Annotated in this window: 59 protein-coding genes, 1 tRNA gene and 1 pseudogene (1 of these 61 cut by a window edge); 32 read left to right on the top strand and 29 right to left on the bottom strand. The window is 63.3% G+C overall.

The window, feature by feature from the left end; genetic code table 11:
* The 3 genes from rbfA to ACI3KW_RS07740 form a co-directional block, all read right to left on the bottom strand.
* A protein-coding gene (gene rbfA / locus ACI3KW_RS07750; RefSeq protein WP_035103809.1) for a 30S ribosome-binding factor RbfA crosses the window boundary here: on the bottom strand, positions 1 to 393 show its 5' portion. Its footprint begins 18 nt before the window's first position; 393 of the gene's 411 nt are visible here — the first part of the coding sequence; the start codon lies at positions 391 to 393; its stop codon lies beyond the left edge, outside the window.
* A gap of 31 nt (positions 394 to 424) precedes the next feature.
* Positions 425 to 1090: a hypothetical protein gene (locus ACI3KW_RS07745; protein ID WP_162740144.1), complete on the bottom strand. Its 666-nt coding sequence runs from the start codon at positions 1088 to 1090 to the stop codon at positions 425 to 427.
* A gap of 165 nt (positions 1091 to 1255) precedes the next feature.
* Positions 1256 to 2281 (bottom strand): 2-hydroxyacid dehydrogenase, encoded by a 1026-nt coding sequence (locus ACI3KW_RS07740; protein WP_404847591.1) that lies wholly within the window; start codon positions 2279 to 2281, stop codon positions 1256 to 1258.
* 180 nt (positions 2282 to 2461) lie between these two features.
* On the opposite strand from ACI3KW_RS07740, the gene ACI3KW_RS07735 reads away from it, so the two are divergent.
* Positions 2462 to 2974 (top strand): SH3 domain-containing protein, encoded by a 513-nt coding sequence (locus tag ACI3KW_RS07735; protein ID WP_113121107.1) that lies wholly within the window; start codon positions 2462 to 2464, stop codon positions 2972 to 2974.
* On the opposite strand, the gene ACI3KW_RS07730 is transcribed toward ACI3KW_RS07735, so the two are convergent.
* Together ACI3KW_RS07730 and ACI3KW_RS07725 are read right to left on the bottom strand one after the other, a co-directional pair.
* Complete coding sequence (locus tag ACI3KW_RS07730; protein WP_404847590.1) at positions 2971 to 3759, bottom strand: siderophore ferric iron reductase; 789 nt, start codon at positions 3757 to 3759, stop codon at positions 2971 to 2973. The two genes, ACI3KW_RS07735 and ACI3KW_RS07730, sit on opposite strands and share 4 nt — an antisense overlap.
* A 10-nt stretch (positions 3760 to 3769) precedes the next feature.
* The gene (locus tag ACI3KW_RS07725) at positions 3770 to 4525 is read right to left on the bottom strand and encodes a copper homeostasis protein CutC (protein ID WP_404847589.1); all 756 of its coding nucleotides are present in this window, start codon (positions 4523 to 4525) and stop codon (positions 3770 to 3772) included.
* A 178-nt stretch (positions 4526 to 4703) separates the two neighbouring features.
* Here ACI3KW_RS07725 and ACI3KW_RS07720 point away from each other — a divergent pair, with 178 nt between their 5' ends.
* The 5 genes from ACI3KW_RS07720 to ACI3KW_RS07700 all read left to right on the top strand — a co-directional run bounded on the left by ACI3KW_RS07720 (position 4704) and on the right by ACI3KW_RS07700 (position 9061).
* Positions 4704 to 5132, top strand: coding sequence for a TadE/TadG family type IV pilus assembly protein (locus ACI3KW_RS07720; RefSeq protein WP_113121026.1), 429 nt, complete (start codon positions 4704 to 4706; stop codon positions 5130 to 5132).
* Positions 5129 to 6799 carry a TadG family pilus assembly protein gene (locus ACI3KW_RS07715; RefSeq protein ID WP_404847588.1) on the top strand — a complete coding sequence of 557 codons (1671 nt, stop codon included), beginning with the start codon at positions 5129 to 5131 and terminating at the stop codon, positions 6797 to 6799. Before ACI3KW_RS07720 ends, ACI3KW_RS07715 begins: the two co-directional genes overlap by 4 nt.
* A 93-nt stretch (positions 6800 to 6892) precedes the next feature.
* Positions 6893 to 7276 (top strand): GntR family transcriptional regulator, encoded by a 384-nt coding sequence (locus ACI3KW_RS07710; protein WP_262170521.1) that lies wholly within the window; start codon positions 6893 to 6895, stop codon positions 7274 to 7276.
* Positions 7269 to 8168, top strand: a complete 900-nt coding sequence (locus ACI3KW_RS07705) for an ABC transporter ATP-binding protein (protein WP_262170523.1) — start codon at positions 7269 to 7271, stop codon at positions 8166 to 8168. The genes ACI3KW_RS07710 and ACI3KW_RS07705 overlap by 8 nt, the downstream gene beginning before the upstream one ends.
* Entirely contained in the window at positions 8165 to 9061 is an 897-nt protein-coding gene (locus tag ACI3KW_RS07700) for a hypothetical protein (protein WP_404847587.1), read from the top strand. Before ACI3KW_RS07705 ends, ACI3KW_RS07700 begins: the two co-directional genes overlap by 4 nt.
* Positions 9062 to 9099: 38 nt before the next feature.
* Here the strand turns inward: ACI3KW_RS07700 and ACI3KW_RS07695 are convergent, their stop codons facing one another.
* Together ACI3KW_RS07695 and rirA are read right to left on the bottom strand one after the other, a co-directional pair.
* Positions 9100 to 10911, bottom strand: a complete 1812-nt coding sequence (locus ACI3KW_RS07695) for an ABC-F family ATP-binding cassette domain-containing protein (RefSeq protein WP_404847586.1) — start codon at positions 10909 to 10911, stop codon at positions 9100 to 9102.
* 306 nt (positions 10912 to 11217) lie between these two features.
* Complete coding sequence (rirA, locus tag ACI3KW_RS07690; protein WP_262170527.1) at positions 11218 to 11679, bottom strand: iron-responsive transcriptional regulator RirA; 462 nt, start codon at positions 11677 to 11679, stop codon at positions 11218 to 11220.
* 239 nt (positions 11680 to 11918) lie between these two features.
* On the opposite strand from rirA, the gene ACI3KW_RS07685 reads away from it, so the two are divergent.
* Positions 11919 to 12278, top strand: a complete 360-nt coding sequence (locus ACI3KW_RS07685) for an HU family DNA-binding protein (protein WP_262170529.1) — start codon at positions 11919 to 11921, stop codon at positions 12276 to 12278.
* Between the two features lie 50 nt (positions 12279 to 12328).
* On the opposite strand, the gene ACI3KW_RS07680 is transcribed toward ACI3KW_RS07685, so the two are convergent.
* On the bottom strand, positions 12329 to 12487 hold the full coding sequence (locus tag ACI3KW_RS07680) for a Flp family type IVb pilin (RefSeq protein WP_113121019.1): 159 nt from the start codon (positions 12485 to 12487) through the stop codon (positions 12329 to 12331).
* A 356-nt stretch (positions 12488 to 12843) separates the two neighbouring features.
* On the opposite strand from ACI3KW_RS07680, the gene ACI3KW_RS07675 reads away from it, so the two are divergent.
* Positions 12844 to 13041, top strand: a complete 198-nt coding sequence (locus tag ACI3KW_RS07675; protein WP_113121018.1) for a hypothetical protein — start codon at positions 12844 to 12846, stop codon at positions 13039 to 13041.
* On the opposite strand, the gene ACI3KW_RS07670 is transcribed toward ACI3KW_RS07675, so the two are convergent.
* Positions 13038 to 13499 carry a winged helix-turn-helix transcriptional regulator gene (locus tag ACI3KW_RS07670; protein WP_404847585.1) on the bottom strand — a complete coding sequence of 154 codons (462 nt, stop codon included), beginning with the start codon at positions 13497 to 13499 and terminating at the stop codon, positions 13038 to 13040. The genes ACI3KW_RS07675 and ACI3KW_RS07670 overlap by 4 nt on opposite strands.
* A gap of 96 nt (positions 13500 to 13595) precedes the next feature.
* Between ACI3KW_RS07670 and ACI3KW_RS07665 the strand changes: the two genes are divergently transcribed.
* The 6 genes from ACI3KW_RS07665 to ACI3KW_RS07640 all read left to right on the top strand — a co-directional run bounded on the left by ACI3KW_RS07665 (position 13596) and on the right by ACI3KW_RS07640 (position 21202).
* The gene (locus ACI3KW_RS07665; protein WP_404847584.1) at positions 13596 to 14843 is read left to right on the top strand and encodes an MFS transporter; all 1248 of its coding nucleotides are present in this window, start codon (positions 13596 to 13598) and stop codon (positions 14841 to 14843) included.
* Between the two features lie 142 nt (positions 14844 to 14985).
* Complete coding sequence (locus ACI3KW_RS07660; RefSeq protein WP_404847583.1) at positions 14986 to 16944, top strand: GTP-binding protein; 1959 nt, start codon at positions 14986 to 14988, stop codon at positions 16942 to 16944.
* A gap of 245 nt (positions 16945 to 17189) precedes the next feature.
* A complete protein-coding gene (locus ACI3KW_RS07655; RefSeq protein WP_404847775.1) occupies positions 17190 to 18176 on the top strand; it encodes an ABC transporter substrate-binding protein in 987 nt (328 codons plus the stop codon).
* 28 nt (positions 18177 to 18204) lie between these two features.
* Positions 18205 to 19113 (top strand): ABC transporter permease, encoded by a 909-nt coding sequence (locus ACI3KW_RS07650; protein ID WP_404847582.1) that lies wholly within the window; start codon positions 18205 to 18207, stop codon positions 19111 to 19113.
* Positions 19089 to 19823: an ABC transporter ATP-binding protein gene (locus ACI3KW_RS07645; RefSeq protein WP_113121012.1), complete on the top strand. Its 735-nt coding sequence runs from the start codon at positions 19089 to 19091 to the stop codon at positions 19821 to 19823. The genes ACI3KW_RS07650 and ACI3KW_RS07645 overlap by 25 nt, the downstream gene beginning before the upstream one ends.
* A gap of 17 nt (positions 19824 to 19840) precedes the next feature.
* Positions 19841 to 21202, top strand: coding sequence for an LLM class flavin-dependent oxidoreductase (locus tag ACI3KW_RS07640; protein ID WP_404847581.1), 1362 nt, complete (start codon positions 19841 to 19843; stop codon positions 21200 to 21202).
* 36 nt (positions 21203 to 21238) lie between these two features.
* On the opposite strand, the gene ACI3KW_RS07635 is transcribed toward ACI3KW_RS07640, so the two are convergent.
* On the bottom strand, positions 21239 to 21535 hold the full coding sequence (locus tag ACI3KW_RS07635) for a hypothetical protein (RefSeq protein WP_404847580.1): 297 nt from the start codon (positions 21533 to 21535) through the stop codon (positions 21239 to 21241).
* Positions 21536 to 21852: 317 nt separating this feature from the next.
* On the opposite strand from ACI3KW_RS07635, the gene ACI3KW_RS07630 reads away from it, so the two are divergent.
* Entirely contained in the window at positions 21853 to 22107 is a 255-nt protein-coding gene (locus ACI3KW_RS07630; protein WP_113121009.1) for a hypothetical protein, read from the top strand.
* Positions 22108 to 22109: 2 nt separating this feature from the next.
* Here ACI3KW_RS07630 and ACI3KW_RS07625 read toward each other — a convergent pair whose 3' ends face one another.
* Together ACI3KW_RS07625 and ACI3KW_RS07620 are read right to left on the bottom strand one after the other, a co-directional pair.
* Positions 22110 to 22412 carry a hypothetical protein gene (locus ACI3KW_RS07625; protein WP_404847579.1) on the bottom strand — a complete coding sequence of 101 codons (303 nt, stop codon included), beginning with the start codon at positions 22410 to 22412 and terminating at the stop codon, positions 22110 to 22112.
* Positions 22409 to 22621 (bottom strand): hypothetical protein, encoded by a 213-nt coding sequence (locus ACI3KW_RS07620; RefSeq protein WP_404847578.1) that lies wholly within the window; start codon positions 22619 to 22621, stop codon positions 22409 to 22411. The genes ACI3KW_RS07625 and ACI3KW_RS07620 overlap by 4 nt, the downstream gene beginning before the upstream one ends.
* Positions 22622 to 22755: 134 nt before the next feature.
* Between ACI3KW_RS07620 and ACI3KW_RS07615 the strand changes: the two genes are divergently transcribed.
* A complete protein-coding gene (locus ACI3KW_RS07615; RefSeq protein WP_404847577.1) occupies positions 22756 to 22944 on the top strand; it encodes a hypothetical protein in 189 nt (62 codons plus the stop codon).
* Between the two features lie 2 nt (positions 22945 to 22946).
* On the opposite strand, the gene ACI3KW_RS07610 is transcribed toward ACI3KW_RS07615, so the two are convergent.
* The gene (locus ACI3KW_RS07610; protein ID WP_404847576.1) at positions 22947 to 23948 is read right to left on the bottom strand and encodes a chemotaxis protein CheB; all 1002 of its coding nucleotides are present in this window, start codon (positions 23946 to 23948) and stop codon (positions 22947 to 22949) included.
* Entirely contained in the window at positions 23945 to 24220 is a 276-nt protein-coding gene (locus ACI3KW_RS07605; protein WP_404847575.1) for a hypothetical protein, read from the bottom strand. Before ACI3KW_RS07605 ends, ACI3KW_RS07610 begins: the two co-directional genes overlap by 4 nt.
* Before the next feature lie 176 nt (positions 24221 to 24396).
* Between ACI3KW_RS07605 and ACI3KW_RS07600 the strand changes: the two genes are divergently transcribed.
* A complete protein-coding gene (locus tag ACI3KW_RS07600) occupies positions 24397 to 24930 on the top strand; it encodes a hypothetical protein (RefSeq protein WP_404847574.1) in 534 nt (177 codons plus the stop codon).
* Here the strand turns inward: ACI3KW_RS07600 and ACI3KW_RS07595 are convergent.
* The 6 genes from ACI3KW_RS07595 to ACI3KW_RS07570 all read right to left on the bottom strand — a co-directional run bounded on the left by ACI3KW_RS07595 (position 24869) and on the right by ACI3KW_RS07570 (position 32043).
* Entirely contained in the window at positions 24869 to 25648 is a 780-nt protein-coding gene (locus tag ACI3KW_RS07595; protein WP_404847573.1) for a Crp/Fnr family transcriptional regulator, read from the bottom strand. The genes ACI3KW_RS07600 and ACI3KW_RS07595 overlap by 62 nt on opposite strands.
* Positions 25645 to 26037, bottom strand: coding sequence for a hypothetical protein (locus ACI3KW_RS07590; RefSeq protein WP_404847572.1), 393 nt, complete (start codon positions 26035 to 26037; stop codon positions 25645 to 25647). Before ACI3KW_RS07590 ends, ACI3KW_RS07595 begins: the two co-directional genes overlap by 4 nt.
* A 69-nt stretch (positions 26038 to 26106) precedes the next feature.
* Complete coding sequence (locus ACI3KW_RS07585) at positions 26107 to 26469, bottom strand: response regulator (RefSeq protein ID WP_404847571.1); 363 nt, start codon at positions 26467 to 26469, stop codon at positions 26107 to 26109.
* 4 nt (positions 26470 to 26473) lie between these two features.
* Positions 26474 to 29596 (bottom strand): CheR family methyltransferase, encoded by a 3123-nt coding sequence (locus ACI3KW_RS07580; RefSeq protein WP_404847570.1) that lies wholly within the window; start codon positions 29594 to 29596, stop codon positions 26474 to 26476.
* Between the two features lie 118 nt (positions 29597 to 29714).
* Positions 29715 to 30239 carry a DUF4142 domain-containing protein gene (locus ACI3KW_RS07575; RefSeq protein WP_404847569.1) on the bottom strand — a complete coding sequence of 175 codons (525 nt, stop codon included), beginning with the start codon at positions 30237 to 30239 and terminating at the stop codon, positions 29715 to 29717.
* A gap of 79 nt (positions 30240 to 30318) precedes the next feature.
* Positions 30319 to 32043, bottom strand: coding sequence for a hypothetical protein (locus ACI3KW_RS07570; protein ID WP_404847568.1), 1725 nt, complete (start codon positions 32041 to 32043; stop codon positions 30319 to 30321).
* An 87-nt stretch (positions 32044 to 32130) separates the two neighbouring features.
* Here ACI3KW_RS07570 and ACI3KW_RS07565 point away from each other — a divergent pair, with 87 nt between their 5' ends.
* Genes ACI3KW_RS07565 through ACI3KW_RS07550 form a run of 4 tightly spaced genes read left to right on the top strand, consistent with a single transcriptional unit; the run spans position 32131 to position 35538 of the window.
* Positions 32131 to 33234, top strand: coding sequence for an inositol-3-phosphate synthase (locus tag ACI3KW_RS07565; RefSeq protein ID WP_404847567.1), 1104 nt, complete (start codon positions 32131 to 32133; stop codon positions 33232 to 33234).
* Entirely contained in the window at positions 33231 to 33830 is a 600-nt protein-coding gene (locus tag ACI3KW_RS07560; protein WP_404847566.1) for a histidine phosphatase family protein, read from the top strand. The genes ACI3KW_RS07565 and ACI3KW_RS07560 overlap by 4 nt, the downstream gene beginning before the upstream one ends.
* Before the next feature lie 17 nt (positions 33831 to 33847).
* A complete protein-coding gene (locus ACI3KW_RS07555) occupies positions 33848 to 34606 on the top strand; it encodes a TIGR04290 family methyltransferase (protein WP_404847565.1) in 759 nt (252 codons plus the stop codon).
* On the top strand, positions 34603 to 35538 hold the full coding sequence (locus tag ACI3KW_RS07550; protein WP_404847564.1) for a beta-xylosidase: 936 nt from the start codon (positions 34603 to 34605) through the stop codon (positions 35536 to 35538). Before ACI3KW_RS07555 ends, ACI3KW_RS07550 begins: the two co-directional genes overlap by 4 nt.
* Here ACI3KW_RS07550 and ACI3KW_RS07545 read toward each other — a convergent pair.
* The 6 genes from ACI3KW_RS07545 to ACI3KW_RS07520 are packed head-to-tail and all read right to left on the bottom strand — an operon-like array spanning position 35535 to position 41596.
* Positions 35535 to 36908, bottom strand: a complete 1374-nt coding sequence (locus ACI3KW_RS07545; protein WP_404847563.1) for a Coenzyme F420 hydrogenase/dehydrogenase, beta subunit C-terminal domain — start codon at positions 36906 to 36908, stop codon at positions 35535 to 35537. The genes ACI3KW_RS07550 and ACI3KW_RS07545 overlap by 4 nt on opposite strands.
* Positions 36892 to 37941, bottom strand: a complete 1050-nt coding sequence (locus tag ACI3KW_RS07540) for a polysaccharide pyruvyl transferase family protein (RefSeq protein ID WP_404847562.1) — start codon at positions 37939 to 37941, stop codon at positions 36892 to 36894. Before ACI3KW_RS07540 ends, ACI3KW_RS07545 begins: the two co-directional genes overlap by 17 nt.
* A gap of 5 nt (positions 37942 to 37946) precedes the next feature.
* Positions 37947 to 38960, bottom strand: a complete 1014-nt coding sequence (locus ACI3KW_RS07535; protein WP_404847561.1) for a Gfo/Idh/MocA family protein — start codon at positions 38958 to 38960, stop codon at positions 37947 to 37949.
* Complete coding sequence (locus ACI3KW_RS07530; protein WP_404847560.1) at positions 38957 to 39943, bottom strand: zinc-binding dehydrogenase; 987 nt, start codon at positions 39941 to 39943, stop codon at positions 38957 to 38959. The genes ACI3KW_RS07535 and ACI3KW_RS07530 overlap by 4 nt, the downstream gene beginning before the upstream one ends.
* 11 nt (positions 39944 to 39954) lie before the next feature.
* Positions 39955 to 40218 carry a hypothetical protein gene (locus tag ACI3KW_RS07525; RefSeq protein WP_404847559.1) on the bottom strand — a complete coding sequence of 88 codons (264 nt, stop codon included), beginning with the start codon at positions 40216 to 40218 and terminating at the stop codon, positions 39955 to 39957.
* A gap of 16 nt (positions 40219 to 40234) precedes the next feature.
* Positions 40235 to 41596 carry a UDP-glucose dehydrogenase family protein gene (locus ACI3KW_RS07520; RefSeq protein ID WP_404847558.1) on the bottom strand — a complete coding sequence of 454 codons (1362 nt, stop codon included), beginning with the start codon at positions 41594 to 41596 and terminating at the stop codon, positions 40235 to 40237.
* 404 nt (positions 41597 to 42000) lie between these two features.
* Between ACI3KW_RS07520 and ACI3KW_RS07515 the strand changes: the two genes are divergently transcribed.
* The 8 genes and pseudogenes from ACI3KW_RS07515 to ACI3KW_RS07480 all read left to right on the top strand — a co-directional run bounded on the left by ACI3KW_RS07515 (position 42001) and on the right by ACI3KW_RS07480 (position 50141).
* Complete coding sequence (locus ACI3KW_RS07515) at positions 42001 to 43107, top strand: NAD-dependent epimerase/dehydratase family protein (RefSeq protein WP_404847557.1); 1107 nt, start codon at positions 42001 to 42003, stop codon at positions 43105 to 43107.
* Positions 43108 to 43112: 5 nt separating this feature from the next.
* Positions 43113 to 44177, top strand: a pseudogene (locus ACI3KW_RS07510) (NAD-dependent epimerase/dehydratase family protein); the annotation flags it as partial.
* Complete coding sequence (locus ACI3KW_RS07505) at positions 44174 to 45292, top strand: glycosyltransferase family 4 protein (protein ID WP_404847556.1); 1119 nt, start codon at positions 44174 to 44176, stop codon at positions 45290 to 45292. The pseudogene ACI3KW_RS07510 and the gene ACI3KW_RS07505, both read left to right, overlap by 4 nt.
* 2 nt (positions 45293 to 45294) lie before the next feature.
* A complete protein-coding gene (locus ACI3KW_RS07500) occupies positions 45295 to 46425 on the top strand; it encodes a glycosyltransferase (RefSeq protein ID WP_404847555.1) in 1131 nt (376 codons plus the stop codon).
* Positions 46422 to 47513 (top strand): glycosyltransferase, encoded by a 1092-nt coding sequence (locus ACI3KW_RS07495; RefSeq protein WP_404847554.1) that lies wholly within the window; start codon positions 46422 to 46424, stop codon positions 47511 to 47513. Before ACI3KW_RS07500 ends, ACI3KW_RS07495 begins: the two co-directional genes overlap by 4 nt.
* Positions 47510 to 48592, top strand: a complete 1083-nt coding sequence (locus ACI3KW_RS07490; protein WP_404847553.1) for a glycosyltransferase — start codon at positions 47510 to 47512, stop codon at positions 48590 to 48592. Before ACI3KW_RS07495 ends, ACI3KW_RS07490 begins: the two co-directional genes overlap by 4 nt.
* Positions 48593 to 48604: 12 nt before the next feature.
* On the top strand, positions 48605 to 49618 hold the full coding sequence (locus ACI3KW_RS07485) for a UDP-glucuronic acid decarboxylase family protein (RefSeq protein ID WP_404847552.1): 1014 nt from the start codon (positions 48605 to 48607) through the stop codon (positions 49616 to 49618).
* A 7-nt stretch (positions 49619 to 49625) separates the two neighbouring features.
* Positions 49626 to 50141, top strand: a complete 516-nt coding sequence (locus ACI3KW_RS07480; RefSeq protein WP_404847551.1) for a DUF1003 domain-containing protein — start codon at positions 49626 to 49628, stop codon at positions 50139 to 50141.
* Positions 50142 to 50186: 45 nt separating this feature from the next.
* Here ACI3KW_RS07480 and ACI3KW_RS07475 read toward each other — a convergent pair.
* A tRNA-Ser gene (locus ACI3KW_RS07475) sits at positions 50187 to 50276 on the bottom strand.
* Between the two features lie 243 nt (positions 50277 to 50519).
* Here ACI3KW_RS07475 and ACI3KW_RS07470 point away from each other — a divergent pair.
* From ACI3KW_RS07470 to ACI3KW_RS07460, 3 genes are all read left to right on the top strand, one after another.
* On the top strand, positions 50520 to 50843 hold the full coding sequence (locus tag ACI3KW_RS07470) for a hypothetical protein (RefSeq protein WP_113120983.1): 324 nt from the start codon (positions 50520 to 50522) through the stop codon (positions 50841 to 50843).
* Positions 50844 to 50880: 37 nt separating this feature from the next.
* Complete coding sequence (gene msrA, locus ACI3KW_RS07465) at positions 50881 to 51543, top strand: peptide-methionine (S)-S-oxide reductase MsrA (RefSeq protein ID WP_404847550.1); 663 nt, start codon at positions 50881 to 50883, stop codon at positions 51541 to 51543.
* A gap of 77 nt (positions 51544 to 51620) precedes the next feature.
* A complete protein-coding gene (locus ACI3KW_RS07460) occupies positions 51621 to 51989 on the top strand; it encodes an MmcQ/YjbR family DNA-binding protein (RefSeq protein ID WP_404847549.1) in 369 nt (122 codons plus the stop codon).
* 216 nt (positions 51990 to 52205) lie between these two features.
* Here the strand turns inward: ACI3KW_RS07460 and ACI3KW_RS07455 are convergent, their stop codons facing one another.
* Together ACI3KW_RS07455 and ACI3KW_RS07450 are read right to left on the bottom strand one after the other, a co-directional pair.
* Positions 52206 to 52841 carry a peroxiredoxin gene (locus ACI3KW_RS07455; protein WP_113120981.1) on the bottom strand — a complete coding sequence of 212 codons (636 nt, stop codon included), beginning with the start codon at positions 52839 to 52841 and terminating at the stop codon, positions 52206 to 52208.
* Between the two features lie 241 nt (positions 52842 to 53082).
* Positions 53083 to 53607, bottom strand: coding sequence for a CreA family protein (locus ACI3KW_RS07450; RefSeq protein WP_404847548.1), 525 nt, complete (start codon positions 53605 to 53607; stop codon positions 53083 to 53085).
* Positions 53608 to 53725: the final 118 nt, after the last annotated feature.

Below are 53725 nucleotides of genomic sequence, written 5' to 3'. Positions count from 1 at the left end.
CTCGTCGCCATCCAAATCGCGCTGCACGCGGTCCGAGCGCAGCAGGGAATCGATGCGGCCGGCTTCCTCGAACGTGTCGTCGACGTAGAAGCGCATTTCGGGGGCGAATTTCATGTTGATCTGCGGCGCGACGCGGCCACGGATAAACTTGCGATGCCGGTTCAATGCCGCGACGATTTCCTCGGCATGCATGCCGCCCAGCGGCATGATATAGGCGTTGGCAATCTTGAGATCGGGAGTCATACGCACTTCGGGCACGGTGATGACCGAGCCGCGCAGGGCGTCGTCCTCGACATCGCCGCGGGCGAAGATCGCCGCCAGCGCGTGGCGGACGAGTTCGCCGACGCGCAGCATGCGCTGGCTGGGGCCAATTGGCTTGTTATCTTTGCTCATGGCGAGGCATTAGGCCCTCGTCGCGCGCCCGTCAATCCGCCAGTGTCAGGCTGACTTCGGCCTGCAGCTGGCGTGAGCGTTCTTCCACCACATTGGTGGCGACCGGCCAGGTGGCCGGCTTTGACGGATCGAAGGCCGGGCCGCGCCACGTCTGGTAGAACACTGCAACGCCCTTGGCGCTTTTGCGGAAGCTCATCACGGCAATTTCGCCGCGGCCGGCCAACCCGCTCAAGCCATCGAAAAAGGCACCGCAGGCAAAGCCCAGCGGAGCCAGATTGTCGCCGTCATCCTGGCCGAACTGGAAGAAGGCCATGGCATTGGGCTGGCAGCTCTGGCCATAGCCGGCCATGACGCTGCGCCGGAAGCCGACCAGCGTGCCGCTGGTCTGTTCCTGCAAATGGGCGCCATAGGCGATTTTCCAATCGGCCTCGGTTTCGCCCTTGGGCCGAATGTCCAGCCTGACCTGACCGTTCTCGACACTGTAGCTCAAATCGACCAATGGCTTGATATCGCTGCCGCCGACATCGCCGGCATTGAGCCAATCGGGCATGGGCATGGCGAGGCGCTGTTCGGGAACGTCAAGCACCAGCTTGCCATCGGCCGCGCTCAGCGCCGGCTCGCCCGCGTCCTGGGCCCAGGCCGGTGCGGCCAGCAGTAGTGCGGCGGCAACCAGCAAGAGTGGTTTGGTAAAAGACAAGAGGGCAACTCCTCACCCGTAGCGCGCGATGGCCGCGCCTGCCCCCGCTGGGCGCCGCCTTTGCCCACGATTAGGGGGCAAGCGGGTTCGAGAGCAAGAGGCAAGGCAATTGCTAGTGCCGAAGGGTGGCGAGGTGCTGTGTTGGCGCAACACTCTAGCAGGCGATCAGGCGCTTTGGCTGCGACCGACGCCGCGCGGCCCTTCCGGCAACAGGCGGTGGGGCGGCTGGTGCCCATCCATGAAGGTGCGGATATTGACGATGACGGTCTCGCCCATTTCGATACGGGCTTCGAGCGTGGCCGAGGCCATGTGGGCGGTCAATACCACCTTGTTGTCCTCAGCCAGCGCCAGCAGGCGCGGATCGATGCCATGCTTGTTCTCGAACACGTCCAATGCGGCGCCGCTCAGATGCCCGTTCTCGATCTGGCTCACCAAAGCTGTTTCATCGATCAGTTCGGGCCGGGACACATTGACCACGAAACTGCCCGGCTTCATCGCTGCAAGCCGTTCGGCCGAGAGGATGTGGAAAGTCTCGCGGGTGTGCGGCGTGTGCAGCGACACGATATCCACCGCCGCCAGCATGGCGTCCAGATCATCCCAATAGGTGGCTTCGAGCGGGATTTCGATGGCCGGTGGGCGCCGGTTGCGGGAGAAATAATGGATATTGAGGCCAAAAGCCTTGGCGCGCTGGGCGACGGCGGTGCCGATACGGCCCATGCCGACAATGCCCAGCGCCTTGCCGCGTAGCCGGTGGCCCAGCATGGAGGTGGGCGACCAGCCGGCCCAGACCCCATCGCGCACCAGCATCTGGGTGCCCTCGACCAGCCGGCGCGGCAAAGCCAGCATCAGCACCATGGCCATGTCAGCGGTGTCTTCGGTCAAGACGCTTGGCGTATTGGTGACGGTTAAGCCCGCCGCCAGCGCCGCCTCGACATCGATATTGTCCACGCCATTGCCGAACTGGGCGATCAATCGCACCGATTTGGGCAGGCGGGCGACCAGGTCGGCATCGATGCGGTCGGTGATGGAGCTGACCAGCACATCCTTGCCGGCAAGCCCCTCGATAATGTCATCGGCGGTGAGCGTAACGTCAGCGTCATTGACGTCGGTTTCGAACAGCGTCGCCATGCGCGCCTCGATGGTTTCGGGCAGGCGCCGGGTGACGAGAATCTTGGGTTTGGAGCTGGTCATCAAGTTCCGGAGCGCGGCTGACTGGGCTTGTGGAAAACCACGCCTTCAGCGACCATTAAGGATCATGGCGTAGTGATAGGGCAAATCCAGATCTTCTGCAAAGTCATGTTTGACGAGACCACTGGCGCCCTGCGCGTCCGCCATATCCGATCCTCCCAAAGCCTCGTCCTTCGCATTGTTATGGTGTGCCTGGCGCTGCTGGCGATGATATGCGCCACGCCGGCCTGGGCGCAGGCGGACAATCCGAGCGGGCTGCCCCTGCCCCGTTTTGCCACCACGCGCTCCACGCCGATCAATGTGCGTGTCGGGCCCGGCACCAAATATGAAGTTTCCTGGACCTATCTCAAGTCCGGCATTCCCATCGAGATCATCCAGGAGTTCGACACCTGGCGGAAGATTCGTGATGTAGATGGCGATGAGGGCTGGGTGCATCAGAACCTGCTTTCGGGCACCCGCGCCGGCTATGTCACGCCGATCATGGCCAATAGCGAGATTGCCCTGCGCAGCGACAAATCCGACACGTCCGGCGTGCGCGCCCAGCTCGGCCCCGGCCTGCGGGTGCAGATCAAGGAATGCGACGGGGAGTGGTGCGAGGTCAGCGCGGCCCAGCCGGGCAATGAACATCGCTCCTATTCGGGCTATCTGCGCCAGGAAGAAATCTGGGGCGTCTATCCGGACGAGTCGTTCGACTAATCCAATTCGGCGACTGCATTGGCAGTCTGGCGGGCAATGCGGGCCGCTTCGCCCTGTTTGGGGCAGGAGGCGCAATAGGCTTTGGGCTCGATCAGATAATCCAGGCAACAACCCTTGCGCGTCACGATGACCACCTCGCGACCTTCGCCCACGCCGATCCGGTCCAGCCTGCCCTGGCCTGTCAGCCCCAAGGCCGCCAACCAAAGCTGGGCGTAATCCTCCGCCATGGCCGCAGTGACGCCGGGCTGCCATTGCGGCAGCCGGGCGATGGTAGAGAGCATGCGATCGGCCAGCAGCCGCCGCGCGGGCAGCGGCTTGAGCTTGACGAGGGTATTGACCTCCTCCAGCAGGCTGGCGCAGAACGGGCGCAGGGCGCCCGCCGCAATGGCAATCAACTGCTCTGGTGTGCCCGCCTGTTGCGGACCGGCCGGCAGGCGGTAGCCGTCGGCATAGATACCATGGACGCGCTGCGACAGTTGTCCGAGATCAGGCATGCTGGAGTGGATATGGGCCGCGATGACAGCCAGATAGGCGGGCTGCCACAAAAAATTCGTCCACAGCCGCACCGCCCAAAAGGCTGGCCCCGCCTTGGGGTAGGTTTCGGCCAGGTGTTGATAGAGCTGGCCCAGTACCGCGCTATTGTCGGCGCCCGGCCTGTACCAACCGGGCCGGTGCCCGCCTGGCGCGCCCTTCATGAAGCCGGTGACGCGCGCCGCCGTGGCAATAAGCTGCGTGGTCTGGCTCGAAGCATCGTCGGCGGCAAAGAGATAATTGCGGGTCGTCACCGTGACAGCGTCAGGCAGCTTTCGCCGCCGCAATAGTGGCGCGCACGGCGTCCTCGTCGGTCACGGTGATCTCGTATTCACGCTCGATCGCCGTGCCACCCATGCCGACATGGGGATTGCGGAACGCCATGCCGCTCTTGAGCGTCTTGAGCGCCGCGAAATGCATTTCATCGACACCGGTGGCACGCCGCACCTGGGCGATATTGCCTTGATCCAGCGCGCCGCAGGCCATGACCACGATGCGGCCATCGGCAATGGCGGCGGTGTCCTTGAGGATATCGATGCCCTCGACGGCCGTATCGCGCTGCCCGCTGGTCAACACGCGATCAACACCGGCCCGGACGAGGGCCTCAATGGCGGCGCGATAGTCGCGCGTCATGTCGAAGGCGCGGTGGCAAGTGACTTTCATCGGCCGGGCGGCATCGACCAGCGCCTTGGTGCGCGCTTCGTCGATCTCGCCACCCGCAGTGAGGCAGCCGATGACCACGCCGACCACGCCCAGATCGCGCATGGCCTTGACGTCTTCGATCATGCTGGCGAACTCGAGTTCGGAATAGAGGAAGTCGCCACCGCGCGGGCGGATAATGACATGGAAGGGAATGGTGCCCACGCGCAGGGCTTCGCGCACCACGCCGAGACTGGGCGTCAATCCGCCTTCGAGCAGGCTGGCGCAGAGTTCCACCCGGTCGGCGCCAGCCTGCTGGGCGGCAACCAGACCATCAATGCCCTCAACGCAGATTTCGATCTTGAACGGGTGGCGCGGCATTATTGGTCTCCTATTGGTATGGATTGGTAGCCGCCAACGCGCTGGGCAGCAAGGAGATTTCGGGCCGGGATTGATGCCTATATTTTGGGCATAGGTAATAGTGCGCTGTGGATATTGACGAAGCATCAACACATGCGGCGCAGGCTTTAGCCAGAAATCACGTGCTGGGAGGCTTATTATGCGGTCCCGTTTTGTCTCGTGGGCTCGCGACGACCGGGCGACCTCCGCTGTGGAGTTCGCCATTCTGACGCCGGTTTTCCTGCTGCTGCTGACCGGCATGCTGGCCTATGGCATTTATTTCGGTGCTGCTCATTCCTTGCAGCAATTGTCCGCCGATGCGGCGCGGACGGCGATTGCCGGGCTCAATCAGACCGAACGCAACCGCCTGGTCGGGGAATTTCTCGACGACAATGCCGCCAGCTACATGCTGATCGAGCGCTCACGGCTGACCTATACGATCGGCGACAGCACGACCGATCCCAATCAATACCGCGTCACCCTGCGCTACGACGCTTCGGACCTGCCGATCTGGAATCTTTATGTGCCGCTGCCCCTGCCCAGCCAGGTGATCGCCTATAGCTCGACGATTCGCCGGGGCGGTATATGAAACTTTGGCGACGGTTCTGCGCTGACCAGCGCGGCAATATGGTCGTGATGTTCGCGGCGGGCTTTGTCGTGGCCAGCGTGGTCGCCGCCATTGCGGTGGATGCGGCGGGGATTTACCACGAACGGCGGGCCATTCAGAATGGGGTGGATCTGGCGGCCCTCGCGGCAGCCAACAATCCCGCCGCCGCCCAGAGCGTTGCCTATAGCGCCCTGATGGATGCCGGTCTGATGAGCGCCGGCTCGCAAGCGGGCCTCGTGGTGGTGACCGGCAATTATAACCCCAATCCGGCAGTCGCGGTCGAAAGCCGCTTCGTCGCGAATGCTACTCCGGCCAATGCCGTCCGAGTTTCGTTCAGCAAACCGGGCACGCTGTATTTTGCCAATGGCTGGGCCGAACCGCCGACGCTCGGCGCATCGGCCACCGCAACGGTCACTCCACAGGTGGCTTTTTCGGTGGGGTCGCGGCTGGCGAGCCTACAAGACGGCCTCGCGAATGCGGTATTGAACACTTTGCTCGGCACCAAGATTTCGCTGACTGCATTGGACTATAATGGCTTGGTTGGCGCGCAGGTCGATGTCTTCAGCTTTCTCGACAAGCTGGCTCTTAAGCTCGGCGTTAGCGTGGGAACATATAATGACCTATTGGCCAAGACCGCCAATCACGGACAATTGGCAGCGGCATTGGCCGATGTGCTGACAGGCGTGCAGCGCACTGCCATGCTCAAGCTGGCCAATACAGCCGGGCATAATGGTACTTTGCCGATCGGCAAGCTGCTGCAACTGGGCGGGCTGGGTGACTTCGATATTGGCACCGGCGCGGCCAACGGTCTTTTCACCAAGATTTCGGCGTTGGACCTGCTGTCGGCGAGTGCTGCCATCAGTGATGGAACGCATCAAGTACACGTCCCCTTGGGACTAAAGATACCCGGCCTGCTGAGTGTCGAGCTTGATTTGGCGGTTGGGGAACCGCCACAGGGCGGCAGCTGGTATGCCATTGGTCCAACCGGCACTGTGGTGCGCACGGTGCAGGTGCGTCTGCTGCTGAGTGTAAGCGTGCTGGGCAATAGCGGCGCGCTACTGGGCCTTCCTATCCATCTCCCACTTTACTTGCAGGTCGCACAATCGGAGGCAGTTGCCAGTACCGCGTCCTGCCCTACCGGCAACAATGTATCGGGATCAGCCACAATCCTGGTACGGCCTGGCGCATTGCGCGTGATGATCGGAGAGGTGAACACCTCCACCTTTGGCAATTTCGGGACGACGCCAGCAGTAGGTCTCGCCAAACTGGTCGAGGTCAAGCTACTCGGGCTCACCATCCTGCAGGTGCTCGCGTCATCGGTGGTGGAGATCGCCCAGACGACACCTATTTCGCTCAGCTTCACACCAGCCGAAATTGCCGCCGGCACGGTAAAGACCGCCAAGGTCACAACAGTGGTTACATCGCTCGTCAACTCCCTGCTGGGCAATCTCAACCTGCAGGTCCCCATACTCGGACTAGGGCTCAATATCTCGGGCATAGCCGTCCTGCTCAAATTGGCCCTTAGCCCGCTGGCAGGGTTGCTCGATGGGCTGCTCGCCGGACTGCTGGACACTTTGGGCCTGTCAATCGGCGAGGCTGATGTGCAGGTCTATGGCGTGCGCTGCACGCAGCCCGTGCTGGTCGGCTGAGCTACAACTGCCTCCTAAATCTCCGCCGCTCCTTCCCCCTTGACATCATCGTTTAGTGTGCTACAAAACCAGCACACTACACAGGCACAACACATGGATGATTTTCACACCAGCCAGCCGATCTTCGTGCAGATCCGGCAGCGGCTTATCGAGATGATCCTGCGCGGCGCAGCGGCGGAAGGGGATGCCCTGCCATCGGTGCGCCAGATAGCCGGGGACCTTTCGGTCAATCCGTTGACGGTCACCAAGGCATTCGAAGCGCTGGTCGATATCGGGGTGGTGGAAAAGCGAAGGGGACTGGGCATGTTCGTCAAAACCGGGGCGCGGGCCGAGCTGCTCGCCCATGAACGGGACAAATTCCTGAGGGAAGACTGGCCCCGCATCGCCGCTCAAATTGCCGCGCTCGAACTGGATGCGGCCACTCTGCTTGCAAAAACTCCCACTCCTCCCGCACAAGGGCTGATCAAAAATGACTGATCTTTCCGCTTCGGTCGAACCCATCGTCTCCGCTCGTGGCCTGCGCAAGAAATTCGGCGGCAAGGAAATCCTGCATGGGCTGGATTTCGATATTCCGCCCGGCCGTATCTATGGCCTGATCGGTCACAATGGCGCCGGCAAGACCACCACGCTCAATGCCATGCTGGGCCTGACCAATTGCGAAGGCACCATTCGCGTGCTGGGCGAAGACCCCTTTGCCAGGCGCGCCAAGCTGATGGAGAATGTCGCCTTCATCTCGGATGTGGCCAGCCTGCCGCGCTTCCTGCGAGTGCGGGAGCTGTTTGCTCTGCTCTCCAACATCCATCCCAATTTCAGCCAGGCCAAGGCGCAGAGCTTCCTGCAAGGCACCGACATCAAGCCCGACATGAAGATCAAAACCCTGAGTAAGGGCATGATCGCACAGCTGCATCTGGCCGTGGTGATGGCGATCGACGCCAAGCTGCTCGTGCTGGACGAGCCCACGCTGGGCCTCGACATCACCTATCGCAAGCGCTTCTACCGGCGGCTGCTGGAAGATTATATGACCGAGGAGCGCACCCTGCTCATCACCACCCATCAGGTGGATGAGATCGAGTTCATGCTCTCCGACATCATGTTCATCCGCGATGGCGACTTGATCCTGCATATGCAGATGGAAACGGTGAATGACAAATTCACCCAATTGGTGGTCAACGACGCTGCCACCCAGGAACAGGCGCGGGCGCATGGGCCGGTCTATGAAGAAACCCGCTTCGGGCAGACCGTGATGATCTTTGATGGGGTCGATCGCGCCGTGCTCGAACCCTTGGGCAAGCTATCCACCCCGACCCTGTCGGACCTGTTCGTGGCGCTGATGCAGCGGCCCACAGCCAATCCGGAGCCCGCCCAATGAAGGCTTTCATCGCCCTCGTGCGACGCGAGTTCATCGAGCACAAGGGGGCCTTTCTCTATGGCCCGCTGCTGCTGGTCGTGCTGCTGTTCGGCGCGACGATCCTGGCCTTTACCGTGGGCCGCGTTGACGCGCGGTTCTCGGGGGCCATGTTCACAATCGCTCCACTGCGTATTTACGAGTTGGGATTCCTGGGCTTCGGCATGGCCTGGTCGCTCTATCTGATCGCCACGCTGTTCTTTTATTGCGCCGACGGCTTTGCCGCCGACAAGCGCAATAATTCCATGCTGTTCTGGAAATCCATGCCGGTCACCGATTTCAAGGTGCTGCTCAGCAAGCTTGCGGCCGCCATCACCATCCTGCCCGGCACGGTCTATGGCGTGGCGCTGCTCAGCGGGTTGCTGCTCTATGGCGTGGCGTTCGTCACTACGCTGATCAATGGCACCGGCAGCTTTGCCGCGCTGGGCAGCATTGCGGCGGTCTATGGGCATGTAGCGCTGGCGATCCTGGTCACCATGATCTGCGGCCTGCTCTGGTATCTGCCATTCATGGCGCTGGTCGGCGCGCTGGCCACGGCGATCGGCCGCTGGGCCATTCCGGTGTCGCTGCTGCTGCCATCCATCGCGGCCATGCTCGAATGGGTGACCCTGGGGGGCTTACACCCCTTCACCACCCACACCTGGGGCTATATGGGCTACCGCACCACTTTCCCGCTGACCGAGGACGGCTATATCGACGTCTGGTTCATGGGCAAGGAGCCCTTCAACGCGATCAGCTACACAACCGACCTGATCGCCCGCATGGATTGGGTGCAGGTGGGCATCGGCGCGGCTTTTGCACTGGCCTGTCTTTATGTCGCGAGCGAATATCGCCGGCGGAGCAATGCCAACGGCTAAGACCTGAGGGGCGAACTTGTTTGTTTGCCCCTCTCCTTCTAGCCCTCGATCTCTTCCCGCAGCATTTCGAGTTCCAGCCATTGCTCCTCCGCCGCAGCACGCTTGCTTTCGGCGGCGGCCAAAGCCTTGGACTTCGCAGCGAAGCCCGTGGGGTCTTTGGCATAGAGGCTGCCATCGGCGAGGGCAGCATTGAGCGTCTTGATCTCGGCTTCGAGCTTTTCGATATCCTTGGGCAGGGTTTCGAGCGCGTGCTTTTCCTTGAAGGAGAGCTTGCGCTTGGCAGTGGCGGCACTGGTTTGCGCCAGGGCCGTCTTGCCGGCCCGGTGGGCCTTGGTGATAGCGGCGCGGGCGTTGACCCCTTCGCCGCGTTGGATGACCATGTCGGAATAGCCACCGGCATATTCGGTCCACACGCCCTCGCCTTCGGCGATGATCACCGAGGTGGCGACACGATCGAGGAAATCACGGTCGTGGCTGACCACGATGGCGGTGCCGGAGTAATCCGAGACCATTTCCTCGAGCAGATCGAGGGTTTCGAGGTCCAGATCATTGGTCGGCTCGTCCAGCACCAGGAAATTGGAGGGCAGCGACAAGGCGCGGGCCAAAGCCACGCGAGCGCGTTCCCCGCCGGAGAGCTTGCCGATCGGGGTATTGGCCTGTTCGGGGGTGAACAGGAAGTCCTTCATATACCCCACGACATGGCGCGCCTCGCCATTGATGTGGATGGTGTCACTACCCCCGCCGGTCAGGGCGTCCTTGAGGCGGGTTTCGGGCACGAGCTTGGCGCGGCCCTGGTCGAGCATGGCCAGCTCCAGCGCTGAACCCAGCTTGATCTTGCCGCTATCGGGCTCAAGCAGCCCGGTCAGCATCTTGATCAGCGTGGTCTTGCCGGCGCCATTGGGGCCGACAATGCCGATGCGGTCGCCGCGCAGCACGCGGGTCGAAAAATCATTGACGATGACGCGGTCGCCATAGGTCTTGCTGATATTTTCGGCTTCCACCACCAGCGCGCCCGAGGTGCGGCCTTCCGATACATTCATATTGACCGCGCCGGTCACACGGCGCTGTTCGCGCCGGTCCTGCCGCAGATTGCCCAGGCGTTCGAGGCGCCCGACATTGCGCTTGCGGCGGGCGGTGACGCCGTAGCGCAGCCAATGCTCTTCACGCACGATCTGGCGATCCAGCTTGTGGCGGTCGCGCTCTTCTTCTTCGAGCACCGTGTCGCGCCAGGCTTCAAAGGCCGAAAAACCCTTGTCGAGCCGGCGGGTGACGCCGCGATCGAGCCAGACAGTGGCGCGGGTCAGATCGGAGAGAAAGCGCCGATCGTGGCTGATCAGCACCATGGCCGAGCGCAGGGAATTGAGTTCCGCCTGCAGCCATTCGATGGCGGGGAGATCCAGATGGTTGGTGGGCTCGTCCAACAGCAGGATATCGGGCTTGGGTGCCAGCACCCGCGCCAAAGCCGCACGGCGGCCTTCGCCACCCGAGAGGTTCTTGGGGCTTTCCTCGCCGGTCAGACCCAGCGAATTGAGCAGATATTGCGCGCGATAAATGTCGTCGCCCGGCCCCAGACCCGCTTCGACATAGGCGAGCGTGGTCGCAAAGGCCGACAGATCAGGCTCTTGCGGCAGGTAACGCACGGTGGCACTGGGCTCGACAAAGCGTATCCCGCCATCATGCTGCACATCGCCAGCGGCAATCTTGAGCAGGGTCGATTTGCCCGAACCATTGCGGCCCACCAGCGCAATGCGCTGGCCGGGCGAGACGATCAGCTCGGCGCTTTCGAGCAGCGTGGTGCCGCCGAAGGTCAGGTGAATATTCTGAAGCGATAGAAGTGGTGCAGCGGCCATGGGGATCCCAGATTTCCGGCCCGGATAGAGCACAGGCAGCCTGCCAGATCAATGCGCGCAAAAAAGGCTGGTCAGGGCGTTGAGGACCCTGACCAGCCCGGGGAGACGGTAGCAGCAAGCCCCGTCGTGCCGCTCGCAGCGCCGGCGGGCCTACCCCTCAGGCCAGTGTCAGCGCGCTTGCGATGACTGGAGAAAACCATATCTAATCATGACTGTCAAACTCATATTTATAGGATTTATCGCTGAACGCAAAACGCCGCCCCGGCGGACCGGAGCGGCGTCATGACAAGATAAAAGGCCAAAAAATTATTCGGCGGGGGCCATCATGGCTTCGATGACATTGAGGCCGAGGCGGTCGCGGATCGAGCGCTTTTTGCTGGCCAGATCGGCAATGGTATATTTCTGCAGCACGGTGAAGAAGGCGCCCAGCGCCTCGCGCAGCGCGCCATTGAGATCGCATTCCCCGATCAGCGGGCAATCGGCGCCATCTTCGAAACATTCGGCCAGGGCGAAATTTTCTTCGGTGAGGCGGATGGTGTCGAGCAGGGTGATCTGTTCGGCGGGCTTGCCCAGCTTGATGCCGCCATGGCGGCCGCGCACCGTTTCGATCAGCCCGTTTTCGACCAGCGGCTTGATCAGCTTGAACAGGAACAGCTCGGAAATGTTGTAGGCCTTGGCGATATCGGCGACGCGGCTGAGCCCGGGCTCGTTGACAGCGCAATAGACCAGGGCGCGAATGGCATAGTTGGATTGACGCGTCAGTCTCACGGATGAACCTTTCTGCCGAGTCGGAACCCGGATCGTATGGTCTGCGGCGGCCAAAAATGGCAGGCAGTCAGGGCGTTAACGGTGCTGCAAGCACACTTGATCTGGTCGCCAGCTTATAACCATTCTAAAATAAGTCAACTAAACATGAACGATCAATTCAACTTTGTGTCGGACGGCGCGACGCTGGACAGCGACTTAAATTCCTCCTATGAATTTAATAGGGGCAGGGAAGGATAATCGTGAGCAAGACCATTACGCGTGCAATGCTCAGCGAAGCTGCAGCTCGAAAGACCGGCATTTCCAAGCATGAAGTGGCTGCCATTGGCGAAGCCATGTTTGCCCTGATCGGGGAAGCGCTGATGGCGGGCGAAGGGGTCAAGCTCACCGCCTTCGGCTCGCTTCAGGTCCGGGCTCGCGCGGAGCGGCTCGGTCGCAATCCCCGCACCGGCACGGAGCATCGGATTTCCCCGCGCCATACGGTAGTCTTCACGCCCAGCATGCAATTGCGTGACCAGCTCGACCTCGCGATCAGCAATGCCGCAGCCAAACCAAGCCCGCGCAAGCGGAACTGGGACGCCGAAGCCGCCCATCCGCGCTGAAACCAAGTCTACATTCAGAAATCTGTGCGAGTGATGCGACCGGCGCTCGCCTAATGGGCCTGCGCCAGGTTCGCGATATCGGCCAGGCTGAAGCCGGCGGCAGAAACCGCGCAAGTTGTCGCCACCACGATGATTGCTGCGATCAGGCCATATTCGATGGTGCTGATACCGCCATCATCACGCAGAAAACTGGATATGGCCGAGATCATGGGCAGTCGCCTTCCGCACGCAATATCAATGGGCAGAGTTTGCCGGACAAGGGCTGAACCCAATCTGAACGGCAGGACACTTTTTCACAGCGGAGGACAGGGCGTCTTGCGCGCGCCAAAATAGGATAGGCCGCTGAAATATCTGCTATTTTTGGTAAGCTCGGGTGCAATCCGGCATTGCAAACGCGGTGTTAACCAAGCCCGTAAAGGTTAATGAACGCTTTACGTAGCGCCGGGCGGGCGATGGCTGCAAGCTGGTGTCGAGCCCGGAAGAATCCGGGAACGCCCACGAGAGGGTGACCCCCGCCGCAACACGGTCGCCCTCTCGGTTCCCTCCCGTGCTCAAGGTTACCCCCATGCCCCTCTACAAGGTAAAACTGCGGTCCGGCGAACTCATCACCATCGAAGACGGCCGCGACCTCACCACCCTCAGCAAGACGCTGCGCGAACATGGCTTCCTGCAGGTGGAACGCCGCGATTCCGATTATGCCCCGGCCAAGATGACCCTGGTGTCCCTGATGGAACACGCGGTCAATTCGATCGAACGGGACTAGGATCGGTCCTGGGCTTCCGGCACCTTTAGAATGACCGTCTCATCGGAACCGATGGCTCGGCCGTCCTGGGTTTTGACCTCGAGGTGAACCGGCCGGCCGGTGGCCCGCTCGACCAGAACCGAATGTTCTTCCTGTGGCGCGAACAGGTGCCGCTCGCCGAATTGGCGGAGCGCGACCATCACCGGGAACAGATCTTTACCCTTTTCCGTCAAGAGATAGTGCATGCGCGTACCGCCCTCGGCGGCGGGGGCAAGCTCCAGAATACCGCTATCGACCAGCGTCCGCAGGCGTTCGGCCAGGATATTCTTGGCGATGCCGAGGCTTTTCTGAAACTCGCTAAAGCGCGTCAGGCCGTCGAAAGCGTCACGCACGATCAGCAGCGACCACCAGTCCCCGATCACATCCAAAGACCGCGCGCTGGGGCAATAATCGCCTTTCAGACTCTTGCGAGCGACCATGGCCTAGCTCCACGCCTGCAAATTTGGTTGCATTATTAAACCTATCCTGCTAGCCGATCATTGGTTTTATAATTAAACTAATGTCCGGAGTTTGCAATGACGATCAGGCAAGACGCGGCGCCCTTTGGCGCCGTGGGCGAAAATGCATGCGTCCAACCGGTGCTGACGCGCGCCACCGTGTTCCTCTTCGCGCTGGCGAGCGGGCTGGCCGTGGCCAATGCCTATTTCGCTCATCCATTGCTGGATGTGATGGCCGACGATCTGGGGCTCTCGCGCAGTATTGCGGGCCTGATCGTGGGGGCAACGCAGCTTGGCTATGGGCTGGGTCTTGTCCTGCTGGTGCCGCTGGGCGATCTGGTCGACCGCCGCAAGCTGATCGTAGCGCAGTCGCTGCTCTCGGTTGTGGCACTGCTCTGTGCCGGCTTTTCGACATCGGCGGCCATGTTGCTGGGCTCCATGGTCAGCGTGGGATTTCTCGCTGTGGTGACCCAAGCTCTGGTCGCCTATGTCGCGAGCCTGGCGCAACCGTCCGAGCGGGGGCATATCGTGGGCATGGTCACGAGCGGCATCGTACTCGGCATTCTGCTGGCGCGCAGTGTTGCCGGAACACTGACCGACCTGTCGGGGTGGCGCACCGTCTACATCGCCTCCGCACTGCTGACGCTGCTGATCGCGCTGCTGCTATGGCGAGCCTTGCCGCGGCAGACCAGACCGCCTGCGCGCCTGTCATATCGGGCGCTTATCGTGTCGCTGGCGACGCTGTTCCTCGAGGAGCCGGTGCTGCGCATCCGCGCGGTGATCGCCATGCTGATCTTTGCCAATATCACCACGCTGCTGGCGCCACTTGTGCTGCCGCTGACCGCGCCGCCCTTTTCCATGTCGCACACGCAAGTGGGCCTGTTCGGCCTCGCCGGAGCGGCGGGTGCGCTTGGCGCCATGCGGGCGGGCCGTTGGGCCGACCGGGGGCATGGCCAGGCCGTCACGGGGATTGCGCTGGGGCTGATGCTGTTCGCCTGGTTGCCGATGGCCCTGCTGGATCACTCGATCCTGTGGCTGGTCGCCGGAGTTCTGATCATCGACTTTGGCCTCCAGGCCACCCATGTCACCAATCAGGGCATGATCTATCGCGTGCGGCCAGAGGCGCAGAACAGGCTGACGGCGGTCTATATGGTCTTCTATTCACTGGGCAGCGCCCTGGGTTCCTCGACATCGACGATAATCTATGCCCATGCCGGATGGACTGGCGTCTGTCTCTCCGGCGCGGCGATCAGCCTTGTGACCATCGTCTTCTGGGCGCTGACCTTGCGCGCAACGCCACTGACGGCAACGCAGCGCGTGGCGTGAACGGCCATTGCTTGACAGTTCGGGCCCCGCCCCAATAAATTGGCGGCGCGCAGTCTTGCGCCGCCAAACCGTCTAGAGGTTCCGATGCCCCGATTCACTTCTCACGAAAATCACATGCGAAATTCTGAGAAGATGATGGTTCATGCGCACCTTGAATCTGGGCATTCTGGCCCATGTAGACGCAGGCAAGACTAGCCTTACCGAAAGACTGCTTTTTAATGCGGGGGTGATCGACAAGCTTGGCAGTGTCGATTCCGGCAATACCCAAACCGATAGCCTCGCCCTTGAACGGCAACGTGGCATTACCATCCGGGCCGCGGTGGTTTCGTTCACGCTGGGCGAGACAAGTGTCAATCTGATCGACACACCCGGCCACCCCGACTTCATTGCCGAAGTCGAACGGGTACTCGAATTGCTGGATGCTGCCGTGGTGGTGGTGTCGGCTGTCGAAGGCGTGCAGGCGCAAACGCGCGTGCTGGTGCGGGCGCTGCGGCGGCTTGGTGTGCCGATAGTGTTTTTCATCAACAAGATCGACCGTCTCGGCGCGCAATATGAGCGGGTGCTGGCTGAAATCGCCCAGCAATTGCCAGTTCGGCCCATTGCCATGTCGGATGTGCTCGAAGCCGGCAGCAAGGCCGCGCAGGTGCAAAAGCGCGATCTATGGCACGCACGCTCGAGTCTGTGCGAAACTCTGGCAGAGAATGACGAAGCCCTACTGTCCGATTACGTGATGGCGCCGCACTTGGTAACGCCGGCCCGGCTGAAAGCCATCCTGGCCGGACAGGTCGCCAACGGCCTGGTGCAGCCAACCTTTGCCGGTTCGGCAACAACCGGGATCGGCGTGCCGGCCCTGACCGAGGCCATCGAATGCCTACTGCCGGCCCGCTTGCCGGACGCCGGTGGAGAGGTCGCGGGCAATATCTTCAAGATCGAGCGGGGCTGGGGCGGTGAAAAGCTGGCCTATCTGGCACTGCAAGCGGGCACGATCCATACGCGGGATCATGTCGAGTTGCCCGGTGGCGCCGAGCGGGTCACGGGCATCGAGCTGTTCGAACATGGCCGGGTTCATATCGCGACGAGCCTCAGAGCCGGGCAGATCGGCCGCATTGCTGGGCTCAAGGCGGCTAGAATCGGCGATGCCATCGGCAGGGACCTGCCCGGTGGCAACCGCGCCTATTTTTCGCCACCCACGCTTGAAACCCGGGTGATGGCACAGCGTCCCGCCGACAGTGCGGCGCTGTGGCTGGCGCTGGGCCAATTGGCCGAACAGGACCCCCTGATCAACCTGCGCCGCAATGAGGATGCCAACGAAGTTTTCGTGTCGCTCTATGGCGAGGTGCAAAAGGAGGTCATCCAGGCCAGCCTGCTGGCCGATTTCGGGCTTGAGGCCAGTTTTGCTGAAAGCACCGTGATCTGTGTCGAGCGGCTGATCGGCACAGGCGAGGGGTTGGAAATCATGTTCAAGGAACCCAATCCCTACATCGCCACCGTCGGACTGCGGATCGAACCCCGACCGGCGGGCGCCGGGAACAGCTTTGCGCTGGAGGTCGATCCGGGGCATATGCCGGCCAGTTTCTATCGCGCCGTGGAGGACGGGGTGAGCGAGACGCTGCGGCAGGGCCGGTACGGATGGCAAGTGGTGGATTGCCACGTCGCCATGATTGCCGCCCGGCATCGCGAGCCAATGAGCGTGGCTGCCGATTTCCGGCAATTGACGCCGCTGGTCCTGGCGGCGGCCCTGTCGGCAGCACAGACCCAAGTGTGCGAACCGATCAACCGCTTCCATCTCGAGGCTTCTGCCACAGCACTGAGCGGTCTGCTCACGCTATTGGCCCGGGCCGGCGCAGTCGTGGCGGAGACGGTGATCGCAGAGGGGGTCGTGCACGCAACCGGCACGCTGGCCGCCGCGCAATTGCAAGGCGTGCAGCAGCAATTGCCAGGGCTGACCAGCGGGGCCGGCGTGCTGGAAGCCAGCTTCGACCATTATGCGCCCGTGCACGGCAAGCCGCCGACCCGCCCGCGATCGGGAGGCGATCCGTTCAACCGGACGGAATACCTGCTCCGGGTGCGGCGGAACCTCGCCCTTACCCCTCCGGGCTAGCAGAGTATATTTGCAATGGTTTGACCGCCCGCACACGTGGCGGTCAAACCAGGTCACAAAGCGGACCATTCTGCGTGAGGCATCCCGGGTAGCGCTTCTTTTTCCAGGCGCCACCGGATTCGTCATGTTCATTTTCCTATATCCTATAGATTTAGTGGATATTAGAATTTACCGTTCTGCTTGACCCTAAGTTGAGCGGATGGACCATGAAGCACCTTTCCCGATATCTGGCCGTAGTGGCGGCGATGATCATGCCGGTGGCGAGCGGAAACATCGCCGCCCGGGCCCAGGAGCCCGCCCCCTTGCTGGCCACGGTGCCGCCGGGCACCAAGCTGGTGGTTGGCGACCCACAGACTAAGGTCGCCCTGCAATTGTCCGGGCTGATCGACGAAATTCCCTTCGAAATCGAATGGACCAATCTCAGCGGCGGCCCACAGACATCCGAAGCCTTCCGGGCGCGGGCGCTCGATGTCGGCTCGGTCGCCGAAATTCCCTCCATCTTTGCCAATTGGAATGATCTGCCGGTCCGCAACATCGCCTATCGCGAGCGCGAAGACCCGATCGGTCATCCGATCTATCGTTTCGGCATCGCGCCGGGCGTGGACGTCAAGACGCTAGCGGACTTCCGTGGCAAGCGCATCGCCTTCAGTCCCGGCCAGGCGCAAGGCGCGCTGGTACTGCGGGCATTGCAGGCGGCAGGTCTCGCCAAGACCGATGTGACGCTGGTGGAATTGCCCAGCACCGGCGACGCCTATCCGATCGCCCTGGCGAGCCATCAAGTCGATGTCGCCCCGATCGGCGGCGTCTTGATCCGGCGCTATCTCAATCAATATGGGGCCGACGGCGCGACCGTGATCGAACACGGCCTGCGGGACGATCCCAGCCATCTCTATGCCCCCCAATGGGTGCTCGACGACCCGGCCAAGGCCGCGGCGCTGGCCGTCTATGTCGGGTTCTGGGCGCGTGCCACGCAATGGGTCAACGATAATCCGCAGGCTTGGGTCGAGGGCTATTACGTCAAGGACCAGGGGCTGAACCAGGAGGACGGCCAATATCTGGTCGAATTGACGGGCAAGCAGATCGTGCCCGCCAACTGGGACGAGGTGGTCGCCCGGCACCAGAAGACCATCGACCTGCTCGCCACTGAGCTCGGCTACGAGCCCTATAGCGCCGAGCAGATTTTCGATCGCCGTTTCGAGCCGCTGGGCGCGACCGCGCTGGCTGCGCGCTGACCGCACAATTTTACTCAGGAGATCCATCATGACCTATCTGGGCAGTATCGATGGCCGGGGACCCAAGCTACTCGAGCGCGAGGGAGCAACCAACCGGCCCGCACCAAGACCGTTTGAACCGCGACATGCCGGAATTGCGCCGGCCAGCACGACACGAAAGCGGCGCCGGCTGGGGCCTGGTCCCGCCATTCCCTTCGGCCTGCAGATCGGGCCGCTGGTGCTGGTGCTCATCTGGGTGGCAGGATCTGGGCTGAGCCTGATCGACCCGCGTGTGCTGCCTTCGCCCTGGGCTATTGCCAGCACCTTTGGCGAGCTGATTGCCGATGGCCGGCTGCAATCGAACTTTCTGACCTCGTCGGTTCGGGCACTGCTCGGGCTGGGCTTCGGCATCGCCATCGGGCTGCTGCTGGCCATTGCCTCGGGCCTGTCGCGGGTGGGTGAGGCGCTGATCGACGGTCCGATCCAGATCAAGCGGGCCGTGCCGACCCTGGCCATGATCCCGCTGCTGATGCTGTGGCTGGGCATCGGGGAGACCATGAAGGTCACCATCATCACCCTGGGCGTCATCGTGCCGATCTACATGCATACCCACAACGCGCTGCGCGCCATCGACGAACGCTATGTCGAGCTGGCCGAGACCCTGCGCATGAGCCAGCGCGACTTCCTGTTGCAGGTCGTGCTGCCCGGCGCCGTGCCCGGCTTCCTGCTGGGGCTGCGCTTTGCTGTCACCCTGTGCTGGGTGTCGCTGGTGGTGGTCGAGCAGATCAATGCCACGAGCGGGCTTGGCTACATGATCGAACTCGCCCGCAGCTACGGCCAGACCCAGGTCATCATTGTCGGTTTGGTCGTCTATGCCTTCCTTGGTCTTGCCTCGGACGGAATTGTCCGCCTCCTCGAAAAAAGGTTGTTGTCATGGCGCCGCACGCTCGCTCATTGAATGCCGTTGAAGTTCGCCGCCTGACCCGCCGCTTCGGCCAGACCACCATTCTCGACGATGTCGATCTTGATATCGCGCAGGGCGAATTCGTCGCCCTGCTTGGCAAGAGCGGCTCGGGCAAAAGCACCTTCCTGCGGGCACTCGCCGGGCTCGATTACGAGGTCGAGGGGACGGGAACGCTGCACACGCCGGACAAGCTGTCGGTGGTGTTCCAGGATGCCCGGCTGCTGCCCTGGCGGAATGTTATCCAGAACGTCACCCTCGGCCTGCGCGGCGCGGGGCAAGAGGCCGGCCGCAAGGCGCTGGAGGAGGTGGGCCTGGCGGGACGCGAAACAGCATGGCCGATCCAGCTCTCGGGCGGCGAGCAGCAGCGCGTGGCACTCGCCCGTTCGCTGGTGCGCGAACCGGCTCTGCTATTGGCCGACGAACCGTTCGGCGCGCTCGATGCGCTCACCCGGATCAAGATGCACGATTTGCTGCGCGAATTATGCGCCCGCCATCGCCCGGCCGTGCTGCTGGTGACCCATGACGTGGACGAGGCCATCTCGCTGGCCGACCGCATCCTGGTGCTCGATCAGGGCCGGTTCGTGGAGGACCTGCAGGTGGACCTGCCCGGCCGCCGCCGGCATGGCGATGCGCGCTTCGGCGCTATCCGGGCCCAATTGCTGTCGCGGCTCGGCGTCGATGTCGACGACCGCAACGCCGCCTAGATTTGAGGGAGATGAATATGGCTAAGCAAAGACAGATCAAGCTCGGCGCCTTCATCATGGCGACCGGACATCACGTTTCCGCCTGGCGGCACCCGGATTCGCAAGCCGATGCCGGGCTCAATATCGACCACTACAAGGAACTCGTGCAGACGGCGGAGCGGGGCACGTTCGACCTGGTCTTTGTCGCCGACAGCCCGGCCGGCTGGGACCGTACCAAGGACCCCGAAGCGCTGCGACGCTCGAGCCAGGGCGCCCATTTCGAGCCGGTGACGCTATGGGCCGCACTGTCGCAGGTAACCAGCCATGTCGGCTTTGTCGCCACCGCCTCCACGACCTATGAAGACCCCTATCTGCTGGCACGCAAATTCGCTTCGCTCGACTATATCAGCAAAGGGCGGGCGGCCTGGAACGTGGTAACGACGGGCGCCGATGTGTCGAACAACTTTTCCATTCCCGGCCATCCCGCCCATGCCGACCGCTACAAGCGGGCCGAAGAATTCGTCGACCTAGTCAAGGGCCTGTGGGATTCCTACGAGGACGATGCCTTTATCCGCGACAAGCAGAGCGGCATCTATCTCGATCCGGACAAGGTGCATCAGCTCAACCATTCCGGCACGTTCTTCACCGTCAGCGGCCCGCTCAACGTCGGGCGCCCGGTACAGGGTTATCCGGTGATCGTGCAGGCCGGGGCGTCGGAGCCCGGGCGGGAACTGGCGGCGCGCACCGCCGAAATGATCTTTACCGCCAACCAGACGCTGGAAGATGCGCAGGAGTTCTATGGCGACGTAAAGGGCCGGCTGGCGCGCTACGGGCGCAGCCAGGAAGACCTGCTGATCAGCCCTGGCATTTTCCCGGTGCTGGGTGGTACCGAGCGGGAGGCGCAGGCCAATTACGATTACATCCAGTCCCTGATCCACCCCTCGATCGCCTGGAGCATCCTGCAGCGGCATTATAAGGGCGTGGATCTCTCGGGCTATTCACTCGACGACCGCGCGCCGCCATTGCCGGCCGATACCGAGCTCAACAAGAGCCGGCTCAAACTGGTGACGGACCTGGTCGAGCGCAACAATCTGACGTTGCGGCAATTGTATCTCGCCGTGGCGGGAGCGCGTGGCCATCGCACGGTGGTGGGTACGCCCGAGCAGATTGCCGACGCCATGGTGGAATGGTTCGAGAACGGGGCCGCCGACGCTTTCAACATCATGCCACCCATCCTGCCGACGGGTCTTACCGATTTCGTCGACCAGGTGGTCCCGATCCTCCGTCGCCGCGGCCTGTTCCGGCATGAATATGAAGGCACGACCTTGCGGGAAAATCTGGGCCTTGCCCGCCCGGCCAATAGTTTTGCCGTGGCGCGCGACCAGCGGGAAGCCGGCTAGGAGCGAGCGCCCCGGGGATGCGGGGCGCTCCTTTGGTCAGGCGAATAGCGCCGGAGCGTTTTCGGGCGGCGGCACGCTATCGCTCATCTGATCAAGCTGGCAGAGGGCCGCCTGCAATTGATCGACCGAGACGGTGACGCCGGCCTTGGAGCGGCGCAGCCCTGGGGCGCCACGCACCGCATTGACGTCGGACAGCCAATAGGCCAGCAGCGCCCGGCGCCGGCTCAGCGTCAGACTGGCATCGGCGACGATTTCACGTGGATGATAATAGCCAACGAGATCGGCCCGGCGCACATCGAGATCATCGTCGAGCATGAAGGCTGGATTGCTCATCGTCAGCCCCTCAGATGCAGTCGCATCAGCGCCATAAGCCTGTGCAACTCGGCCCTGAACCGGGCCAGATCGGGTTTCCATGTCAAGCCCATGGCGGCGTAGTCGAAGCGCGATGATGTCCTTAGATCTTGTGTTTCCATAGCATTTTCACCAATTCGCAGTGCACCTCAAGTGCAGGGGGATCAGCGTCGAAACCATGTCGACGAGGATGAATTAAGAGCGCGGCGGGCTTGGTTCAAGATGCCACACCCGGCTCTCATGCCGGGAACTTCTCGCGTCGCCGGCAATTACCTGCCGGTGGGCGAGAGGATCAATAGATGACAACTCCCAACGATCTCAGTGACAAGGCATTGGCGGTCTTCGCCTTTGCCGTCTATCACCAACTCGGCAGCGGCGACGCAGTGACGGCTGTCGTGGCCGCTGACGATGCCGGGCACCGGGTTGATCCGGAGGCAGTGGCGGAGCTGGAGCGGTACGAACTGGCGCAGCGCCATGACGGCAAGATCACCTTCACGCCGGCGGGACAGCTCATCCTGAGCCAGATTCTGGATCGCATCCGCGGGCGCTACTGACCCTAGAGCTGATCGGGATGCGGCCGCTTGGTCTGCCCGACCAAGCGCGCCAGTTCGGAAAAGCTCGCTGGACCCGAAGCCGCCCGATCATTGGCCAGCAGCAGCAATCTTGGCGCAAAAGCCACGGCCTCCCGCTCGGCACTGCTGAGTTCGTCCATGCGATCATCGCCGACCGCGATCTGCTCGGCGCGGCGCAAGGCCAGACCCATTTCTTCCCGGCTCAATACGCCTTTCTCCACCAAGGCATTGTTGATAGCGGCAAGAGCCAGATAAAGGCCTTCCAGCTGCAGGTTCGCAATGTTCATTGGCGGCGTCCATTCTCGGCATTGCGCGGCCGCGGTGGCGCCTTGCCATCATGCTTGCCGGGATTGGGACCAATCTCGTGGCGCGGCGGATTGGCGCCGCCCGGCTTTTGGTTGTGGTGGAAACCTTCCTCCGTTTCGGGGTGCGGATCGGCGACATCCCGATCCGGCCCGGCGGTTCCTGACCCTGTCGGCAGTCCATCGCGGCTCATTTTGCACCTCCTCGTGTCTCTGCATAACCTTGATGGCCTGCGCCGGTTCCAACCAACCTGAGTTAAGGGCATGAGGCCAGGGAGCAACCGGACGACATGGCTGGCGTTGGTCGGCAGTTCATTGGATGACAGAAATGAATAAACCCTCGGAGCCGCAGGCGACCCGCCCGGAAACCGACAGCACCATAACCGAGTTCGGCCGCGGCAAGGCCGAGCGCGTCGTGCTGGGCAGCAAGCCTTATGGCAGCATGGTGCGGATCGTGTTGGCAGTGCTGGTCTTCGTTCTGGTGTTCGGCACCATATTCTTCCTCGCCCAAGGATAAAGCTACATCTGCCCCAGGGCGGCGCGGCGGAGCACATCGGCGTGGCGGCGCAATTCCTGGCCCTTGCGGGCGAAATCGCGGGCGCTGTGGCTGCGGCCGGCGGCGTCGGAATCGCGAGCAAGGCGATCAATCAATTGGGCGCGTTCCTCCACGATGCGCAGCGCAATCCGCACGGCTTCGTCGAGTGCGCCTTCCTGTTCCTTGGCCAGAACGTCGGCGGTGAAGGCATGGCCGACCTGGCAGCGGAAGCGCAATGGACCGGTGCGCACCTGCGACAGCACGCCGCCGCAACTGGGGCAGGACAAAGCTACCGGATCGGCAAAGGTTTCGATGTCGGCCGTCAGGCAGGGCCGGCCCAGGGCAATATCGATCTCGAGCAACACGGCATCAGGCACAGGCAGATTGGGCCCGGGCGGTTCGGCCAGCAAATCGGCGAGGGCTCCGCCCAACCTGCCGGCAGGGGCGCGATAGTCTATGGCGCTGGCGTCCAACGCGCCGATCGGCATGTCGGCCGCGACGGCGTCATTGGGGTTCTGCACCATGGTGGTGCCGCCGCAGCGTTTGAGATCGGCAAGACCCGCCGCCCCGTCATTGAGCCTGCCGCTGAGCACGACGCCGACGGCGCCACCGCCATAGGCGGCGCCCACGGATCGTAGCAGCGGGTCGATGGCAGGGCGGGACAGATTTTCACGCGGACCCCGGCCGAGCCGGATCACTCCATCCAGCACCAGCAGGTGCCGATCGACCGGCGCCACATAGACACAGTTTTCGGCAATTGGCTGCTCATCCTCGGCGGTCAGCACGGTGCGGGGCCCGGCATCGCTGAGGGCATCGGCCAGAAAGTTGCGGCCTTCGGCGCCAATATGCAGCACCAGGAAGAGTGGCGCCGAGACGATATCGGGCAGGTCTTGCAGGATTTGCCGAACGGCGGGCATGGCGCCGGTCGAGCCGCCGATGGCGATGGCGCGGCGCGGCGGGGATGTTGGAACCGGGGCGGAACTCACGGCCGCGCCAGCAAGACGATGAGTACCAATGCGACAGCAATGGCCACAACCAGCGCCGCATAGACAAAGCCGCCGGCCAGTTCATGCCCCTTTTCCGGTCGCGCTGGGGTCGCGGCAGCGTCCATGGCGCGCTCTTGCGCCGTTGGCGGATTGCCGGCCGCCTCGGCGTCGCTGCCCAGGGGCGCGGCCGCAGGATCGGGCATGGCGACCTTTTCGCCGGTCCAGCCAGCGTCGATGCGATTGCGGATCTGCTCACTTGTGGGTGCTTGCATATTCCATGAAGCAGCAGAGGGCAGTCTGGTTCCTTGCATCGCCACGGAACGCAGATGGCTTAATATGGGTTAACGGAATTGAACGAAGCGCCAGGCAGCGGGTTGCGTTTCGGAGGTGTGGCGGCGGGCCGCGCTGGCGGCAATCAGCGCCGGGCTACACAGGCGGGTGGAGCACAATGGAAGACGCAGCAGATCTCAATGGCAAGCGGATCGTCGTCGTCGAGGACGACTTCTTATTGGCGACCGATATCTGCCGCGAATTGCGCGATCTTGGTGCCACCGTGCTGGGTCCTGCCCCCACGCCGTTTTATGCCACCCAACTCATCGGGCGCCGCAAGATCGATGCTGCGGTGCTGGATATAAGGCTCCATGGCACCAATGTGTTCGGCGTGGCCGATCTGCTGCAAAATCAGGGTGTGCCAATCCTGTTTGCAACCGCTTATGACCGCCAGGCGCTGCCGGCCCGGTTCCGCGACGCTTCCTTACTGGAAAAGCCGCTCGATCGCAAAAAACTGGTGTCGGAAATCGTCGCCATGATACGTCGCCCGGCCACCCGGCTGTCCAGCGCGATGCCCGCACCGGCCGTGGCGCCAGCACGGCAAGCGCCGGCCCAGAATTTTGCCCGGGCACTGGCCCGCACGCTGCGCCCTAGCCGGGGGCCAGATAGCCACCGTCAAACGCGGCAATGGCGGCCAGGCCCGGAAAATTAAGAATTCTGACTTCGCCCTGCGCCATGGTGATCAGGTTTTTCTTGCGTAATTGCTGAATTGTGCGGTTCACGTGAACTGTGGACAGGCCCAGCGCCTCGCCCAGTTCAGCCTGGGTCAGGGCGAGCTGGAAGCGGGCATCGTTCTGACTGACCAGGCCCACTATTCTGAGCCGGCTGTACATTTCACACAGGCAATGGGCCAGGCGCTGCAGCGCATCGCGCGCACCCAGGCTGATGACCAGTTCGCGGCCGCAAGCCTGCTCTATCGAGGCAGCACGCATGGTGGCCACCACGATATTGGGCAGTTTATCGCCCAAGGCTGAGAATTGTTCCAGATTGATCTTGCCGATCACCGCCGGGCCCAGGCTCATCACGCATTGGCGCACGGGGCTTGAGGACAGAAATCCGAAATCGCAGAAATCGCCGGGCACGACAAATCCGGTCATCTGGCGGCGCGCATTGTCCAGCACCCGGTAATGGCAAGCCAGCCCTTCCAGCAGGACCACGGCCTCCCGGCTGGGCACGCCGTCCTTGAGTATTTCGGAGTGGGAGGGGACGGGGGAGACGTCATGCACGAGGGCAGCGAAAGCCGCGAGCTCGTGCGGCCGCAAGGGATAAAGCGCCTTGAGGCGGCGGATGAAGACGTCCAGCGCGCTATCGGCCGATGAAGCGGCGGGTTCGACAAAATCCTGCAGGTTGACAACGGGTTGTGTGGTCATGGAGCGGTAATCGTGTCGTGTGGCCGGTCAAAGCGGGCCAGGGCGGCCAGCAATTGATCGGTGTCGGTCGGCTTGCCGACCGAAGGGAGATGGGCAAACTCGGGCGGCAGATCGCGGGTTCCATAGCCGCTACAAAGCACCACGGCGACACCCTTGGCCAGCAGTGGGGCGACCAGATCGAGCGCCATGCCATCCAGCAATTGCACGTCCAGCACAACGGCATTGGCAGCAAAGTCCGGGCTTTCCATCGCCGTCTTGATTTCTGATACGCGCCCCATGACGCCCACGACATTGACGCCACGGCTGCTCAGCTCGGTGGCCAGGTCGCTCGCCAGCAGGTATTCGTCTTCACAGATCAGAACGCGGAGATCGCCATGGTGCTGGGTCATGTTATTCCTTCGCGAAAACCATATCAGGTCCGTTCGGGCACACAGCTAACATAGGTTAAGTTGCGCGATTCAGGTATGGCGGGCCTGTAACAGCCGTTCGATCGTCGCGGCGAGATTGCGGGGATCGACCGGCTTGGCGACCAGGGCACCTGAGGAAAATTCCTCCGGCAGATCGGCTCGGGCGTGGCCGGTTGACACGATGAACGGAATACCCGCCTGGTTAAGCCGTTGCACCAGGGTCGCGCTGGTGCCTGTGCCCAGCTTGTAGTCCAGCAGCGCGATATCGACCTGCTCGTTGTCCAGCAAGGCCTCTGCCGCCGTCACACTGGCGGCCGGGCCGACCGGCACATGGCCGGCCGCGCCCAGGATCGAGACATAATCCCGGGCAATCAGCCATTCGTCTTCAACGATGAGGACGCGGTATGACGTCATCGCATCACCTTGAATCGGGCAGTTTGATACGCACGATCAGCCCCGATGGATCGAAGATCGTCTCGACGGTGCCGCCATGGCGGTAGCCGATCTCGCCCTGGAGCAAGGAGAGCCCGAAGCCGGTGGCAGAGGGCGGACTCACTGCGGGGCCATCGTGCTCCTGCCACTCGATGAACAGATCGGGGCCGGTCTTGTTCCAGCTGATGCGGACCGTGCCATTGGGCATGGTAAGGGCGCCATATTTGGCGGCATTGGTCGCCAGCTCATGCAGCACCATGCCGAGCGAAAGCGCCTGCTGGGCGTTCAACCGCACATCCGGACCGCTGGTTGTGAAGTGCTCCCGGCCGAAATGCTCGGTCTCGTCGCGCAGGATATCCGCCAAGGCTACCTCGGACCACTTGACCCGCGACAGCGCACTATAGGCGCGCGCCATAGCGCGCAGGCGGCCCACCAGCGCATCATGCGTCGGGTGATCGGGTGCGCCATCCAGCGTGCTGTTGACGATGCTGATGACCACCGCCAGCATGTTCTTGACCCGGTGATTGAGTTCGGAAATCAGCACCTGCTGATGTTCCTCGGCCTCGGCCAGCGTCGTCACATCGGTCAGCGAAACCACCACGCCCTGGATGGTCTTGGCTTCCTCGCGGTAGGGCATGAGCCGCACGAGATAGTGGCGTCGCTCGCCATCGCGCGGCAGCTGGTGTTCGATGAGTTTGCCGGTGGCGAAAACCTGTTCGATATGGGCCTTGAGATCAGGATAGTCGAGGCGATTGGCCAGGTCGGTCAGGGGCCGGCCGACATCGCTGACGCGCAGGTTGAAAAAAGCCGAGGCCGCCGGAGTGAAATTGCGGATCACCAGATTGCGGTCGAGAAAGACCGTGGCGATCTGCGCGCTTTCGAACAGATTCTTGAGGTCGTTATTGGCCCGGTCCAGCTCCTCCACCTTGCCGATCAGTTCGGTATTGATGGTGTTGAGCTCTTCGTTGAGGGACTGCATTTCCTCCTTGGAGGCCTCCAGTTCCTCATTGGTGGACTGCGCCTCCTCATTAACCGAAACGAGTTCTTCGTTGGACGACTTCAGTTCCTCGACCGCTGTTTCGTATTCCTCAATGGTCGACTGCAGCCGCTCCCGCGTGTCGCGCAATTCGCGATCCAGATCGAGCAGACCATCGACGCCCTGGCTCGCGACGTCGGAATCCGATCTCGCGCGCGCCGGGCCGGTGACGTTGAACAGCACGAGATAAAGCGGCTCGCCATTGCCGCGCTCGAGCATCGGCTCGACCGTTATGGTGACCAATTGCACCCGGCCCGCGTCGTCGTCGAGCGGTAGATCGGGCTTTATCACGGCGCGTTGGGCTTCCACCGCCTCGCGCAGGGCCGAGCGCAGCTCAAGCCGCAGGTCGCGGCGCGCCATGGTCAGCAACTGACGGCTGGGCGCGCCGGGCGAGGGTTCGAGAAAGCGCCCGGTTCGGGCGGAGTAATAGACCACGTCGCCATCGCCATTGACCACGACGTGGGGCGGGGCGAACCGTTCCAGCACCTGGGCTTCGACCGCCTGGCGCAGGGGATAAGTGGCTTGTGCCGGCCGCTCCCGCCCACCGGGAAACAGGCCGGTCCGGCTTTCACCCACCAGGCTCAGCAGGCGCGGCGCCGGCTGGACATGTTCGCGCGACTGGAAAATGCGCTGCTTCTTATCGATCAACGCGAACAGGTCGCCATGCTGGCCAATGCCTTCGGAGGTGCCAAGAAACAGATAGCCGCCGGGGCGCAGGGAATAATGAAAGGTCGGGATGACGCGGTTTTGGATATCCGGGCCGAAATAGATCAGCAGGTTGCGGCAGGACACCAGATCCATGCGCGAGAACGGGGGGTCGCGGATGACGCTGTGCGGGGAGAAGATGCACAGCTCGCGCACGTCGTTGCTGAGCACGTAGCTGGCGCCATCGAGGTGGAAGAAGCGCTGCCGCCGCTCCGGCGACAAGCCGCCCAACAGGGCCTCCGGATAGCGCGCCAGCCGGGCCACCGACAGGGCCGCCTCGTCGATATCGGTGGCAAATATCTGCACCCGCGGCGGCGGCGAGGATATCTTGTCCATATATTCGCGCATCAGGATGCCGATGGAGAATACTTCCTCCCCGGTGGCGCAACCGGGCACCCAGACGCGGATGGTGTCGCCGGCCGTCCTGCCTTCGAACAGGCGCGGAATGACGGTTTGTTCCAGCAGCTTGAACGCGTCGGCATCGCGGAAAAAATTGGTGACGTTGATCAAAAGATCGCGGAACAGGTTCATCACCTCGGGCGCTTCGCGCTTGAGCAGTTCCACATAGCCGTCGAGCGACGTCAATTGGCGCACCTGCATGCGGCGGCGGACGCGGCGCAGGAAGGTCTTGGATTTGTAACCGGAAAAATCATGCCCGGAATGGCTGCGCAGCACGGCGTAAATCTCGGCCTTGGCCCGCTCGATGGCGCTTTCCTGCTGTTCGCCCTCATGCTGGGTCAGGCTGTCGAGCACATCGAAGCTGGCGGCATAGTCGATGAGCTTTTGGCCCATTTCATCGGCCTTGGCCTCGATATCGATGAGCCCGCTGGAAATGGCGCTTTGCGGCATGGAGGGCGTGGTGGGACCATATTGGTCCGCGGTCTGCGCCACGGTCAGCCCGCCGCGTTCCTTGATCGCTTTGACGCCCAGCGTGCCATCGCCATCGCCGCCTGAGAGCACGATCCCGATGGCATATTCACCATATTGGGTGGCCAGCGAAGCAAAAAAGATATCGATCGGCTTGCGTTCGCGATGCACCGGATCAGGTTCGCGCAGGCGCAGCAGCCCATCCTCGATGGTCACAATGCCATTGGGCGGCATGACATAGACCGTGTCGGGCTCAACCAGAGCATCCTGCTCCACCACCCGCACCGGCATGGCGGTAAAGCGGGCGATGACTTCGTGCAGCAGGCTTTCGTGCTCAGGGTTGAGGTGAGTGACCACCACAAAAGCCATGCCGCACCGATCCGGCAGACCCTTGAAGAAACCCTCCATGGCGGCAATGCCGCCAGCCGACGCACCGATGCCGACAACAGGAAACTTCTGGGCATCGGTCATCGGGCTATCCTGCTGGGTCTCTTCGTTCATCACCTCATTACGCTACACGAGGCAAACCGCCGACGTGACTGCCGCGCGCATTTTGCCGTCGACAAACCGACATACGGGTCAGAAATCCGGCGCGGTCGCTGGCCGCGCCGGCTGTGGCTTATTGCGCCGCCATGGCGTCGATTTCCTGCTTATGCTGTTGCAGCGTGGGGAGGGTATTGGCCGCGAAGACCTTGAGCGCGGAATCCGCACCGCTGGTGGAAAAGCCTTCGAACAGCGCCACCGCCTCGTCATGCGCCGCGACCTGGGCGGCAATGTAAGCCTGGTCAAACGCCTCGCCCTCGAGGCCCGAAAGCTCATCCAACTTGCTCTGATGGGCCGGCTGCAAGCCCGGCGCCGGACTGATGCTGTCGGATTGGGCGGCCGCATTCATGTCCTCGGCGGCTTTGCCATGATCGTCGATCATGTGCTGGGCGAAGGCCTTCACTTCGTCGCTGCTGGATTTTTCCAGCGCGAGGCGGCTCGTTTCGATCTCCAGCATGTTCGAAGATGCGGCCATATCGGCAAATTGCTGCGGATCGGTGATCGCCGCAGGAGCGGTCGCGGCTGGTGCGGCGGGCGCGGTCTGCGCATAGGCGGCGGTGATCCCCAGCAGGGAAGCCGTCAGAAGCAGGGCCTTGAGCATTTTGTTCTCCTCTGGAAAGCAGCATAAGCCGGATCGCGGGACAACAGTTCCGGCCGCTAATGTGGGTTAAGGGCGAACTTTAGTCAGGAGTTTGCCATTGCAGCGCCCGGCGGGCCTGCGCCTCGTAGCGGGCGATGAGCGGCTTGATACGGCGCTGCTCATCTTCGCCGTTGCGGGCAAGCGCCATGGTCCATAGACCGATCTGGAATGCCAGGTAGCATAGTCGATTGGCGGCGAGGAATTCTGTGCTGAGCGGGCGGCCGATGCGGGCGGCGAGGGTATCGGAGAGGGCTTCGTATTGCGCTGCCGAGAGATCCAGCTCCACCCCGGCGGCGGCGAGGTCCCAGGCGATGTCCTGGCAGCCGACGAGGTCGTGGCCGGCGTGATGGTCGAGCCCATCGAGCTTGGACCAGCCGTCCAGGCCATGCACCCATTCCCAGGCATGCAGGCGATTGTCGGTGCAGCAGGGCACGGGCGCGAAACGGTCGGGATCGCCAAGGGTGGTGCGAACGGCATCGGCGGCGGCCTTGCCCCAGTGCTCCCCGAAATTATGGATCGCCGTGGCGAACAGCGTGGGCAGACTGGCGCCGGGGCTATCTGCAGGCAGGCCGGCCCGGAATGCCAGATAGTCCAGCACGCGGTCCATGGGCGGCGCCGACATCGTGGGCTGCGCTTCGAGCCAAGGGGTGACCAGAAAGCCATGACATAGTCCTGCCGGCGCCGGGGCGAAACCGGCCTGGGCCAGTTCGGCCGCCAGCTTTAGTTTGGCCTGCCCGCTGGAGCCCACCCCGACGAATTTTGCCAGCCAGCGCCGGCCATTAGCCATTGCCAGGAATTTGCGTTTTTCCGTGGCCGGATCGGCCGGCGGCCAGAGTTCCGGCGGCTCGGCGCACAAGGTCCGCCATGCCCCTCCGGACAGATCCCGCAACGGCGCCTGCAATGGACCTACGATGGTGGCGAGCCAGTTTTCCAGTCGGTGCTCGGGGTGGGGAGCATTGAAGACCAGTTGATCGAACGAAACGTAGTGTTTGCGCGCCCGGGCCCAGCGCTGTCGGTGTGCATCACGGGCCGCAGAGCCAAGCGCACCGTCATGGCTGGGGAAAAAATGGATGCGCCGTTCGGCGATGCCGTGGTCGACCAGCCAGTCGGCGACGCCATTGAAGGAACTGCCGGACAGGCCGGGGCCCTCATCGACGATTGCGTAATCGCCCCTGCCCGCCAGGAGTCGTTTGGCCAGGCTTGGCCCAATGGCGAGGTGGCGATCGAAGGGATGGCCGGTGGGGCGGACGCTGAAAATTTCACGCGCACCGAGCGCCGCCGCCACCATAGCCGCCAGCCCTACCCCGATGCTGCGAATGCCGATGATGGTGGTGTCCGGACGCAATCCAGATTGCCGCGCCGCCGCACTATAGGCCTCCGGATAGAGTGCGTAGAAGGCATAGCCTTCGGCCTGTTTGGTGCGGATCGTACCGGTCCGGGACAGCAAGTCCAACGCGGCGCCGTCTGGCAGCGAATGCATATTGGTGAAGCCACTATCCCACGACTCCAGCACCATCCGCGCCAGATCGAGAAGCAGCGCGGCGCCCGCCTGCCGAGATTGGCTGATCTCGTCGGCAGCTAGTACGGCGAATTCGGCGTCGGCCATGCCTTGCACCAGTTCGCTGGCACGAATGAAAGCCGCAACCACAGCCTGATGCCGTTCCAGCCCGGCCGGCATCGCCGCATAGGCGGCGAGCGGAGCGCGAATGTCGGCAACCAGCGCTCCGGCGTCCTCGCTCCGCTCGCTATCGCCATAAACCAACATGGATCCCGTCCCGCTCAATGTGTGCGCAGGAACAAAGCTTGGCAGGTGCCGTTGGCCTCATCAGCAAGGTTTGAGCGGAGCATGGCAATGACAGGACGGAAAGTGCGCATCGGGGTGGTCGGCGTGGGAAACTGCGCATCTTCGCTGGTTCAAGGCCTGACCTATTACCGTGATGCCGACGGCAATGAGCCCGTGCCCGGATTGATGCATGTTAATCTGGGCGGCTATCATATTTCCGACATCGAAGTCGTCGCCGCTTTCGATATTGCCAGCACCAAGGTCGGTCGCGACGTGGCCGAGGCTATCTATGCCGCGCCCAACAATACCAAACGCTTCGCCGATGTGGCGCCCACCGGGGTGATTGTGCAGCGCGGCAATACGCTTGATGGCATCGGCAAGTACCTCAAAGACGAAATCACGGAGGCCGATGCGCCGGTAGCCGATGTGGCGGCCGAATTGCGCGACGCGGAAGTGGATGTGCTGGTTTCCTACCTGCCCGTAGGCTCGGAGATGGCTAGCCAGTTTTACGCCGAAGAGGCGCTCAAGGCGGGTTGCGGCTTCGTCAATTGCATCCCCGCCTTCATCGCCTCCAAGCCGGAATGGGAGCAGCGCTTTGCTGCCGCCGGTCTGCCGATCGTGGGCGACGACATCAAGAGCCAGGTGGGTGCCACCATCATCCACCGCATGCTGGCCAATCTGTTCCGCGACCGTGGCGTGCGGCTCGACCACACCTACCAACTCAATTTCGGCGGCAATACCGACTTCCTCAACATGCTGGAGCGCGAGCGGCTGCAATCCAAGAAGATCAGTAAGACCCAGGCAGTCACCAGCCAGTTCGATGTGCCGCTGCCGGCCGACGATGTGCATGTTGGCCCGAGCGATCATGTGCCGTGGCTGACCGACCGCAAATGGGCCTATATCCGGCTCGAGGGCACGACCTTCGGCGGCGTGCCGCTCAATGCCGAGCTCAAGCTCGAGGTTTGGGATTCGCCCAATTCGGCCGGCGTGGTGATCGACGCGGTGCGCTGTGCCAAGCTGGCGCTGGACCGTGGCATTGGCGGCGCGCTGGTCGGGCCCTCGAGCTATTTCATGAAATCGCCGCCCCGCCAGTTCACCGATGACGAGGCCCGCCGGCGCACCGAGGATTTCATTGCCGGGGCGGACGAACCCTTGCTCGGAGCCGCCGAGTGACCAGCACAATCTATCTGCTGCGCCACGCCGCCCATGACCAGGTGGCCAATTATCTGGCCGGCCGCGCACCGGGTGTGCGGCTCGGGTCCGACGGATTGGCGCAGGCCGAGCGGTTGGCAGCGCGGCTGGCGCGGGAGCCCTTCGACGCGCTCTTTGCCAGCCCGCGCGAGCGCGCCCAGCAGACCGCTGCCGCCGTGGCGGCGGCGCGGGGGGACATGGCGGTGGAGACGGTCGAAGCTTTGGACGAGGTAAATTTCGGCTCCTGGTCGGGCTGCACCTTTACCGAACTGGGCAAGCGCGAAGACTGGCGCCGCTGGAACGCCTTGCGCAGCATGGCCGAGACGCCAGCCGGGGAGACCATGCTGGACGTGCAGCGCCGCGCCATCGGCTTTATCCGGCACATCACCGCCCGCCCCGGCGACGCCCGCCTGGCGCTGGTGAGCCATGCCGACGTGATCCGCGCCATTGTCGGCCACGTGCTTGGCCTGCCCATTGATGCCTGGCAGCGCTTCGATATTGCGCCCGCTTCGATCACCACGCTGGCGATCGGCGAGTGGGGCGGCAAGCTTTTGACGCTCAACGAAATCACCCCATGATCCCGAAAGGCAACCCCATGACACTGTCCGCTGCCGAAATACGCCAGCAGGTCGAGGCGCTTGGCCCATGGTTCCACAATATCGAGCTGGGTGGCGTGCGCACCGCCCCCGAGCATTTCCTGGGCGATTACCCCAACATGAAGTGGCAGAAATTCGCCCATGCCATTCCGGCCGATCTGAGCGGCAAGAGCGTGCTCGATATCGGTTGCAATGCCGGGTTCTATTCGATCGAAATGAAAAAGCGCGGCGCCGAAAGGGTGCTGGGCGTGGACTTTGACGATGTCTATCTGGAGCAGGCGCGCTTTGCCGCCCAGGTGGCCGAGGCTGATATCGAATTCCGCAAACTGTCGGTCTACGATGTCGGGGCGCTGGGCGAAAAGTTCGACGTCGTGATCTTCATGGGCGTGCTGTATCACCTGCGCCATCCGCTACTGGCGCTGGACCTGATCCGCGAGCATGTCGCGGGAGACCTGCTGGTGTTCCAGTCCATGCAACGCGGCAGTTCCGAGATCTTGCCGCTGGCGGAAAACTACCCGTTTTCGGATGCGGCGCTGTTCGACGATCCGGGCTTTCCCAAGCTGCATTTCATCGAAAACCGCTATGCCGATGATCCCACCAATTGGTTTGTGCCCAACGCGGCCTGCGCCGAAGCTATGCTGCGCAGTGCCGGTTTCGAGATCACCGCGCATCCCGAAGCTGAGGTCTATATCTGCCGCACGACGGAGCGGCCGGCCCAGGCTTTTCCGATCTATCCGAGCCAGGGAGGCCGAGCATGATCGAAGCAGCAATGATCTGGAACGAGCCCAATAACAAATCGCATTGGGACCCCGAAATCGACCCGGACTGGATGCGGTTCGGCCAGATGGTCAACCTGGCCGCCGAGGCGATTGCCGGGGCCAATCCGGGCGTGACGCGCGTGCTGGGCGGCATTTCCCCGATCGATCCCGGCTTTATGACCCGGATGAAGAGTTATGGCGTGCTGGACCGCGTCAACGCCGTGGCGGTGCATGGCTTTCCGCTCGACTGGAACTTGTGGCAGATCCACGATTGGCCGCAAAAGCTGGAGGAAATCCGCGGCGTGACCGATTTGCCGATCTGGGTGAGCGAGGTGGGTGTCTCCACGTTCGGCGCCGAGGAGGTGCAAGTGTGGGGGCTTAGGCGCACGGCCGAATTGCTCAAGGGCAATGCCGCTCGCATCCAGTGGTACAGCCTTTATGACCTGCCGCGCGAATGGGAGGCGACCACCCGCCATCGCGAGGCCGAGGGCTCCTCCTATTACCGGCATTTCTACATGGGGCTGCTGCGCGAGGACGGCACGCCCAAGCCGGCCTTGGACGAATTTGCCAGGCACGTGCCGGAAATGGGCCTCGTGCAATGGTTTCATTACCAGGACCACCGGCTCGACGATGCCGTAGCCTGGATGAAACGGCTGGGCGTGACGCATCTGCGCACGGGCCTGTCCTGGGCCGACAGTTTCCGGCCGGACGCGCTGGACTGGTTCGACCGGCAAATGCAGGCGCTCGAAGACTTCGACGTCACGGTGACATTCTGCTTCACGCCGGAACATCGCGGCGTCGCCCCGCACCATACCAGCGCGCCCCAAGTGCCCGAGGAATTTGCGGCTTTCTGCGCGCAGATGATCGAGCGCTATGCCCCGGCAACGGCCGTTCGGGCATCGGCGCCGGTCGAGACGGGGCTGCGGCTCTAGTCGTTACGGGTGGTCAGCCGCAGCCAGCGTGCCACGGCGCCCATTCTGCCCCGGCCATAGGCGAGGCCGTGATAGAGGCGCAAGGCGGCGCGAGCCCAGCTCAGGTAAATCACGGGCGCATGCTGCCAGCGCGCCAGCCGAAACATGGAATGGCTCCAAGCGCTGATGGCGTAGCGCAGACGGTAGATCAGCTTGCGGCGGAAGGGCAGAGCGTTGCTTGGCGCCACACGTTTGCGCGGCCTTAGGCCCCCGCGACGCCAGGTCAGGCGGTAGGCCAGGCCTTCGCGGCGCTGCCGCAGACCGGCCGCTTGCGTGGCGGCGACATAGTCGGCATCAACCCGGCTCAGCTCCAGCCTGCCTTGGGCAATGCCGGCTTGCACGATGTCGTGCAGTTCGGGCATGCGAACCACGACCACATTGGTGCCGCGCCAATCGGATGAATAGGGCTCCACCCACGCATCTCCGAAAGAGATATCGGCGGTTTCCGCCATGACATCGTCGCACCAATTGCAGGCGGAGTTCTGGAAGAAGCCGGCGCCCCAATCTCCATCGGCCAAGTGAAACCAATCCTGCTGGCGCACCTCGCCATCCCTCAGCGTCAGTTGGGCGGTATACCAATTGGCGGGCCGCTCCGGCCCCTTGAGCCGGAATTCGGGCCGGGCCACCGCTTCGGGCACGGTGTGCATCTGCCAGGCAAAGCTCTCCACCAGCCTTGCGCTTTTCATGTGGCCGCAGAACAGGCCCAGCGTATAGGCGATGCGCTCGCGCAGGACCGCATCTTCCGCCCGCAACAGATGGACCGCCTTGATGAAGCAGGGAATGCCGACAATGGCATAGCGCCCCGGCACGGTCCGAATTTCAGCAAGAATGCCCGAGAGCTCGACGGGGTAGTAGCGGGATTTGGCCCCGGCAAGGATATCGTCGGCGGTGCGGGATATCGCATAGCGGAAATGTAGGCCATCCGTGGCGGGTCGCACATGCGCCACGCCATCGATCAGGCCGCGCCGCAGCAATTCGGCGGCGACCCAGCTGACCATGCCGCCCGAACTGCCGTTCTGCCGATAGCCGCCCTCCGCCACCGCGCCGACATAGGCGGCGGTGAAATAGCCGAGGCGAGCATCGACTTGCGGGGTGGCGGCAAAGCGCCGGGAAGCCAGCTCATCCTCATTGGACGCAGCAGACGAAAAAGGGCAAATCCTGCCGAATGCCGCGCTGCGATCCCGTGTGCCGGAACCGGCGGGCTTGAACTGGCCATAGGCGTCCAGCGTCATGTGAGCGTTCGATCCCGCCGCACAGGCGCCGCAGCCGATGCACATGCCAGACGCGATAATCTGGCGCGGACTGATCGCGATTTCAGGCGAGGACGGCATCGAGATAGGCCTCCGACTCGGCCCGCAGCGAGGCAATGCGGCGCGCGATAAGCGGATCGAGAGGCTGCGTCAGGATATGGTCATAGCGACACTCATCGGCGCTTTCCAACACCATATGCGCCTCGGCCCCCAAAGCCGCGACCAGATCGCGCACCTTGTTGAAGCGATAGTCCGAGGGCGCGGTGGCAAAGGGCTTGCCGTTGATCACCGCGAAGACGCAGCCGTGGAAAAAGTTGGTGATGACCGCCGCCGAGCCGGCCATCAGGGCAGCGAATTCAAGCGGGCCGGCATCGATGCGCTGCATGTCGGCCCAGGGATTGTCATAGCCCACGCTGAGCAGTTGCAGATCGCGCCGCTGCGCCCAGCCCGTCACCGCGCGGATCAGCCAATCCGGAAAACCATGACCGTAGACGAGCGCATATGGCCGTTCGTCTACAGCCGCCTTCGGCACGAGATGGGCGAACTGCAGAACGGGATCGAGCACGAGGGGCGGCCGCATACCAAGCGCGGTTTCGACAATGTCCTGCGAATTGCGGTCCCGCACCGATATCGCGTCGAATCGGCTCAATTGCGCGGACCAGTATGGGTCCAGCGCGCCCGATTGATTGCCAAAACTTGCCGCATAAGCGGCGAGCCGGCCGGCCCTGAAGCCTTCGCCATAGAACAGCGCCTTGCCCCCATACCAGGGATGACTAAGATTCCACACTTCGTCGCTACCCACCAGCACCAGATCGTATGGCTCGCTCTGTTCGGGCGCCTGCAACGGAAAAGGCGGCGACAGCGGCAGCGCCTCGAAGGCGGCGAAGAACTTCCGGGTTTTGGCCCGATAACGAGCGTCCTGCGGCGCCTCGGGAATGGGCCGCAGGGCGCAGCGCCATTCGGCCAGGTTGATGCGGCTCGACTGGTGATCGAGCAGCACTGCGTCATGGCCGCGTTCGCGCAGGCCTTCAACGAGGCATCTTGCCTGCCAATAGGAGCCGTAATTGATGCAGCGGTGAAAGGTCAGCACGCCGATGCGCTGGGGCGGGGTCATGCGGATTACCGCGCATAGATGCGGTCGAGCACGTCGGCCACGATGGTGAAATCCTCGGCCGACGCATCGAAGCCGCCACCAGCACGGAGCTGGTTTGCCCAGGCCGTGGCCGCCCGGCCGGGCCAGGCGTCGGGCGGTTCGGACAGCGCCACGCTGCTCGTGCCGCTATGGTGATAGGCAGAAAAGTCGAGGAAGGAACCCCGCATATTGGCCATGCTCGCGCCCCCTTTGGTGCCGTAGAAATCGGCGCCGATGACCGCGTCGCGTCCAGCATGCAGGTGCCATGAGCAGGAGATGCGCACCACCGTTCCGGTCGCCAGAGTAAGCGTGGCGGTGGCGAAATCCTCGACCGTATCGCCATCGCGGGCGATCGGTGCGCCCCGGCTGAACAGGTGGCCGGTGACCGAAGTCACGTCTGGAAAACCCAGCGTCCACAAAGCCAGATCGACCAGATGCACGCCCAGATCCATGACGCAACCGCCGCCAGACAGCGCCTTGTCGAAAAACCACGGCTTATCCGGTCCATAGGCGTTGTGGAACACCAGATCGGCCGCAAAAACCTCCCCCAGCGCGCCAGATTGAACCAGATCGCGGATCTGCCGCATGCCCTCGGTATGGCGGTAGGACAGATCCACCCCCAGCACCCGATCCGCTTGGCGCGCAGCAGCCACCACTGACGCCACCTCGGCCTGCGTGCGACCGAGCGGCTTCTGGCAGAAGACCGCAAGGCCACGCTCCAGCGCCCGGACGGACTGCTCGGCATGCAGCGCGCTGGGCGTGGCGATGACCAGCCCATCGAGATCATGTTCCAGCATCTCGTCCAGGGATGCCGCAACCATGGCATCCGGCGCCAGCTCTCGGGCCGCGTCCACCATGGCGGGCGACGGATCGGAAATCATTGCCGGGACGATCAAGCCGTCTTCTACCAGCGAGCGCATGCGGATCAGGCCGATGCGGCCGGTGCCGAGAAAGCCCACCCGCGGCGCGCTGGCGCGCACAGAATCTGCAGCCGGCATCATGGATAAAGCACCAGCGCCTTGAGGAAGCCATCGGGCCGGTCCCGCGTGGCATTGAGCGCTGCATCGAGCTGGTCCAGCCCGTAACGGTGGGTATAGAGCGGCATCGGATCGAGCCGGCCATCGGCCACCGCGGCAATCGCCTCGCGCACGCCCTGGGCATAGATTGCCGGATCGCGTTCATGCGCATTGATTACATCCAGGCCACGCCAGTTCCACAGCTGCATATTGACCTGGCGCGGACCATCCTGGTGGTAGCCGGCGATGACCAGCCGGCCGCGTTCGCGCGTGAGTTCGGCGGCAAGATCGAGTGGCCATTGCTTGCCGGTGGCCTCGATGACCCGGTCGCAGAACTGCCCGCCGGTCAGCTCCTTGACCTGTTCGATGATCTGCCAGTGATCCTGCATGGCAATGGTGTGCTCGGCGCCCAGTCTGTTGGCCAGATCCAGCGCGAACGGCCGGCGGGCAATGGCAATGACGCGGGCGCCGGTGGCAATTGCCAATTGCGTCAGCAGCGCGCCCAAAAAGCCGATGCCGACGATAGCGACGGTCTGGCCAGGGGAAATTCCGGCGCGCTTGAAGATATTGATCGCGCAACCCAGTGGCTCGCCGGGAAACGGCATATCGTCCAGCTCGGGCGGCAGTTTGACCACGGCATCGGCCTCGGCAATGTCGTGGCTGGCATAGCTGTGATAGGACAGCGTGGCGACGCGATCGCCGATAACCAGATCAGTCACGCCCGCTCCCACGGCGTCGATAATGCCCCAGCCTTCATGGCCCAGCCCGCCCGGTTCGGTGGGAAATTTCATCCAGTCCGGTCCTGCCCATGGGGTGAGATTGGACGCACAGACACCACAACCTTCGAGCCGGATGCGAACCTGGTCAGGCCCCGGCAGGGGCAGCTCATGGGTCTCGATCCGGAACAGGCCTGGTCCGGTCACCACGGCGGCCTGCAGCTGTTCGGCGGGGAAAATGGCACGGTTCATGGCGCCGCCCCTCAATCGCGATTGACGAATTTATTGAAGCGGCTCTTGCCGCCGTCGCTGGTCTGGTCCTGGTAGAGAAAGGCCAGCTTGTTCTCGTCGAAAATCTGGAAGAACTCGTCCCAGGAGATTTCTTCCAGATTGTCCTCGGGCTCGCCAAAATCGATGCGCAGGATGCCGCCCTTGCCCCCGGTATCCACCTTGGCGGGGTGGCCATATCGCGCCTCGGCCCATTTGCGGATCTCGTCGTGGCTGGTCGTGGTGTTGGAACTGCTCATGATAATGCTCCTTCGGTCATGCGGGTGAGGCGGCGACGCGCAGGCTGCCTGCGGCGCCCTGCCCGCGCCTGATCTGGGCGGATGGCGCTGCGGGAAGGCCAAGGCCCTGGTAATCCAGCCCGGCGCGGACGGCCTCCTGCGCTACAACGATATTGCGGAAATCGAGCAGCAGCCGGCCGCGCATCACCCGGGCAAGCTGCGTCAGATCGAGCGTGCGGTATTCGTCCCATTCGGTGAGGATTACCGCGACATCGGCGTCGCGGGTCGCCGCCAGCGCAGTGTCGTGCCAGTGGGCAGCGGCCAGCAGGCGCTTGGCGGCCCCGGGTTGGGGGTCGTGGGCATGCACCTCCAAGCCCGCCTCGATCAGCCGCGGCACGATGGTCAGCGCCGCTGCCTCACGGACATCGTCGGTATTCGCCTTGAAACTGGTGCCCAGAATGGCCACGCGGCCATGCCGAGGCACGGCGTGGATGATCCTTTGGGCCAATGCGCCCTTGCGGGCTTCATTGCCTTCGATAAGTGCTTCGATCAGGGGCTGGGGCCGGCCATATCGCCGCCCGGTGCTGGCAAAGGCGCGGGTATCCTTGGGGAAGCATGAGCCGCCAAAACCGGGGCCGGCGGCCAGAAAAGCGGTGCCGATCCGATGATCGCGGCCGATGCCGTCGGCCACGGCCTTTACATCCCCGCCCAGCGCCTCGCACAGGTCGGCCACGTCGTTGATGAAGCCGATCTTGAGCGCCAGCATGGCGTTGGCGGCATATTTGATCAGCTCGGCATTGACAGTGCGCGTCGCCAGCAATGGCACCCCGGCCCGGGTCAGGGGGCGGTAGAGCGTGCGCAGCAATGCCTCGGACTGCGCATCATCGACGCCGATAATGATGCGGTCGGCATGCAGGAAATCCTCGATGGCCGAGCCTTCGCGCAGGAATTCGGGATTGGAGGCCACCGCAATATCGTCGCGGCCGCGCCGCGTGTCGACCAGCCGTTTCAGTCGCTGCGCCGTTCCGGCGACCACGGTGGATTTGACCACAAGCACCGCACCCTCCGATAGGTAGGGCGCAATGTCGGTGGCGGCGGCCTCGACATAGGAGAGGTCGATATCGCCATCTTCGCTCGAGGGCGTGCCCACGGCCAGGAATACCGCGTTTGCCGTGCCGACCGCCTGTTTGGCGTCGCATGCAAAGGCCAGCCTGCCAGCCTGCATCTGGGCCTTGATGAGGTCGCCCAGGCCCGGCTCGTAGATCGGGGTTTCGGCGCGGTTCAGCGCGGCCACCCGGCCGGCGTCGATATCGCAACACGTCACCTGATGGCCGAGTTCGGCCAGACAGGCACTGGTGGTCAAACCGACATAACCCGCGCCCAAAATTACGATTTTCATAGGTATCGCCTTCGATCCAGTCTGTGACAAACGCCTGGAGCAGCAATTCACCACACGAAAGCTTTGTTCCTTGACGCGGCGGGCAGGACCACTGGCCGATCGGACTAGCAGAGGCAGCGGTTTTGCCGTGGGGCCACACAGCAAGGGACTCCATGGCCAGCCCGAGGGGTTGCGCCCCGAGCGAGGACCAGACTGCGGTTTAACTCAGGATAAAACCCCGGCCGCTGCGGCTTTGCGCCTGCCGATTGCCGGCAAACAGCCATGAGAAGGGGCGGGGCAACGGATTCACTGCGCTTTGCGGCGACCGCCGGCACGAACACGGGGCCACAGCGCCGGGCCGGGCCGGAACTCTGCTCCCGCACGCAGGCTTACTACCGCAGCTACTTACCTTTGCAGTGGGCATCATGAAACAGATTTTGATCACCGGCGGCTGCGGTTTTATCGGGCGCCATGTCACAGAAGAATTGCGCGAACAGGGCTATGGCGTTCGCATTCTCGATAGCCTGATCGACCAGGTCCACAGCGATGCTGCCGCCGCAGTGCCCAACGGTGTCGACCTCATCCGCGCCGATGTCCGCGACAAGGCGGCGCTGGTGGAGGCGCTGGACGGCATTGATGGCGTGATCCATCTGGCGGCCGAAGTCGGGGTCGGCCAATCCATGTACGAGATCGCCCGCTATGTCGGGGGCAATGATCTGGGCACTGCCGTCCTGCTCGAAGCCATGATCGACATGCCCGTGCGCCGTATCGTGGTTGCCTCCTCGATGAGCGTCTATGGCGAGGGCCTCTATCAAACCAGCGCCGGCGACAGCATCGACTCGGTGCGGCGGCGCAGCGTCGATATCAAGGCGGGCCGCTGGGATCCGGTGGGGCCCGATGGATCTGCGCTGGTTCCCGCCCCTACCGACGAGCAAAAGCCGGTCGATCTCGCCTCCATCTACGCGCTTACCAAATATGCGCAGGAGCGTGCGGTGCTGATCTTTGGGGAGGCCTACGGCGTGGACGCCGTAGCGCTGCGCCTGTTCAACGTCTTCGGCCCCGGCCAGGCGCTCTCCAATCCCTATACGGGCGTCCTGGCCAATTTCGCTTCCCGGCTGATCAACGGCCAGCGGCCGATGATCTTTGAAGACGGCAGGCAAAGGCGCGATTTCGTGCATGTCCGCGACGTGGCCCGCGCCTTCCGGCTGGCGCTGGAACAACGCGAGGCGGCCGGGCATGTCATCAATATCGGCAGCGGCAATGCCTATGCCATTGCCGACGTGGCCACCATGCTGGCCCGCGCCATGGGCGTACCCCAGCTCGAGCCCGACATCATGGGCAAGGCGCGATCTGGCGATATCCGCAACTGCTTTGCCGACATTTCCAAGGCGCGCGACCTGTTGGGGTTCGAGCCGCGCTTCCGCCTGGAAGACTGCCTGGACGAGCTGGCCGATTGGGTGCGACAGGCGCAGGCAGTGGATCGCGGTGCGGAGATGAAGCGGCAACTCGAAGAGCGAGGCTTGGTTTCATGACCAAAGCAACACCAACAAAATTCGACGGTCCGATCGTCATAACCGGCGGCGCGGGCTTTATCGGCAGCAATTTGGCCGATGCGCTGCTCAGCGATGGCGACGCGGTGACGGTGCTGGACAATCTGAGCCGTGCCGGGGTCCGCGAGAACCTGGATTGGTTGCGCGAGCGGCACGGCGACCGCGTGCAGGTGGCCATTGCCGATATCCGCGATCCGGCGGCCATCGATCCAGTGCTTGCCGGTGCCAGCGCGGTTTTTCATCTGGCAGCGCAGACTGCCGTTACCACCAGCCTGCACGACCCGGTCGAGGATTTCGACGTCAATGCGCGGGGCACGCTCAATGTGCTCGAAGCCGTTCGTAAGGCCGGAAGGCACGCGCCGGTGATCTTTTCGAGCACCAACAAGGTCTATGGCGGGTTGGACGATTTGCGCCTGTTCGAGCTGGATGGGCGGCATGCTCCGGCCGACGAATTGATCCGCGTGCGCGGCATCAATGAGGACCGGCGCCTTGAGCTGTGCACGCCCTATGGCTGCTCCAAGGGCGTCGCCGACCAATATGTGCTCGATTACCAGCGCTCCTACGGCATTCCCACCGCGGTGCTGCGGATGAGCTGCATCTATGGGCCGCGCCAGTTCGGCACCGAGGACCAGGGCTGGGTCGCGCATTTTCTCATCCGCGCGCTGCGGGGCGAAACGATCACCATTTACGGCGACGGCAAGCAGGTGCGCGATATCCTGCATGTCAGCGACGCGGTGGCCGCCTACCGCGCGGTGTTGGCCAGCATCGCCAAGGTGCATGGCCGCGCCTTCAATCTGGGCGGCGGTCCGCGCAATGCGGTCAGCCTCAATATGGTGCTGGCCGAAATCCAGCAGCTTACCGGCACGCCGCTGACGCTGCGCCATGAGGCCTGGCGCGAGGGCGACCAGCTCTATTTCGTGGCTGAAACCAGCCGGCTAAAGGCCGAACTGGGCTGGCGGCAGCGCATCGGCTGGCGCGATGGGCTGCGCGATCTCGCCGCCTGGCTCGGCCACCGCGAAGGGCGCCCGATGGCGCAACAGGTGCGGGCATGAGCGCGGCCCTGTCTCCCGCCGTATCGGCGACGCCGCCGCATATCCTGATGACCCTCGATGCCGTTGGCGGCGTGTGGCGCTACGCGATGGACCTTGCGGCAGGCATGGTGCGGCACGGCTTCGCCTTCACTTTCGTTGGCCTGGGCCCCGCGCCCACGCCGGCCCAGCGCGCCGAAGCGGAGCGGATCGGCCAATTGATCTGGCTCGACGCGCCGCTCGATTGGCTGGCCGAGACAGAGGCTCAGCTCGACCGCATCCCGGACGTGCTCGCCGCCCTGGTCGAGCAACAGCGCATCGATCTCGTCCATCTCAATCTGCCCTCGCAAGCCTGTGGGCTGGCGCTGCCGGTGCCCACAATCGTGGTGTCGCATTCCTGCGTCGTCACCTGGTTTGCGGCCGTGCGGCAAGACCCCCTGCCCGCCGATTGGCAATGGCAATCGCGCCGCAATCGGGCCGGCTTTGACGCCGCCGATATGGTGCTGGCGCCCAGCCAAGCGCATGCGGACCTGTTGCGCCAGAGCTATGGTCCGATCGAGAACCTGTCCGTCGTCCATAATGCCTCACGTGCCGGCATTGCCCCCACCCGCAAGCACGCAAAGATCTTTGCCGCCGGCCGCTGGTGGGACGAGGGCAAGAATGGCGCATTGCTCGACAAGGCGGCGCGCTGCTCGGTATGGCCGGTCGCTATGGCGGGCGCCTGCGCCGGTCCCAATGGCCAACAATTCCATCCCCGCAATGCGCGTAGTTTGGGCGAATTGCCCCATGCGGCGGTAGCGCAAGCCATGGCCGAGGCGGCGATCGTTGCCTCGCCATCACGCTATGAGCCCTTCGGGCTGGCGGCGCTTGAAGGCGGCAAGGCCGGTGCGGCGCTGGTCCTTGCCGATATTCCGACCTATCGCGAATTGTGGGACGGGGCGGCGCTGTTTGCCGCGCCGGACGATGCCGCAGGCTTTGCCCACGCACTCAATCGGCTGGCGGGTGACGATGCGCTGCGGCACGAATTTGCGGCGCTGGCCCGCCAGCGATCAGGCCGTTTCGGCCCCGAGGCGCAATGCGCTGCCATGCGCGCGGTCTATGGGCGCCTGTTGCAATCACCCTCGGCATTGGAGGCGTGAATATGCATTTCGTGTTCTACACCCATTCGCTGGTCTCGGACTGGAACCATGGCAATGCCCATTTCCTGCGCGGCGTCATGCGCGACCTGTTGCGGCGCGGCCATTCGGCCATTGCGCTCGAGCCGGCGGATTCGTGGAGCCGACAGAACCTAGTCGAAAGCCAGGGGCGCCAGGCCGTGGAGCGGTTCGCCACGGACTTTCCGGGCCTGCAATCGCAACAATATGGCGCGGACTTCGACCATGCCGCCGTGATCGGCGACGCCGATGTGGTCATCGTCCACGAATGGACCGATCCGGCGCTGGTGGCGCGCCTGGGGCAAATCCGCCGCAACAGCGCCCGCTTCACCTTACTGTTCCACGATACCCATCACCGGGCCGTCTCGGCACGGCAGGATATCGCGGGCCTGATGCTGGAAGATTATGATGGCGTGCTGGCGTTCGGGGAAACGCTGCGGCAGCGCTATCGCGAGGCCGGCTGGGGCCGCCAGGTGTTTACCTGGCACGAGGCGGCGGACGATGCATTGTTCCATCCCCTCCCCGATATCGAGCGCACCAAAGACCTGATCTGGATCGGCAATTGGGGCGATGGCGAGCGCAGCGCCGAGATCGATGAATTCCTGATCCGGCCGGCGGCGGCGCTTGGCCTGTCCGGTACGGTACGTGGCGTGCGCTACCCCGACCATGCCTTGGCGGCCGTGCGGAAGGCGGGCCTCAACTATGGCGGCTGGATCGCCAATGCCGATGTGCCGCAGGCCTTTGCGCGGCACAAGGTAACCCTCCATATCCCGCGCCGGCCCTATGTGGAATCGCTGCCCGGCATTCCCACTATCAGGGTATTCGAGGCGCTGGCCGCCGGTATTCCCCTGCTCTCGGCGCCCTGGGACGATGCGGAGGGCCTGTTCCGTCCGGGCCAGGACTTCCTCTTCGCCAAAACCGGGCAGCAGATGCAGGACCTGCTGCGAGAGGTCATTTCCGACCCCAGCCTGGGCCGTCAACTCGCCACCAATGGGCTTGAAACCATTCGTGCCCGCCATACCTGCCGGCACCGCGTCGATCAATTGCTGGCCATCCTCACCCGGACCGGCAGCGCCCGCACGGTCAGCAAGGCCGGCGCCCTGGAGACCATGTCATGAAAATCGCATTCTATGGATCGAGCCTTCTTTCGGCCTATTGGAACGGCGCTGCCACCTATTATCGTGGCATGCTGCGGGCACTGGCCGAGAAGGGTTACGACATCACCTTCTACGAGCCCGATGTCTTTGAACGGCAGCAGAACCGCGATATCGAGCCACCCGATTGGTGCCGCGTGGTGGTCTACGAAGGTAATGTCGAGGCCCTGATGCAGGTGACCGCCGAAGCGCGGCAGGCCGATATCGTCATCAAGGCCAGCGGCGTCGGCTTCGAGGATGACCTGTTGCTCGAACTGGTGCTGCAGCACGCGGCACCGGATGCGCTACGCATTTTCTGGGACGTAGACGCCCCGGCCACCCTGGCCGAGTTGCGCAGCGATCCCAACCATCCCCTGCGCCAGGCGCTGCAATCGATCGACCTGGTGCTCACCTATGGCGGCGGCGAGCCGGTGATCGCGGCCTATCGCGAAATGGGGGCTCAGGATTGCGTGCCGATCTACAATGGTCTCGATCCACACACCCATCACCCCGTCGCGTCCGATCCACGCTTTGCCGGCGATCTGGGATTTCTGGGCAATCGCTTGCCCGATCGCGAAGCGCGGGTCGAGGAATTCTTCCTCATCCCCGCCGTGCGCATGCCCTCGCAGCGTTTCCTGCTGGGCGGATCGGGCTGGGCCGACAAGGCCATGCCCACCAATATCAGCTATCTGGGCCATGTCGGCACGGCCGAGCACAACGCCTTCAACGTCTCGCCCAAGGCGGTGCTCAATATCTCGCGCGCCAGCATGGCCGAAACCGGCTTTTCTCCGGCCACAAGGGTGTTCGAGGCGGCGGGGGCGGGCGCCTGCATCATCACCGACCATTGGGAAGGGATCGAACTGTTCCTCTCGCCCGATGACGAGATCCTGGTGGCGCGCGACGGGCAGGATGTCAGCGTGATCCTGGGCGAACTCACGCCGGAGCGGGCCCGCCAGATCGGCGCGGCGGCCATGGAGCGGGTGCTGCGCGAGCACACCTATGCCCATCGCGCCGAGGAGGTGGACCGCGTGTTCCGCTCGGCCGCGCGCCGGCAGGTGGAGGCGGCCGAATGAGTGCGCGCTATGACATCGTCATAATCGGGCTGTCACTGTCCTCGTCCTGGGGCAATGGGCATGCCACGACCTATCGCGCCTTGATCCATGGATTGCGCGCCCATGGCAAAAGGGTGCTGTTCCTCGAACGCGACGTGCCCTGGTACGCCAATAATCGCGACCTGCCCGATCCCGATTTCTGCGCCCTGGCCTATTATGACAGCGTCCAGGACCTGCTGGCGCGCTACACGCCGCAACTGAAAAATGCTGGCGCGGTCATCGTGGGTTCCTATGTGCCCGACGGCATTGCGGTGATCGACACCCTAAACAAGATGGCCCTACCCAATTGGCATTTCTACGACATCGACACGCCGGTGACGCTGGCCAGGCTTGCCCGCGGCGAGGAGGAATATCTGGCCGCCCGGCAGATTCCGCTATTCACCAGCTATCTGTCGTTTTCCGGCGGGCCGACGCTCGAACGGCTCGAACGGCAATTCGGCGCTCGCTCGGCGCAGGCGCTCTATTGCTCGGTGGATGCAGATCGCTACGGGCCGACGGGGGAAGCCCAGCACTGGGACCTGGGCTATCTGGGCACCTATAGCCCCGATCGCCAGCCGGTACTCGAGCGACTGCTGATCGAGCCGGCAAGGCAATTGCCCGACAGGCGTTTCGTGGTGGCCGGGGCGCAGTTTCCGGCCGATATCGATTGGCCTGCCAATGTAGAGCGCATTGAGCACGTGCCGCCGTCCGAGCACTCTTCGTTCTACAACCGGCAGCGTTTCACGCTCAATGTCACCCGCGCCGACATGGTCGCTGCCGGCTGGTCGCCCAGTGTCCGCCTGTTCGAGGCCGGCGCCTGCGGTACCCCGGTGATCAGCGATATCTGGCCCGGCCTCGATCGCTTGTTTCCCGCCGAGGCCATCGTCCTCGCCAGCGACAGCACCGATGTGGTTCGCGCCCTGCGCCAGACCACCGCGTCCCAGCGCCAAGCCATGGCCACAGCCGCCCGTCGCCACGTGCTGGCGCGGCACAGCGCCACTGCCCGCGCCGGCGAACTGCTCGCCATGCTCGGTGCGAGCGCTATCCGTTCATCCGCCTGAAAGGCTCGTCCGATGCACATTTCCAAACCCAATATGACCATTCTGGTCGCCGGCGGCGCCGGCTTTGTCGGCTCCCATCTCTGCGACGCGCTGCTGGCGCAAGGCCATCGCGTCATCTGCGTCGACAATTTCCAGACCGGCTCGATTGCCAATGTGCAGCCGCTGCACAATCATCCGGGCTTCCGGCTGATCGAGGCCGATATCTGCGATCCCTTCGCTGCTGACGAGCCGATCGACCAAGTTTATAATCTGGCCTGCCCGGCTTCGCCGCCGCAATATCAAGCCGATCCGATGCATACGATGATGACCAGCGTGGTGGGCACGGGCAATCTGCTGCGCCTGGCCGAACGGCACGGCGCCAGTTTCCTGCAGGCCTCGACCAGCGAGGTCTATGGCGATCCCGAGGAGCATCCCCAGCGCGAGGATTATTGGGGCCATGTCAATTGCACCGGCCCGCGCGCCTGCTATGACGAGGGCAAACGCGCCGCCGAAACGCTGTGCTTTGACATGCTGCGCGCCGGCCGCGTCGATGCCCGGGTGGTGCGCATCTTCAATACCTACGGGCCGCGCATGAGCCCCAATGATGGGCGGATCGTCTCCAACCTGATCGTGCAGGCCGTGCGCGGGCAACCGCTGACCATTTATGGCTCGGGCGAGCAGACCCGCTCCTTCTGCTATGTCAGCGATCTGGTGGCTGGCTTGATCGCTTTGATGAATGTCGACCCCAATCCGGGCCTTCCCGTGAATATCGGCAATCCGGGCGAATTCACCATTAGCGAGTTGGCCGAGTTGGTCCTCGAGATGACCGGCAGCAGGTCCAAAATCGTGCATCGCCCCCTGCCCGAGGACGATCCGCAGCGCCGCCGTCCCGATATCGAGCGAGCCAGGCAAGTGCTAGGCTGGGAGCCGCGGCTGCCGCTCACCGAAGGGCTGGCCTTGACCATTCCCTGGTTTGCCGAACGGTTGCGGGAGCCGCCGCCCGCGCGGCGCAGCACGAGACAGTCCGTCGCTGCGGCGCCATGGTGAGGCTCCGATGGCCGATGACATTCCCGAGCCGGTGGCGCGCAATATAGCATCGATCCGGCAATGGCAGGCCGAGCGGCAGGCCAAGCGCGGCACCAGCGACAAGATTGCCGATGCGATCAGCCGGTTTGCCGGCAGCATGCCCTTTGTCTACCTGCATCTGGTGATTTTCGGGTGCTGGGTTATTGCCAATCTGGGCTGGGTTCCGGGTGTGCCGCGCTGGGACCCCACGCTGGTGGTGCTGGCCATGGTCGCCTCGGTCGAAGCGATCTTTCTGACCAGCTTCGTGCTGATCAACCAGAACCAGATGACACTGGAAGCCGACGAAAAAGCTGAATTGGATCTGCAGGTTGGCCTGTTGAACGAGGGCGAAACCACACGGCTGCTCGCCATCACCCAGGCCATCGCCGAACATCTGGGCGTCACCAGCGGGGTCGAGCAGGAGCTGGACGAATTGCGCAAGGAAACCCAACCCGGCGTCATTCTGGACGCGGTCAAGCATGGCTCCGGCAAACCTGGTGCGTGAAGCGCAGCTTGCCAAATCATGTAATAATTTCAACGTTTAAAGATATGGCGGAGAGAAAGGGATTCGAACCCTTGAGACGGTTCCCCGCCTACACACTTTCCAGGCGTGCGCCTTCGACCACTCGGCCATCTCTCCGCATCGCCTTATCCCCGGGCTGGAATCGCCGGAGGGGCCGGCTGGTGGGCCGACGCGAGCGAGGCGCAATATACTTATCAGCGGCCTGGGCGCAAGGGATCACGTCAAAGAGATGACGATTGTTTTTCCCCGGGGCATTCCCATCTTGTAGGCAGACCCGTGGGCATGGCAAAAGAATGCTTGTGCACGGGAGGAACGGGTAAGCCGGCTACACCTTATCCCCGTCCAGCACAGGGAACGGGAATGCGGCTGATCTTGAGAATTGCCGGCACCTGGCTGATCGGCCTGGCGCTGGTTCTATTGGTTATCGATGGGACCCGCTCGCTGGGCGCCAATGCCGTGATGTTCACCAGCCTTGCCGATGCCTGGACCAGCCTGCATGAACCGAGCCTTGGCGCGGTACGGGCGTTCCTCGATAGCCGGTTCTTTGCCGAACTGCTGGAGCGGGCGCTCGATGCGCTGCTGACCTATCCGGCCTTTGCGGTGTTCGGCGTGCCGGGCATCGTGCTGGCGCTGGCCGGGCGGACGCCAAGGCGCGAACGCTTCGTGCGGCAAGATCAGATCTGACCCCGTTGGCCTATTTGGCATGAAAGGAAAGCATTCTATGTTCTTCAAATCCAAGCCGACGACCATCCCCTCCGCCGCCGAGGCCCTGCCGGGCCGCATCACGCAAATGCCCGTGGCCGCTCAGCATTTTGTCAATGGCGCAGCGCTCAAGGGTCCCTATCCCGCCGGCGCCGAGACCATCTATTTCGGGCTGGGCTGCTTCTGGGGCGCCGAGCGGCTGTTCTGGCAATTGCCGGGCGTGATCGTGACGGCCGTGGGCTATCAGGGCGGCAGCACGCCCAATCCGAGCTATGAAGAAGTGTGCTCGGGCCAGACCGGGCATACCGAGGCGGTCAAGGTGGTGTACGACCCCAAGGCGATCAGCCTCGATAGGCTGCTCAAGACCTTCTGGGAGGAGCACAACCCGACCGAAGGCATGCGGCAGGGCAATGATGTGGGCACGCAATATCGCTCGGCCATCTATACCACGACGCCCGAGCAGGCGGCTGTGGTCGCGGCCAGCAAGCAGGCCTATCAGGACGCCTTGCGGGCAAAGGGCCTGGGCACCATCACCACCGAGATATCCCCGGCCGGTGAATTCTATTATGCGGAAACTTATCACCAGCAATATCTGGCGAAGAATCCGAACGGTTATTGCGGGTTGCAGGGCACCGGCGTGTCCTGTCCGATCGGGACGGGCGTAACAGCCGCCGCCGAATAAAGGCGACGGTTCCTAGGGGCAAAAAGAACGCCGATCCGGGTCACCGGATCGGCGTTTTGGTTAACGGACTGTTAGCATTGAGCATCACCATTCCTGCCATCCTGCAGCGCGCCGCGTTCGAGGCGTTCATCTTGAGCCTGCCCGGCACAAATCTGGTGCGGCAATGGGGCGATGCCTCGGTGGGCAAGGTCGGCGGCAAGATCTTTGCGCTGCTCAATACCGAGCCAGGCGCGGTGTCGCTCAAGGTTTCGGACATGGCCTATGAGTTGCTGACCGAGCTGGAGGGGATCCAGCCGGCGCCCTATCTAGCGCGAGCGGGCTGGGTGGCGATCAGTGCCGCTTCGCCGCTGAGCGAGGATGAGATCAGGGCCTATATCAGCGAGGCGCATCGGCTGGTGACGCTTCGGCTGACACGGAAGGTGCGGGCGGAATTGGGGCTGGGGTGAGGGCTAAGCTCGAAAGCCAGCTCTCTTAACCCACGACGTCATTCCCGCGCAGGCGGAAAGCTCTGTTTTCTTTGCCCCGGCACCCCGAAACGGAGGTTCCCGCCTGCGCGGGAATGACTCCGTGGGGGGTGGCAAAAAGAAAAGGGCGGCAGGTTGGTGCCGCCCAGTTATCAGGGAGAAAACGAGCGCGCGCTTTAGCGCGCGAGGCAACCCGCGCTACGCGCGAGGCTGGGGAACAATGCGCAGATAGGGCTTCAGTTCCTTCCAGCCTTCAGGGTATTTGGCCTTGGCGGCTTCGTTGGAAACGGCGGGAACGATGATGACGTCCTCGCCCTGCTTCCAATTGACCGGGGTGGCAACCTGGTGCTTGGCGGTGAGCTGCAGGCTATCGATGACGCGCAGGACTTCATCGAAATTGCGGCCGGTGGAGGCCGGGTATTCGATCTTGAGCTTGACCTTCTTGTCCGGCCCGATGACGAAGAGGCTGCGCACGGTCAGCGTATTGTCGGCATTGGGATGGATCATGTCATAAAGGCGGGCGACTTCGCCCTTGGTATCGGCCAGCAGCGGGAAATTGAGCGCGGTGCCCTGGGTTTCCTCGATATCCTTGGCCCAGCCGGCATGATCCTCGAGCTTGTCGACGGAAAGGCCGAGCGCCTTGACGCCGCGCTTTTCAAACTCGGGCTTGAGCTTGGCGGTATAACCCAGCTCGGTGGTGCAGACCGGGGTGAAATTCTTGGGGTGGCTGAACAGCACGGCCCAGGAGCCATCGATATAATCGTGGAAATGGATAGTGCCCTCGGTGGATTCGAGGGTGAAATCGGGGGCGGTATCGCCAATCAGAATGGCCATCGTTGATCCTTGTGCGCCTGAACGGGTGATCGTCTGGTTAGGCAAAGAGTATCGTATTGCGGGCCGCCGATAGAAGCGGCGCGGCGCGAAATCTTTTTATGTTGTCGGCTGGCGGAACGCCATGGCGTTCCAATGGGATGGCATGGGACAGGATGGGGGCGGAAATGGCTTGGAAGCCACGATCCAATCCCCTCCCTCAAGGGGGAGGGAGGCAGATCGGGGCTCTCCTGGGGCTACTCTCTTACTGCGTGTTGACCGTGGCCGGGGTGGAGGCGGGGGTCGGGGCGCCATTGGTCCAGGTGACGGCTTCGCCATTGAGCGGGATGACCGAGAGGCTCATCTTGCCCGAGCCCTGCTGCAATTCGCGGGCATGGCCGAGATAGATCAGGGAATTATTGGCGGCATCGTAAATGCGGGTGACGCGCAGCGACTTCCAGATCAGCGAGCGTCCTTCGCGGAAGATTTCCTCGCCACCGGGGCGCAGCGAAATATTGCCGATGGTGAGCGGGCCGACCACCGAGCAATCGAGCGCGGAATAGGAGGGGTCCTCGAACCAATTGCCCTGGCTGATGCGGTCGATGAAGGAGCGGTTGAAATAGGCCAGGTGGCAGACCACGCCCTCTACCCCCGGATCGGCCAGCGCATCGATGGCAATGTCATTGCCGGTCCAATCGACGCCGACAGAGCCCACGGTGCGATTATCGCCGCAGGCGGCGAGGGAGACCGCCGCAAGGGCGGCAAGAGCGAGAGCGGCGAGACGGTTCATGCGCAGGGTCTCCGTGGGTTGCGGGGTATAAGTGGGGGAGTTTGGGCGGCTCGACAAGTGGTGGGCGCTGGACCGACGGCACTTGGGCCTCCCTCCCCCTTGAGGGGAGGGTTTGGGG

It is taken from the genome of Devosia sp. ZW T5_3 (genome assembly GCF_044987315.1).
GTDB lineage: Bacteria > Pseudomonadota > Alphaproteobacteria > Rhizobiales > Devosiaceae > Devosia.
Note: the sequence above shows the minus strand (reverse complement) of the source record. Positions and strands in the feature narration are given on the sequence as shown.

What these genes read in the sequence shown, in the direction of transcription:
- ACI3KW_RS07740 (WP_404847591.1), bottom strand. Translation starts at nt 2,281, where the DNA reads ATGACCAGCTCCAAACCCAAGATTCTCGTCACCCGGCGCCTGCCCGAA.
- ACI3KW_RS07735 (WP_113121107.1), top strand. Translation starts at nt 2,462, where the DNA reads ATGGTGTGCCTGGCGCTGCTGGCGATGATATGCGCCACGCCGGCCTGG.
- ACI3KW_RS07725 (WP_404847589.1), bottom strand. Translation starts at nt 4,525, where the DNA reads ATGCCGCGCCACCCGTTCAAGATCGAAATCTGCGTTGAGGGCATTGAT.
- ACI3KW_RS07720 (WP_113121026.1), top strand. Translation starts at nt 4,704, where the DNA reads ATGCGGTCCCGTTTTGTCTCGTGGGCTCGCGACGACCGGGCGACCTCC.
- ACI3KW_RS07715 (WP_404847588.1), top strand. Translation starts at nt 5,129, where the DNA reads ATGAAACTTTGGCGACGGTTCTGCGCTGACCAGCGCGGCAATATGGTC.
- ACI3KW_RS07710 (WP_262170521.1), top strand. Translation starts at nt 6,893, where the DNA reads ATGGATGATTTTCACACCAGCCAGCCGATCTTCGTGCAGATCCGGCAG.
- ACI3KW_RS07705 (WP_262170523.1), top strand. Translation starts at nt 7,269, where the DNA reads ATGACTGATCTTTCCGCTTCGGTCGAACCCATCGTCTCCGCTCGTGGC.
- ACI3KW_RS07700 (WP_404847587.1), top strand. Translation starts at nt 8,165, where the DNA reads ATGAAGGCTTTCATCGCCCTCGTGCGACGCGAGTTCATCGAGCACAAG.
- ACI3KW_RS07695 (WP_404847586.1), bottom strand. Translation starts at nt 10,911, where the DNA reads ATGGCCGCTGCACCACTTCTATCGCTTCAGAATATTCACCTGACCTTC.
- ACI3KW_RS07680 (WP_113121019.1), bottom strand. Translation starts at nt 12,487, where the DNA reads ATGATCTCGGCCATATCCAGTTTTCTGCGTGATGATGGCGGTATCAGC.
- ACI3KW_RS07675 (WP_113121018.1), top strand. Translation starts at nt 12,844, where the DNA reads ATGCCCCTCTACAAGGTAAAACTGCGGTCCGGCGAACTCATCACCATC.
- ACI3KW_RS07670 (WP_404847585.1), bottom strand. Translation starts at nt 13,499, where the DNA reads ATGGTCGCTCGCAAGAGTCTGAAAGGCGATTATTGCCCCAGCGCGCGG.
- ACI3KW_RS07665 (WP_404847584.1), top strand. Translation starts at nt 13,596, where the DNA reads ATGACGATCAGGCAAGACGCGGCGCCCTTTGGCGCCGTGGGCGAAAAT.
- ACI3KW_RS07660 (WP_404847583.1), top strand. Translation starts at nt 14,986, where the DNA reads ATGCGCACCTTGAATCTGGGCATTCTGGCCCATGTAGACGCAGGCAAG.
- ACI3KW_RS07655 (WP_404847775.1), top strand. Translation starts at nt 17,190, where the DNA reads ATGATCATGCCGGTGGCGAGCGGAAACATCGCCGCCCGGGCCCAGGAG.
- ACI3KW_RS07650 (WP_404847582.1), top strand. Translation starts at nt 18,205, where the DNA reads ATGACCTATCTGGGCAGTATCGATGGCCGGGGACCCAAGCTACTCGAG.
- ACI3KW_RS07645 (WP_113121012.1), top strand. Translation starts at nt 19,089, where the DNA reads ATGGCGCCGCACGCTCGCTCATTGAATGCCGTTGAAGTTCGCCGCCTG.
- ACI3KW_RS07640 (WP_404847581.1), top strand. Translation starts at nt 19,841, where the DNA reads ATGGCTAAGCAAAGACAGATCAAGCTCGGCGCCTTCATCATGGCGACC.
- ACI3KW_RS07635 (WP_404847580.1), bottom strand. Translation starts at nt 21,535, where the DNA reads ATGAGCAATCCAGCCTTCATGCTCGACGATGATCTCGATGTGCGCCGG.
- ACI3KW_RS07630 (WP_113121009.1), top strand. Translation starts at nt 21,853, where the DNA reads ATGACAACTCCCAACGATCTCAGTGACAAGGCATTGGCGGTCTTCGCC.
- ACI3KW_RS07625 (WP_404847579.1), bottom strand. Translation starts at nt 22,412, where the DNA reads ATGAACATTGCGAACCTGCAGCTGGAAGGCCTTTATCTGGCTCTTGCC.
- ACI3KW_RS07620 (WP_404847578.1), bottom strand. Translation starts at nt 22,621, where the DNA reads ATGAGCCGCGATGGACTGCCGACAGGGTCAGGAACCGCCGGGCCGGAT.
- ACI3KW_RS07615 (WP_404847577.1), top strand. Translation starts at nt 22,756, where the DNA reads ATGAATAAACCCTCGGAGCCGCAGGCGACCCGCCCGGAAACCGACAGC.
- ACI3KW_RS07605 (WP_404847575.1), bottom strand. Translation starts at nt 24,220, where the DNA reads ATGCAAGCACCCACAAGTGAGCAGATCCGCAATCGCATCGACGCTGGC.
- ACI3KW_RS07600 (WP_404847574.1), top strand. Translation starts at nt 24,397, where the DNA reads ATGGAAGACGCAGCAGATCTCAATGGCAAGCGGATCGTCGTCGTCGAG.
- ACI3KW_RS07595 (WP_404847573.1), bottom strand. Translation starts at nt 25,648, where the DNA reads ATGACCACACAACCCGTTGTCAACCTGCAGGATTTTGTCGAACCCGCC.
- ACI3KW_RS07590 (WP_404847572.1), bottom strand. Translation starts at nt 26,037, where the DNA reads ATGACCCAGCACCATGGCGATCTCCGCGTTCTGATCTGTGAAGACGAA.
- ACI3KW_RS07585 (WP_404847571.1), bottom strand. Translation starts at nt 26,469, where the DNA reads ATGACGTCATACCGCGTCCTCATCGTTGAAGACGAATGGCTGATTGCC.
- ACI3KW_RS07580 (WP_404847570.1), bottom strand. Translation starts at nt 29,596, where the DNA reads ATGAACGAAGAGACCCAGCAGGATAGCCCGATGACCGATGCCCAGAAG.
- ACI3KW_RS07575 (WP_404847569.1), bottom strand. Translation starts at nt 30,239, where the DNA reads ATGCTCAAGGCCCTGCTTCTGACGGCTTCCCTGCTGGGGATCACCGCC.
- ACI3KW_RS07570 (WP_404847568.1), bottom strand. Translation starts at nt 32,043, where the DNA reads ATGTTGGTTTATGGCGATAGCGAGCGGAGCGAGGACGCCGGAGCGCTG.
- ACI3KW_RS07565 (WP_404847567.1), top strand. Translation starts at nt 32,131, where the DNA reads ATGACAGGACGGAAAGTGCGCATCGGGGTGGTCGGCGTGGGAAACTGC.
- ACI3KW_RS07555 (WP_404847565.1), top strand. Translation starts at nt 33,848, where the DNA reads ATGACACTGTCCGCTGCCGAAATACGCCAGCAGGTCGAGGCGCTTGGC.
- ACI3KW_RS07550 (WP_404847564.1), top strand. Translation starts at nt 34,603, where the DNA reads ATGATCGAAGCAGCAATGATCTGGAACGAGCCCAATAACAAATCGCAT.
- ACI3KW_RS07545 (WP_404847563.1), bottom strand. Translation starts at nt 36,908, where the DNA reads ATGCCGTCCTCGCCTGAAATCGCGATCAGTCCGCGCCAGATTATCGCG.
- ACI3KW_RS07540 (WP_404847562.1), bottom strand. Translation starts at nt 37,941, where the DNA reads ATGACCCCGCCCCAGCGCATCGGCGTGCTGACCTTTCACCGCTGCATC.
- ACI3KW_RS07535 (WP_404847561.1), bottom strand. Translation starts at nt 38,960, where the DNA reads ATGATGCCGGCTGCAGATTCTGTGCGCGCCAGCGCGCCGCGGGTGGGC.
- ACI3KW_RS07530 (WP_404847560.1), bottom strand. Translation starts at nt 39,943, where the DNA reads ATGAACCGTGCCATTTTCCCCGCCGAACAGCTGCAGGCCGCCGTGGTG.
- ACI3KW_RS07525 (WP_404847559.1), bottom strand. Translation starts at nt 40,218, where the DNA reads ATGAGCAGTTCCAACACCACGACCAGCCACGACGAGATCCGCAAATGG.
- ACI3KW_RS07520 (WP_404847558.1), bottom strand. Translation starts at nt 41,596, where the DNA reads ATGAAAATCGTAATTTTGGGCGCGGGTTATGTCGGTTTGACCACCAGT.
- ACI3KW_RS07515 (WP_404847557.1), top strand. Translation starts at nt 42,001, where the DNA reads ATGAAACAGATTTTGATCACCGGCGGCTGCGGTTTTATCGGGCGCCAT.
- ACI3KW_RS07505 (WP_404847556.1), top strand. Translation starts at nt 44,174, where the DNA reads ATGAGCGCGGCCCTGTCTCCCGCCGTATCGGCGACGCCGCCGCATATC.
- ACI3KW_RS07500 (WP_404847555.1), top strand. Translation starts at nt 45,295, where the DNA reads ATGCATTTCGTGTTCTACACCCATTCGCTGGTCTCGGACTGGAACCAT.
- ACI3KW_RS07495 (WP_404847554.1), top strand. Translation starts at nt 46,422, where the DNA reads ATGAAAATCGCATTCTATGGATCGAGCCTTCTTTCGGCCTATTGGAAC.
- ACI3KW_RS07490 (WP_404847553.1), top strand. Translation starts at nt 47,510, where the DNA reads ATGAGTGCGCGCTATGACATCGTCATAATCGGGCTGTCACTGTCCTCG.
- ACI3KW_RS07485 (WP_404847552.1), top strand. Translation starts at nt 48,605, where the DNA reads ATGCACATTTCCAAACCCAATATGACCATTCTGGTCGCCGGCGGCGCC.
- ACI3KW_RS07480 (WP_404847551.1), top strand. Translation starts at nt 49,626, where the DNA reads ATGGCCGATGACATTCCCGAGCCGGTGGCGCGCAATATAGCATCGATC.
- ACI3KW_RS07470 (WP_113120983.1), top strand. Translation starts at nt 50,520, where the DNA reads ATGCGGCTGATCTTGAGAATTGCCGGCACCTGGCTGATCGGCCTGGCG.
- msrA (WP_404847550.1), top strand. Translation starts at nt 50,881, where the DNA reads ATGTTCTTCAAATCCAAGCCGACGACCATCCCCTCCGCCGCCGAGGCC.
- ACI3KW_RS07455 (WP_113120981.1), bottom strand. Translation starts at nt 52,841, where the DNA reads ATGGCCATTCTGATTGGCGATACCGCCCCCGATTTCACCCTCGAATCC.
- ACI3KW_RS07450 (WP_404847548.1), bottom strand. Translation starts at nt 53,607, where the DNA reads ATGAACCGTCTCGCCGCTCTCGCTCTTGCCGCCCTTGCGGCGGTCTCC.